At 42.0% G+C, this 57,671-nt stretch carries 50 protein-coding genes and 1 tRNA gene (2 of these 51 cut by a window edge); 33 read left to right on the plus strand and 18 right to left on the minus strand.

Annotated features, from left to right (window positions below; genetic code table 11):
* The 10 genes from PR799_RS09330 to glyQ form a co-directional block, all read right to left on the minus strand.
* Positions 1-502 carry the 5' end (the start) of a M16 family metallopeptidase gene (locus tag PR799_RS09330; protein ID WP_272521817.1) on the minus strand. Its footprint begins 1,031 nt before the window's first position, so only the first 502 of its 1,533 coding nucleotides appear in the window; its start codon is at positions 500-502; the stop codon falls past the left edge of the window.
* Positions 503-856: 354 nt separating this feature from the next.
* Positions 857-1,555 (minus strand): HAMP domain-containing protein, encoded by a 699-nt coding sequence (locus PR799_RS09335; protein ID WP_272521819.1) that lies wholly within the window; start codon positions 1,553-1,555, stop codon positions 857-859.
* Between the two features lie 195 nt (positions 1,556-1,750).
* Positions 1,751-2,761, minus strand: a complete 1,011-nt coding sequence (gene dppF, locus PR799_RS09340; protein ID WP_272521820.1) for a dipeptide ABC transporter ATP-binding subunit DppF — start codon at positions 2,759-2,761, stop codon at positions 1,751-1,753.
* Positions 2,758-3,738: a dipeptide ABC transporter ATP-binding protein gene (gene dppD / locus PR799_RS09345; RefSeq protein WP_036948618.1), complete on the minus strand. Its 981-nt coding sequence runs from the start codon at positions 3,736-3,738 to the stop codon at positions 2,758-2,760. The genes dppF and dppD overlap by 4 nt, the downstream gene beginning before the upstream one ends.
* Positions 3,739-3,750: 12 nt before the next feature.
* Positions 3,751-4,653: a dipeptide ABC transporter permease DppC gene (gene dppC, locus PR799_RS09350; RefSeq protein ID WP_036948615.1), complete on the minus strand. Its 903-nt coding sequence runs from the start codon at positions 4,651-4,653 to the stop codon at positions 3,751-3,753.
* 11 nt (positions 4,654-4,664) lie between these two features.
* Positions 4,665-5,684: a dipeptide ABC transporter permease DppB gene (dppB, locus tag PR799_RS09355; protein ID WP_036948611.1), complete on the minus strand. Its 1,020-nt coding sequence runs from the start codon at positions 5,682-5,684 to the stop codon at positions 4,665-4,667.
* Positions 5,685-5,860: 176 nt separating this feature from the next.
* Entirely contained in the window at positions 5,861-7,471 is a 1,611-nt protein-coding gene (gene dppA / locus PR799_RS09360; RefSeq protein WP_154626465.1) for a dipeptide ABC transporter periplasmic-binding protein DppA, read from the minus strand.
* A 722-nt stretch (positions 7,472-8,193) separates the two neighbouring features.
* Positions 8,194-8,270, minus strand: a tRNA-Pro gene (locus PR799_RS09365).
* 231 nt (positions 8,271-8,501) lie between these two features.
* Positions 8,502-10,571, minus strand: a complete 2,070-nt coding sequence (gene glyS / locus PR799_RS09370; RefSeq protein ID WP_272521821.1) for a glycine--tRNA ligase subunit beta — start codon at positions 10,569-10,571, stop codon at positions 8,502-8,504.
* Positions 10,572-10,580: 9 nt separating this feature from the next.
* Positions 10,581-11,489: a glycine--tRNA ligase subunit alpha gene (glyQ, locus tag PR799_RS09375; protein ID WP_006659589.1), complete on the minus strand. Its 909-nt coding sequence runs from the start codon at positions 11,487-11,489 to the stop codon at positions 10,581-10,583.
* 201 nt (positions 11,490-11,690) lie between these two features.
* On the opposite strand from glyQ, the gene PR799_RS09380 reads away from it, so the two are divergent.
* Positions 11,691-12,254 (plus strand): DNA-3-methyladenine glycosylase I, encoded by a 564-nt coding sequence (locus PR799_RS09380; RefSeq protein ID WP_154626461.1) that lies wholly within the window; start codon positions 11,691-11,693, stop codon positions 12,252-12,254.
* Between the two features lie 205 nt (positions 12,255-12,459).
* Entirely contained in the window at positions 12,460-13,716 is a 1,257-nt protein-coding gene (locus tag PR799_RS09385; RefSeq protein ID WP_154626459.1) for a valine--pyruvate transaminase, read from the plus strand.
* Between the two features lie 219 nt (positions 13,717-13,935).
* On the opposite strand, the gene PR799_RS09390 is transcribed toward PR799_RS09385, so the two are convergent.
* Complete coding sequence (locus PR799_RS09390; protein WP_154626457.1) at positions 13,936-15,594, minus strand: putative transporter; 1,659 nt, start codon at positions 15,592-15,594, stop codon at positions 13,936-13,938.
* A 330-nt stretch (positions 15,595-15,924) separates the two neighbouring features.
* On the opposite strand from PR799_RS09390, the gene PR799_RS09395 reads away from it, so the two are divergent.
* Positions 15,925-16,278, plus strand: a complete 354-nt coding sequence (locus PR799_RS09395) for a YceK/YidQ family lipoprotein (RefSeq protein ID WP_154626455.1) — start codon at positions 15,925-15,927, stop codon at positions 16,276-16,278.
* A 288-nt stretch (positions 16,279-16,566) separates the two neighbouring features.
* Here the strand turns inward: PR799_RS09395 and PR799_RS09400 are convergent, their stop codons facing one another.
* The gene (locus PR799_RS09400; RefSeq protein WP_272521824.1) at positions 16,567-17,895 is read right to left on the minus strand and encodes a DUF3748 domain-containing protein; all 1,329 of its coding nucleotides are present in this window, start codon (positions 17,893-17,895) and stop codon (positions 16,567-16,569) included.
* 123 nt (positions 17,896-18,018) lie between these two features.
* Between PR799_RS09400 and PR799_RS09405 the strand changes: the two genes are divergently transcribed.
* Positions 18,019-18,633: a trimeric intracellular cation channel family protein gene (locus tag PR799_RS09405; RefSeq protein WP_036948588.1), complete on the plus strand. Its 615-nt coding sequence runs from the start codon at positions 18,019-18,021 to the stop codon at positions 18,631-18,633.
* 37 nt (positions 18,634-18,670) lie between these two features.
* Here the strand turns inward: PR799_RS09405 and ligB are convergent, their stop codons facing one another.
* Entirely contained in the window at positions 18,671-20,383 is a 1,713-nt protein-coding gene (gene ligB / locus PR799_RS09410) for an NAD-dependent DNA ligase LigB (RefSeq protein ID WP_272521825.1), read from the minus strand.
* Positions 20,384-20,694: 311 nt separating this feature from the next.
* Between ligB and gmk the strand changes: the two genes are divergently transcribed.
* Genes gmk through recG form a run of 5 tightly spaced genes read left to right on the plus strand, consistent with a single transcriptional unit; the run spans position 20,695 to position 26,634 of the window.
* A complete protein-coding gene (gene gmk / locus PR799_RS09415) occupies positions 20,695-21,318 on the plus strand; it encodes a guanylate kinase (RefSeq protein ID WP_036948585.1) in 624 nt (207 codons plus the stop codon).
* Positions 21,319-21,374: 56 nt separating this feature from the next.
* Positions 21,375-21,650, plus strand: coding sequence for a DNA-directed RNA polymerase subunit omega (gene rpoZ, locus PR799_RS09420; protein WP_006659598.1), 276 nt, complete (start codon positions 21,375-21,377; stop codon positions 21,648-21,650).
* Between the two features lie 19 nt (positions 21,651-21,669).
* A complete protein-coding gene (gene spoT, locus PR799_RS09425; RefSeq protein WP_154602286.1) occupies positions 21,670-23,799 on the plus strand; it encodes a bifunctional GTP diphosphokinase/guanosine-3',5'-bis pyrophosphate 3'-pyrophosphohydrolase in 2,130 nt (709 codons plus the stop codon).
* Between the two features lie 30 nt (positions 23,800-23,829).
* Positions 23,830-24,543 carry a tRNA (guanosine(18)-2'-O)-methyltransferase TrmH gene (gene trmH, locus PR799_RS09430; protein WP_154602285.1) on the plus strand — a complete coding sequence of 238 codons (714 nt, stop codon included), beginning with the start codon at positions 23,830-23,832 and terminating at the stop codon, positions 24,541-24,543.
* Positions 24,544-24,552: 9 nt separating this feature from the next.
* Positions 24,553-26,634, plus strand: coding sequence for an ATP-dependent DNA helicase RecG (gene recG / locus PR799_RS09435; RefSeq protein WP_154626447.1), 2,082 nt, complete (start codon positions 24,553-24,555; stop codon positions 26,632-26,634).
* A gap of 117 nt (positions 26,635-26,751) precedes the next feature.
* On the opposite strand, the gene gltS is transcribed toward recG, so the two are convergent.
* Complete coding sequence (gltS, locus tag PR799_RS09440; protein ID WP_036948572.1) at positions 26,752-27,966, minus strand: sodium/glutamate symporter; 1,215 nt, start codon at positions 27,964-27,966, stop codon at positions 26,752-26,754.
* 235 nt (positions 27,967-28,201) lie between these two features.
* Here gltS and PR799_RS09445 point away from each other — a divergent pair, with 235 nt between their 5' ends.
* Both PR799_RS09445 and PR799_RS09450 read left to right on the plus strand, forming a co-directional pair.
* Positions 28,202-29,590, plus strand: coding sequence for a uracil-xanthine permease family protein (locus PR799_RS09445; RefSeq protein ID WP_272521826.1), 1,389 nt, complete (start codon positions 28,202-28,204; stop codon positions 29,588-29,590).
* A 137-nt stretch (positions 29,591-29,727) separates the two neighbouring features.
* Positions 29,728-31,509 carry an AsmA family protein gene (locus PR799_RS09450; RefSeq protein ID WP_272521827.1) on the plus strand — a complete coding sequence of 594 codons (1,782 nt, stop codon included), beginning with the start codon at positions 29,728-29,730 and terminating at the stop codon, positions 31,507-31,509.
* Positions 31,510-31,605: 96 nt separating this feature from the next.
* Here PR799_RS09450 and fabY read toward each other — a convergent pair whose 3' ends face one another.
* The 4 genes from fabY to typA all read right to left on the minus strand — a co-directional run bounded on the left by fabY (position 31,606) and on the right by typA (position 35,734).
* The gene (fabY, locus tag PR799_RS09455; RefSeq protein WP_154626441.1) at positions 31,606-32,529 is read right to left on the minus strand and encodes a fatty acid biosynthesis protein FabY; all 924 of its coding nucleotides are present in this window, start codon (positions 32,527-32,529) and stop codon (positions 31,606-31,608) included.
* A 24-nt stretch (positions 32,530-32,553) separates the two neighbouring features.
* On the minus strand, positions 32,554-32,991 hold the full coding sequence (gene dtd, locus PR799_RS09460; protein ID WP_272521828.1) for a D-aminoacyl-tRNA deacylase: 438 nt from the start codon (positions 32,989-32,991) through the stop codon (positions 32,554-32,556).
* A gap of 54 nt (positions 32,992-33,045) precedes the next feature.
* Positions 33,046-33,660, minus strand: coding sequence for a glucose-1-phosphatase (yihX, locus tag PR799_RS09465; protein ID WP_036948558.1), 615 nt, complete (start codon positions 33,658-33,660; stop codon positions 33,046-33,048).
* A gap of 250 nt (positions 33,661-33,910) precedes the next feature.
* Entirely contained in the window at positions 33,911-35,734 is a 1,824-nt protein-coding gene (gene typA / locus PR799_RS09470; RefSeq protein WP_154601657.1) for a ribosome-dependent GTPase TypA, read from the minus strand.
* A 426-nt stretch (positions 35,735-36,160) separates the two neighbouring features.
* Here typA and PR799_RS09475 point away from each other — a divergent pair, with 426 nt between their 5' ends.
* The 22 genes from PR799_RS09475 to PR799_RS09580 form a co-directional block, all read left to right on the plus strand.
* Entirely contained in the window at positions 36,161-36,943 is a 783-nt protein-coding gene (locus PR799_RS09475; protein WP_272521829.1) for a PadR family transcriptional regulator, read from the plus strand.
* A gap of 347 nt (positions 36,944-37,290) precedes the next feature.
* Complete coding sequence (glnA, locus tag PR799_RS09480) at positions 37,291-38,700, plus strand: glutamate--ammonia ligase (RefSeq protein WP_154638593.1); 1,410 nt, start codon at positions 37,291-37,293, stop codon at positions 38,698-38,700.
* A gap of 164 nt (positions 38,701-38,864) precedes the next feature.
* Positions 38,865-39,914, plus strand: coding sequence for a nitrogen regulation protein NR(II) (gene glnL, locus PR799_RS09485; protein WP_272521830.1), 1,050 nt, complete (start codon positions 38,865-38,867; stop codon positions 39,912-39,914).
* A gap of 9 nt (positions 39,915-39,923) precedes the next feature.
* Positions 39,924-41,372, plus strand: a complete 1,449-nt coding sequence (glnG, locus tag PR799_RS09490; protein ID WP_272521831.1) for a nitrogen regulation protein NR(I) — start codon at positions 39,924-39,926, stop codon at positions 41,370-41,372.
* 304 nt (positions 41,373-41,676) lie between these two features.
* A complete protein-coding gene (locus PR799_RS09495) occupies positions 41,677-42,198 on the plus strand; it encodes a fimbrial protein (RefSeq protein WP_272521832.1) in 522 nt (173 codons plus the stop codon).
* Positions 42,199-42,251: 53 nt separating this feature from the next.
* Complete coding sequence (locus tag PR799_RS09500) at positions 42,252-42,920, plus strand: fimbrial biogenesis chaperone (protein WP_154626431.1); 669 nt, start codon at positions 42,252-42,254, stop codon at positions 42,918-42,920.
* A 22-nt stretch (positions 42,921-42,942) separates the two neighbouring features.
* The gene (locus PR799_RS09505) at positions 42,943-45,468 is read left to right on the plus strand and encodes a fimbria/pilus outer membrane usher protein (protein ID WP_272521833.1); all 2,526 of its coding nucleotides are present in this window, start codon (positions 42,943-42,945) and stop codon (positions 45,466-45,468) included.
* An 11-nt stretch (positions 45,469-45,479) separates the two neighbouring features.
* Positions 45,480-46,454, plus strand: a complete 975-nt coding sequence (locus PR799_RS09510) for a fimbrial protein (protein WP_272521834.1) — start codon at positions 45,480-45,482, stop codon at positions 46,452-46,454.
* 8 nt (positions 46,455-46,462) lie between these two features.
* A complete protein-coding gene (locus PR799_RS09515) occupies positions 46,463-46,972 on the plus strand; it encodes a fimbrial protein (protein WP_154626425.1) in 510 nt (169 codons plus the stop codon).
* 70 nt (positions 46,973-47,042) lie between these two features.
* Positions 47,043-47,315 (plus strand): helix-turn-helix domain-containing protein, encoded by a 273-nt coding sequence (locus PR799_RS09520; RefSeq protein WP_154626423.1) that lies wholly within the window; start codon positions 47,043-47,045, stop codon positions 47,313-47,315.
* A 514-nt stretch (positions 47,316-47,829) separates the two neighbouring features.
* Entirely contained in the window at positions 47,830-48,360 is a 531-nt protein-coding gene (locus PR799_RS09525) for a fimbrial protein (RefSeq protein WP_006659623.1), read from the plus strand.
* 57 nt (positions 48,361-48,417) lie between these two features.
* Complete coding sequence (locus PR799_RS09530; protein ID WP_272521836.1) at positions 48,418-49,086, plus strand: fimbrial biogenesis chaperone; 669 nt, start codon at positions 48,418-48,420, stop codon at positions 49,084-49,086.
* 26 nt (positions 49,087-49,112) lie between these two features.
* Positions 49,113-51,623 (plus strand): fimbria/pilus outer membrane usher protein, encoded by a 2,511-nt coding sequence (locus PR799_RS09535; RefSeq protein WP_272521837.1) that lies wholly within the window; start codon positions 49,113-49,115, stop codon positions 51,621-51,623.
* 12 nt (positions 51,624-51,635) lie between these two features.
* Positions 51,636-52,607, plus strand: coding sequence for a fimbrial protein (locus tag PR799_RS09540; RefSeq protein WP_272521838.1), 972 nt, complete (start codon positions 51,636-51,638; stop codon positions 52,605-52,607).
* Between the two features lie 9 nt (positions 52,608-52,616).
* Positions 52,617-53,132: a fimbrial protein gene (locus PR799_RS09545; RefSeq protein ID WP_006659627.1), complete on the plus strand. Its 516-nt coding sequence runs from the start codon at positions 52,617-52,619 to the stop codon at positions 53,130-53,132.
* An 11-nt stretch (positions 53,133-53,143) separates the two neighbouring features.
* Positions 53,144-53,641: a fimbrial protein gene (locus PR799_RS09550; RefSeq protein WP_154626421.1), complete on the plus strand. Its 498-nt coding sequence runs from the start codon at positions 53,144-53,146 to the stop codon at positions 53,639-53,641.
* 249 nt (positions 53,642-53,890) lie between these two features.
* Complete coding sequence (locus PR799_RS09555) at positions 53,891-54,166, plus strand: helix-turn-helix domain-containing protein (protein ID WP_006659629.1); 276 nt, start codon at positions 53,891-53,893, stop codon at positions 54,164-54,166.
* Positions 54,167-54,193: 27 nt separating this feature from the next.
* On the plus strand, positions 54,194-54,514 hold the full coding sequence (locus tag PR799_RS09560) for a helix-turn-helix domain-containing protein (protein ID WP_272521839.1): 321 nt from the start codon (positions 54,194-54,196) through the stop codon (positions 54,512-54,514).
* Positions 54,515-54,603: 89 nt separating this feature from the next.
* Positions 54,604-55,575: a fimbrial protein gene (locus tag PR799_RS09565; RefSeq protein ID WP_272521840.1), complete on the plus strand. Its 972-nt coding sequence runs from the start codon at positions 54,604-54,606 to the stop codon at positions 55,573-55,575.
* Between the two features lie 547 nt (positions 55,576-56,122).
* Positions 56,123-56,653 (plus strand): fimbrial protein, encoded by a 531-nt coding sequence (locus tag PR799_RS09570; protein WP_272521841.1) that lies wholly within the window; start codon positions 56,123-56,125, stop codon positions 56,651-56,653.
* A 66-nt stretch (positions 56,654-56,719) separates the two neighbouring features.
* Positions 56,720-57,391: a fimbrial biogenesis chaperone gene (locus PR799_RS09575; RefSeq protein ID WP_272521843.1), complete on the plus strand. Its 672-nt coding sequence runs from the start codon at positions 56,720-56,722 to the stop codon at positions 57,389-57,391.
* Between the two features lie 24 nt (positions 57,392-57,415).
* On the plus strand, positions 57,416-57,671 hold the 5' end (the start) of the coding sequence (locus PR799_RS09580; protein WP_272521844.1) for a fimbria/pilus outer membrane usher protein. It continues 2,240 nt past the right edge of the window; the window shows 256 of its 2,496 coding nt (coding positions 1-256); the start codon lies at positions 57,416-57,418; the stop codon falls past the right edge of the window.

Genomic DNA, 57,671 nt, shown 5'->3' on the forward strand with positions numbered 1-57,671 from the left:
CCACTGGAATATTAGTAGCGGTTAAGCCACTCTGCAATGAATTCTCAGTATACTGCGCCCCAGCGACAGACGTTGCCAACCAACTTAATGCTTGTTTCACCAAATCAGGGCGGTTGTTAGGCAGGCTTAAACTATAAATTGTGTAGTCGTAAGAAACCACGGCTGGAGGTAACGGCATATCAGGGTCGGTTGCCTGACGCCAAAAATTTTGTAATGTAGCTGCAGGGAAAGCTTCAGATTGATGGAATAGCGCCATTCGAGGGATCAGATAACTGTACCCTTTTTCACTGGCTTTTTCAGATAACGAACCTGTTTTAATGGCTAACCGAAGTTGGATTCGATCATTTGGACGCTGTGGTGTTTGTAATAACTGCCAATTAAAGCCATTCTCGAGCTTTCCTTGCTGCCATGCTGGATCGGGTTGTAAAGGTTCAGCACTAGCAAAACCAGTGACTGATAAAAGTACCACGCCGATGATATATCGCACTTTCAAACCCTGCATGTAGACCCCTATGTTCTTTATATCCTTGTATTTAACCGTAAACAGCAACAAAAAAATTAACGAAAAACGCTAATTGACTCGGTTAAGCGATATAGTTTGGCTTCATCAAAAATTTGATTATCACTATACCCGAAAAAAACATCGTTGCATGTTATTGAGATCATTGGACTGCACTCACTACACTAAGTCGCTACGTTGATCACTAAAATACATCTTGAATACCGCCATCTCAATGGAGGATGTTTTGTATTTTTGAACACTATAAATAGCGAGAGCCGCCTGAATCTTGTCACTAACAATATGATAGGTATGTGTAATGATATTAGACCACAAACCTTATAACATGTTCATGGCTTAATCTGAATTTTGTCGTTTTATTTGACGATGATAACCTTTCGCCAATAACCCTATCTCATCATCTTGATGATATTGAGAAACTTCCAAATGGTCGACGTGTTGATTTGCTTGCAACTCCCCCGCCATTTTACGCAGTGGGCGTACAATCATGCGGCTCACACACCACGTCATTGCAATAGAGATAATCAGCGCTAGCAGCAAATACGTTGTCGTTAACAACGCAAATGTGTTGAGTGCAAAACGATAAACCCGGTTAGAATCCACTTGTAACGTCAAATAACCTTGAGGTTTCGCTTGTGGCGCCATCGTGCCATAGGCATACAATGGGACAGTCATCTCCACCGGAATACCAATCAGCGGTAAAGACCATTCAGGGATCGGTTTCGGCGTGGCAAAGCTTAAATTCATTACCGTCGCATTATCCACCGTCACAATGGCTTTTCCCATAATCCCCGAGGTTTTCAGGCTCACAAGTAGCCTTTTGGCTTCGTTTAAATCGGAACTAAGTAGCGAATCCGTCAATGGTTTTTGGACTTGAACTACGGCATTACTCAGTTGATTTAAATAATCTTGTTTGCGCTGTTCTAAGAGGTAAGTAAATTGAATGGACAAAAAAAGTGCAAGAAAAAGCAACGTAATCACAAAGAATACGATCATGCTCTTAAACGTGAGTGAACGTTGGACACGAGTGTTCATTTCCCACAACCTTCCTAATCAAGCTGCTTTTTAAAGAAAAAATCGGACAAACAGTATACTTGATTTTCCGTATAAAAGTGCAGCTTTAAAAAAGAAAGATCACTTATTTAGGATAAGCTCCAAATTAACCGCTAAAGTGAGTAAATACAGCATGAAGAAACGGCAGAAAGTCTGCTTTTCTGCCGTCTAAAGTGATTAATTTGCGACTATTGCCTGCTTTTCGTCTTCATCAACGGCAAAACAAGCGACTAACTGCTCACGGTAGTTTTTCAATGCTGGTTGAGATTGCGTGCATGGACCAAAAGCGCGTCGGCAACGTGCTGCAAACGCACACCCCGGAGGCGGATTCATTGGGCTCGGTAATTCTCCCGTTAATTTGATCCGCTCACGGCGCTGGTCAGGGTTCAAGCGTGGTGTCGCTGAAAGCAGCGCTTGAGTATATGGGTGCTGAGGATTATTAAAAATCTGCTCTTTAGTCCCTTTTTCCACACAACGCCCCAGATACATCACCATCACTTCATCCGCGATATGCTCAACCACCGACAAATCGTGGGAAATGAACACATAGGAAAGTCCCAATTCTTGCTGTAAATCCATCATCAGGTTCAATACCTGAGCACGTACAGACACATCCAACGCCGATACTGGCTCATCCGCCACCACGACATCCGGATCCAACATCAATCCACGGGCGATAGCGATACGTTGACGCTGCCCACCAGAAAACATGTGTGGATAACGACTATAGTGCTCTGTTTTCAAACCTACTTTTGCCATCATCGACAACACTTTTTCTTTGCGCTGCTCTTTCGATAGCGAGGTGTTAATCAATAAAGGCTCTTCCAAAATTTGCCCGACTTTTTTACGCGGGTTCAACGAACCATACGGGTTTTGGAAGACGATTTGGATTTTTTGACGACGTAATTTCTCTGCCGCTTTATCTTTAATCAGTAAGTTTTGATCACGATAATACAGTTCACCGTCTGATGGCTGCTCAATCATCGTTAACAGGCGCCCAAGTGTGGATTTCCCACAACCCGACTCCCCAACCACGGCTAATGTTTTCCCTTTTTCTAGTTCAAAAGAGACACCATCAAGCGCTTTGAGTGTTTTCTCCTTCGAGAAAACGCCGCCTTTCACAGAATAATATTTTTTTAAGTCCACCGCTTTTAAGAGCGGCGTTCCTTTGGCTTGTTGCTCACTCATAGCGTTGGTCTCCCCATATCATCCAGTGGCATGTGACATTTCACCTGACGGTCACCAATGGTTTGTAACGCAGGCTCTTCTTGGCGACAACGATCCGTTGCATACGGGCAACGCGGGTTGAGCAAGCACCCTTCAGGGCGGTCATACTTACCGGGTACAACACCCGGCAAGGAAGCTAAACGTGATTTGTTACTAGCAAACTCAGGCAGTGCACGCAGCAATGCTTGGGTATAGGGGTGTCTTGGATGTTTAAAAATATCCTTCGCTTTCGCAGACTCAACCACTTGCCCTGCGTACATCACGATAATATGGTGCGCGGCTTCCGACACTAACGCTAAGTCATGGGTAATCAGTACTAGCGCCATATTTTCTTGTTGTTGTAATTCCAACAATAATTCGATGATTTGCGCTTGAATGGTCACATCAAGCGCCGTAGTGGGTTCATCGGCGATCAACAACTTTGGGCGACACGCAATCGCCATCGCAATCATAATTCGCTGACTCATTCCACCAGATAACTGGTGTGGATAGACGTCAAGGCGCGATTGAGGATCAGGAATTCCCACCATGTTTAGCAGATCAATTGCCCGCTGTTTACGGGTGCTTCGATTGCCCCCTTGGTGTACTTTTAACGCTTCCATAATTTGATAACCGACTGTAAAGCACGGGTTCAAACTAGTCATCGGGTCTTGGAAAATCATGGCAACATCTGCGCCGACAATTTGACGACGCTCTTTTTCAGGGATGGACAATAAATCACGTCCATCAAATTGCAACGATTTCGCCATCACTTTGCCGGGGTAATCAATTAACCCCATGATAGCCAGTGAGCTAACTGATTTACCTGAACCTGATTCACCGACGATCCCCACCACTTGCCCTTTCTCAACTTGGTAGCTGATGCGGTCAACGGCGCGAAACGGGGTTCCTTCGTCACCAAAGTGAACGGAAAGTTCTTCTACATTTAACAATGCCATTAGATTACCTCATCACTGCTTGAGTTTTGGATCAAAGGCGTCACGTAAACCATCACCCATCAGGTTAAACGCTAATACCGTTAATAAAATTGCTAATCCAGGGAACGTGACAACCCACCATGCGCTTTGTGCGAACTGCAACACATCAGACAACATAGTTCCCCATTCTGGAGTTGGTGGCTGCGCCCCCATTCCCAGAAAACCCAGTGCAGCCATATCTAAGATGGCATTCGAGAATCCTAAAGAGGCCTGTACAATCAGTGGTGCCAGACAGTTAGGTAAAATATTGACGAACATTTGACGCAACGCCCCTGCACCCGCCACTCTCGAGGCAGTCACATAGTCACGATTCACTTCTACCAGTACCGCAGCTCGTGTTAAACGAATATAGTGCGGTAATGCCACAAAGGTTAACGCTATCGAGGCATTGACAATCGAGGGACCGAAAATAGCCACCAAGACTAACGCTAACAGTAAGCTTGGCAGAGCCAACATAATGTCGACTACACGCATAATCAGCGCATCCACTACACCGCCAAAATAACCCGCGATCACCCCAATCGTTACCCCCATAATCAGGGATAACACCACCACGAGACAGCCCACTAATAACGAGAGCCTTGCTCCGTACATTAGGCGAGATAATAAATCGCGCCCGACATCATCCGTGCCAAGAATAAACTCCCATGACCCCCCTTCTTCCCAGACGGGTGGCGTCAACAATGCCTGACGGAATTGCTCATCAGGAGCATGAGGCGCTAATACCCCCGCAAGGATCGCAATTAACACCATTAAAATGATGTAGAACATCCCCACGACCGCGCCTTTGTTGCGCTTAAAATAATGCCAAAATTCTTGTAATGGTGTCATCGGCTTCGGGGCGCTGACAGCTTTCGACTCAGTTGTTTGAGACATGTTTGCGCTCCTTATTTCTTATGACGAATACGTGGGTTAACAATGCCATACAGCACATCAACCACTAAGTTAACGAAGATAATCAACGTTGCGACCAGTAAGACGCCACCTTGAACCACTGGATAATCTCGACGTTGTAATCCTTCAATTAACCAACGACCTAACCCCGGCCATGAGAAAATGGTTTCCGTCAAAATGGCACCGGCGAGCATCACACCGACCTGCAGACCAATTACCGTGACAACCGGCAGTAATGCGTTACGCAGGGCGTGAATTAAAATCACGCGAGCACGGCTAACACCTTTGGCTCTCGCCGTACGAATATAGTCTTCCCCTAATACTTCCAGCATCGCCGAGCGAGTCATACGCACAATCACAGCCAGTGGAATGGTTCCGAGTACAATGGATGGCAAAATTAAGTGTTCCACTGCATCTTTGAAGTCTCCCGCTTCCCCCCAAATTAGGGTATCAATCAGCATAAAGCCCGTGAGCGGATTCGAGTCATCAAGGAAAACGGTGTCACTTACCCTTCCCGCAACGGGAGTGAGATCCCACTGAACAGAGACCAGCATGATCAACATGATCCCCCACCAGAAGATCGGCATAGAGTAGCCCGTTAATGAAACACCGATCGCCGTGTGATCGAAAATTGAACCACGTTTAACTGCCGCTAAAACCCCGACAGGGATACCAACAGAAACCGCAAAAATCATGGCGCAAGTGGCTAGTTCTACGGTAGCTAAAAAGCGAGGTAAAAACTCTTCCCAAACGCCGATTCGGCTTTTTAAGGAGATCCCTAAGTCGCCATGCATTATGCCGTTCAGGTAATGGAGGTATTGTTTCCAAAGTGGCTGGTCGAGTCCTAATTCAGCCATTAAATAAGCGTGTCTTTCTGGGGATAATCCGCGTTCACCCGCCATAATCATGACAGGGTCGCCTGGGATCATGTGAACGAAAGCAAAAGTAAGTAGCGTGATACCGATAAAGGTGGGGATCACGAGCCCGAATCGTCGGAGGATAAATTGCAGCATATCCTGAGTCTCTTTAATAATGCCGTCGACGGCTCTTAGTCCGCTTGGCTGGTCAGAAAAACAACGTTTTCATCTGCTCACAAATAACTAAATTTATCTGCATCTTCTGAACGTCAGAGGAGAAAACGCCCTCCGCTGCAAAGAGGCAACGAAGGGCATTTACAGATTAAAAACAATTACTTATCAATGTCTACGTTTTCGAAGTGGTGTTTACCTAACGGATCAACCACGTAGCCTTTTACTTCTTTACGCACAGGCTCAAACACGGTGGAGTGAGCGATGATCAGCGCAGGCGCTTGTTCGTTCATGACCACTTGAGCTTGTTTGTACAGTTCGACACGTTTGTTGTGATCAGATGTCATACGTGCCGGCTGGATCACGTCTTCAAAGCTTTGATTACACCATTTAGAGTAGTTAGAACCCTGTTTTTTCGCGGCGCAGCTGAATAAGGTCGCGAAGAAGTTATCAGGATCACCATTGTCCCCTGTCCAACCCATCATCACCGTTTGAGGCTCGCCGCTCTTAGCACGTTTCAGGTATTCACCCCACTCGTAGCTAACCACTTTCGATTTAACGCCGATTTTCGCCCAGTCAGCTTGGATCATTTCTGCCATTCGACGAGCATTCGGGTTATATGGACGTTGAACTGGCATTGCCCACAGGTCAATTTCAAAACCTTCTGGGAAGCCCGCTTCCGCCAGCAATTTTTTGGCTTTTTCTGGGTTATATTCGGTATCTTTAATCGCGTCGTTGTAACCCCACATAGTTGGTGGAATTAAGTTTTTCGCTTTTTGACCCGCACCTTGATAAACCGCTTGGATAATGGCGTCTTTGTTCACTGCCATCGACAGCGCTTGACGAACTTTTTGGTTATCCAGTGGTTTTTTCTCAACGTTGTAAGACAGGTAGCCTACGTTCAGACCTGGCTGCTCCAACAAGGTAATGTCTTTATCTGCTTTCATGCGCTCTAAGTCTGCCGGGTTTGGATACGGCATCACTTGGCACTCATTTTTTTGCAGTTTTGCATAACGCACTGACGCGTCAGGGGTGATAGAGAAGACTAAACGGTCAATCTTCGGTACTGTGCCCCAGTAATCTTTGTTTGCTTTGTACAGAATACGAGAATCTTTCTGATACTGTTGCAGTTCAAAAGGCCCTGTTCCGATTGGGTTCAGGTCAACTTTCTCTGGGGTTTTTGCCTTCAACATTTGATCAGCATATTCCGCTGATAAGATTGATGCGAAGTCCATTGCCATATCCGCTAAGAATGGTGCTTCTGGGCGTGTTAATGTGATACGGACGGTGTTGTCGTCGACTTTCTCAACTTTGTCGATGATTTTATCCATGTCCATTCCCATAAAGTATTCATAGCTGCCGCCAGAAACTTTGTGGTATGGGTGGTTTGGATCTTTTTGGCGCATGAACGTGTAGATCACGTCATCCGCATTTAAGTCGCGGCTTGGTTTGAAATCTTTATTGGAGTGCCATTTCACGCCTTTACGCAGGTGGAATGTGTACACTTTACCATCGTCACTGACTTCCCAGCTTTCTGCTAAGCCCGGCTCAATTTCAGTTGTACCCAGCTTAAATTCAACCAAACGGTTATACAGAGGGATTGAACTCGCATCATAAGTTGTTCCAGAGGTGAATAACTGCGGGTTAAAACCTTCAGGTGAACCTTCAGAACAATAAACCAGTGTTTTAGCCTGTACTGAGGCTGATACCGCTAAAGCAGCTAATGTTAAGCCTACCGCCAATAAACCTGTCTTTTTCATCGAGAGCGTCATTGGTAATGCTCCTGTGGTGTATGTTGTTTTATCGAATACTGAAATCCATCTTGGATAAGACAGATGCCGTATCTGTATTTTTTGTTATTCACTGTGCAATTAATCAACTGGAATACATTTCGTCAATAGCATTATTCACTGTAACAATTTCGCTTAAATAACATTTTTCGAATAATTTTGGTGTAAATATAGCCTTATATGTTACAAAAATGTTTATTTTATAGCGATTATAACCACAGAAACATTACTGGATAGATTTTTATAAGGACGTTAATTATTTGTATATTTGTGATTAAGTGCTGAATTACTGAGCGGAAATAGTGGGCAATACAAAAAATTGCAACATAAAACGCTAAATAGGATTCACATGAAACTATTTGTTAGCTGATTGTTTTGCATGTTTTTTATACTAAAAAGAATTATTGGCGGATTTATATATCCTCTTACCATTTTCAGGGGATCACGGGGGAAAATACCAATCACATTATGAAAGCGGGTTTTGATTAGCGGACTTGTTTTGATAGGTAGGCTTGTTTTGATAGGTAGGCTTGTTTTGATAGGTAGACTTATTTTGTTCTGAGGCGCTTAGCTTAAAAGCAATGGAAAGCTTATTAATACGTCATGTGCATTAAATGAGCGCAATAGTCGTCACTAAAAGTGAGCTGGAAAATGAGAGAGATAGAAACGAAAAAACCCACCTCAATGAGGTGGGTTTTAGAATTTGGTCGGCGAGAGAGGATTCGAACCTCCGACCCACTGGTCCCAAACCAGTTGCGCTACCAAGCTGCGCTACTCGCCGAAAACGGTGTGAATAATACTGCCAAGAATGGGGATCGTCAACCCTATTTTTCGCTAAAACCGTTCGTATGCTGATAAAACCATCAAAATGGTATGGTTTCTTATTTTTACGTCTATTTTTGGGTAAAAAATAAGCGCTAAAAATATTTTAGCGCTTATTTATCCCAATCATTGGGAAGGTCATATTTATGCAATTATTTTCTAAATCAAAAATAACCGACTAAAAATCAACCTATTGAAGCAGTGAAATATCTGCTACTTTTAAGAATAGCTCGCGAAGCTGGCTTAACAGTGTTAAACGGTTATTCCGCACAGCAGGATCTTCATCCATCACCATAACGTTCGCAAAGAACTCATCAACCACTTCACGTAAAGAGGCTAACTCAACGAGTGCTTCTTGGTAGTTACGTTCAGCAAACATTGGCGCAAGCTTGTCTTGCAGTACCACAACGTGAGTCGCTAACTTCACTTCTTCTGGTGTTTTCAGTACAGACGCTAACACGCTATCAGCGAGTTTCTCCTCTGACTTACTCAGAATGTTAGAAACACGTTTGTTAGCAGCTGCCAGCGCTTGTGCTTCTTCTAAAGAACGGAAGTGAGTCACTGCTTTAACACGCGCATCGAAGTCAGCTGGCTGAGTTGGGCGACGTGCTAATACGGCTTGAATAGTGTCAATGCTGTAGCCTAGTTCTTGGTACCAAGAACGGAAGCGACCTAGCATGAACTCAACCACATCTTCCACGACATTTTTGTTAGTTAGTTTATCGCCATACAGACGCACAGCCTCTTGGGTCATTTCCACAAGATCAAGCTGATAGCCTTTTTCAACGATAATACGTAACACACCTAATGCCGCACGGCGCAGAGCGAATGGGTCTTTATCCCCTTTCGGATGCTGGCCGATACCGAAAATACCTGCGAGGGTATCCATTTTTTCTGCTAATGCTAATGCCGCAGAAACATCGGTAGATGGCAGTTCATCCCCCGCAAAACGCGGTTGATATTGTTCTTTCAGTGCAAGAGCAACATCTTCTGACTCACCGTCATGGCGAGCATAGTGCATACCCATGACACCTTGAGTGTCTGTGAATTCAAAGACCATGTTGGTCATTAAGTCACATTTAGCCAGTAAGCCTGCACGAGTTGCGTGATTTACATCCGCACCAATCTTGCTTGCAATCCAACCCGCTAACGCTTCTAAGCGGTCAGTTTTATCACGCAGAGTACCTAGCTGTTGCTGGAACAGAACGGTTTCTAAACGTGGTAAGTTATCTTCTAAGCGCTGCTTACGGTCAGTTTTGAAGAAGAATTCCGCATCCGCTAAACGCGGGCGAACAACTTTTTCGTTACCGGAGATAATTTGCTGAGGATCTGATGACTCAATATTCGCCACGAAGATAAAGTTCGGCATTAACTTGCCTGCATTATCATAAACAGGGAAATATTTTTGGTCGCCTTTCATGGTGTATACCAGTGCTTCAGCAGGAACTTCTAAGAATTTCTCTTCGAATTTTGCTGTTAATACTACTGGCCATTCAACCAAAGAAGCCACTTCTTCAACTAAGCTGTCGGTTAAGTCTGCTTTACCGCCCAACGCCTGAGCTGCTTTTTCTGCATCGGCAATAATTGTCGCTTTACGCTCAGCGTAATCTGCGATTACTTTACCGCGAGTGCGTAAAATTTCTGGGTATTGTTCCGCGTTATCGATAGTAAATTCAGCTTCACCCATAAAACGGTGACCGCGAATAATACGATCGCTCTTAATACCAAGAATTTCACCCTTCACAACATCGCTACCCAGCAGTAATGTCACAGTATGTACAGGACGTACAAACTGAGTTTCTTTATCTGCCCAGCGCATTAATTTAGGAATAGGTAATTTCGCCAGTGAACGGCTAACCATATCAATCAATAATTCGCTGACTGGCTGCCCTTTCATTTGTGCGCGATACAGTAACCATTCGCCTTTATCGGTAGTTAAGCGTTCTGCTTGGTCAACGGTGATCCCACAGCCACGCGCCCAACCTTCAGCTGCTTTTGTTGGTTTACCTTCAGCATCAAATGCTTGGGAAATTGCAGGGCCACGTTTTTCAACTTCGCGATCTGGCTGAGCCGCGGATAAGTTTTCCACTTTCAGCGCTAAACGACGAGGTGCAGCAAACCAGTTCACTGCACCATGAGCGATATCTGCACCATCTAATTCCGCAGTAAAGTTAGCTGCGAATGATTCTGCAAGAGAACGAAGAGCCTTCGGCGGTAACTCTTCTGTACCGATTTCCACTAGGAAAGTCTGTTGAGTCATGACAGCCTCTTAGTTCTTATGACACATAGGGAAACCCAGCGCTTCACGAGAAGCATAATAAGCTTCTGCCACCCCTTTCGTCAGGGTACGGATGCGTAAAATATAGCGCTGGCGTTCTGTGACTGAAATTGCCTTACGGGCATCCAGTAAGTTAAAGGTATGAGCCGCTTTTAAAATACGCTCATAAGCCGGAAGTGGCAGAGGCGTTTCTAAAGCAAGCAGATATTGAGCTTCTTTCTCATACTCTTCGAAGCACTTGAATAAGAACTCAACATTGGCATGTTCAAAGTTATACGTGGATTGCTCAACTTCGTTTTGGTGATAAATATCGCCATACGTGGTTTTACCCAGCGGGCCATCACACCAAACCAGATCGTACACGCTATCAACGCCTTGAATATACATAGCAAGACGCTCAAGACCATAAGTGATTTCACCGGTAACAGGCTTACACTCCAAACCACCCACTTGCTGGAAGTAAGTGAACTGAGTCACTTCCATACCATTTAACCAAACTTCCCAGCCCAGACCCCAAGCACCCAGTGTTGGGTTTTCCCAGTTATCTTCCACGAAGCGGATATCATGGACTGTTGGGTCAATACCAAGTTCTTTTAATGAACCTAAGTACAACTCTTGGATATTGTCAGGTGAAGGCTTAATGATCACCTGAAATTGGTAATAGTGCTGTAGACGGTTCGGGTTTTCACCATAGCGACCATCAGTTGGTCGGCGAGATGGCTGAACATAAGCTGCCGCGATAGGTTCTGGACCTAAAGCGCGCAAACACGTCATTGGGTGTGAAGTACCTGCGCCGACTTCCATGTCCAGTGGTTGAACAATGGTACAGCCTTGGCGCGCCCAGTAATCCTGTAATGTCAGGATAAGACCTTGAAAGGTTTTGGTATCAAACTTTTGCATGTTAGATCCGCACGCGATACGTGAAATTTAAGAAAGTGACCAGTATACCCTTTGACCGCCAGATATACAGCAATGAATACGCCTGTAACCATTCTAAAAAGAAAAAAAATTAATTTCATCCCTTTAAAACTGTATTTTTATACAGTATAAAGATTCTATTCTTGCCCACAAGCTGAACATTATTAGAAAAAGGATGAAAAAATGGAAACTTCAGTTACTCGCTGTCATTGGGTCAATCAAGATCCCGAATATATTGCCTATCACGATAATGAATGGGGAAAACCCACCAAAGATAATCAAGAATTGTTTGAAATGATCTGCCTCGAAGGTCAGCAAGCAGGGCTCTCTTGGTACACCATTTTGAAAAAGCGCCAAGGGTACCGAGAGCTGTTCCATCAGTTTGATCCCGAAAAGATTGCCATGATGGATGAAAAAGACGTAGAGCGGCTTATGCAAGACTCAAGGATCATTCGTAATCGATTAAAAATTAACGCGATTATTGCTAACGCCAAAGCTTATTTAGCGATGAAAAACCAAGGAATAGATTTTTCTACTTTCATTTGGGGCTTTGTGAACCACCAACCCATCGTCAATAAATGGACTGAATCCGCACAACTTCCTACAGAAACAGAGCTTTCTAAGACGTTGTCTAAAACACTGAAAAAACATGGCTTCAAATTTGTAGGCTCTGTGACTTGCTACGCCTTTATGCAAGCCACCGGGATGGTTAATGACCACCTTGTAAATTGTTGCCAATATCGATAAATCAAAATTTATCGATGGAAACTGAACACATAACAACATAAATAAACTAAGCTTAGTCAATAAGTTAATCCAAAAAACCAATTTATTACCTATGTTTGACATTTTATATGAAAAAGAACTGCAATTAAGCTATTGAACTCTAGATAGGAGCGCGGTATGTTGGAAATTCCATTAACAACCTAATAAACAAATGTGAATAAATACAATGAATTTCTCTAAATTTGGTAATAAATTTGCTCAGAATTCAGGTATTTCAGAATTAATGAAAGACTTGAATGAAGGCCTCAGAACCCCCGGCGCTATTATGCTTGGCGGTGGAAACCCAGCTCATATCCCTGAGATGGATAAATATTTCCAAGACCTCCTCGCTGAAATGTGTGCCAATGGGCAATTAACCGATACCTTGTGTAACTATGATGGTCCTCAAGGCAAAGATGCCATGTTGAAAGCGCTAGCAGCAACTCTAAAAGCGAAACTAGGCTGGGATATCAGCGCGAAAAATATTGCGCTAACAAACGGCAGCCAAAGTGCGTTTTTCTATCTATTTAACCTACTTGCTGGTCGCTTTGAAGATGGTATCTCTCGTAAAGTTCTTTTCCCAATTGCCCCTGAATATGTGGGTTATGCAGATTCTGGACTTGATGACGACCTTTTTGTGGCAAATAAGCCGCAAATTGAGTTTTTACCTGATGGGCAGTTTAAATATCACGTTGATTTTAACACCCTTGAAATTACTGAAGATATTGGCGTTATCTGTGTATCTCGCCCAACCAATCCAACAGGGAACGTGATCACTGATGAGGAAGTTCTGCATCTTGACCAATTAGCTAAGCAACACAATATTCCATTATTGATTGATAATGCGTATGGCGTTCCCTTCCCCGGTATTATCTTTAGCGAAGCCACACCATTTTGGAATGAAAATGTCATTCTGTGCATGAGCTTGTCAAAACTCGGTCTACCAGGAACTCGTTGCGGGATTATTATTGGTAGCGAAGAGTTAATTGATGCCATCAGTAATATGAATGGCATTATTAGCCTTGCTCCGGGAGGTATCGGTCCAAGCATCGCGCTTGAAATGCTACAGCGTGACGATTTGTTTAAGCTTTCTCAGAATGTTGTTGGGCCATTCTATAAGCAGCGCGTGGAAGAAGTGATAAAGATCATTCGCCGCTATATTCCTGAAGATAAATGCCTAATTCATAAGCCTGAAGGCGCTATTTTCTTATGGTTGTGGTTTAAAGACCTGCCGATTAGTTGTTTAGAGCTCTATCAACGCTTAAAAGCACGTGGTGTGTTGATGGTTCCGGGACATTACTTTTTCCCAGGACTTGAAGAAGATTGGCAACATGCCCATGAATGTATGCGAATGAACTATGTGCCTGAACCAGAAAAAATTGAGCAAGGGATTCAAATCCTTGCTCAAGAATTAGAAAAAGCCTATCAAGAATCTGAACGCTGAATCTAGAAATTGAGTTAAAAAAAGCCCTTTCTATTGAGGAAAGGGCCAAAATTAGCGAGAACTCCATAATTGAAATCGAATATATTTGTTCACGACAAATTTTATTCGCGGTTATTAAACCACTTTTTTGATATCAGTTATGGCGAGAACAAAGACCAATTACACCCTTATATAGACGGATACTTTTTCTCCACACCCTATTCCTTTCATAACTCACAATCATAATGCCCAAAATAAGATGGCTAACAACTGCGGCGAAATAATGCGTAAAAACATGGCTAAAGGGTATACCGTGGCATAAGAAAGAGCCGGTGCTCCGCTGGTTGGGTGGATATTATTTGCAAAAGCTAATGCTGGCGGATCTGTCATAGACCCAGCCAACACACCGCATAGGCTTAAATAATTCATTTTGCCGAAAATACGAGCGACTAAGCCGGTGATAAACAGAGGAATAAAGGTAATTAATAGCCCATAGCCAATCCATGTAAGCCCATCCCCTTGAATAAGAGTTTCAATAAAACTCCCTCCCGAATTCAGTCCTACAACCGCTAAAAACATCACAATACCAAGCTCTCTCAACGCTAAATTTGCACTTGGTGGCATAAACCAATACAGTCGGCCAATGGTACCTATTCGCCCAAGAATCAAAGCAACAACTAACGGCCCGCCCGCTAAACCCAACTTCAATGCAGCAGGAAAGCCCGGTACAAATATCGGTAACGAGCCTAAAACAACTCCCAAACCTATCCCAATAAATACCGGCAGCATCTGGACTTGCTGTAATTTCTGTTTCGCGTTTCCAAGTATTGCAGTAACCGCTTCAATTGATTCAGGACGACCAACAATATTGAGAATATCACCAAATTGCAGTACGGAATTGTTGTTTGCCATCAGGTCAATCCCTGTCCGGTTCAAACGCGTTACCACCACATCATATTTCTGCTTGAGATTCAGCTCTTTTAAGCGTTTACTTAGTACAGCGTCATTAGTCACGACCACTCGAACAGAATGCAATACAGAACTGGAAGTTGATAATGACGCTTCAACCTCTTCACCAAGAATGAGGCGAACTTTATTTAAATCCTCTTTTTGCCCAACAACATGCAGTAAATCCCCAAGGTGTATTTCTGTCGTCGGTTGAGGTACCACCATCATTTCCCCGCGTTTTAGCCGCGAGCAAACAATATCTTCGCTGCCAAGCATGGGTATATCTTGCATCATCAAGCCATCAAGATTGGTATTGCGCACCGCGATGTTCATCGTTTGCAGTGAGTCACGATGCTGAACATTCGCACTATTGAACTCCGCGGCTTCTTTATCTACTGAGATACGGAAGACAATACGAACTAGCCACATCACCAGCAAAATACCGCAGATTCCCATCGGGTAAGCCATCGCATACCCCATTCCCATTTGTCCCACCAAACTCGGGTCTGACCCTAAATCAGATAGAATTTGCTGCCCAGCCCCTAACGATGGCGTATTCGTGACTGCGCCCGAGAAAATGCCCAAAATAATCGGTAGAGGGATATCTGCAATTTTATAGATAATAGCGGTAACGACTGCCCCTAAAATAACCACCATCAAGGCAAAGCCATTAAGTTTTAAACCAGAAACACGTAAAGAAGAGAAAAAACCGGGTCCAACTTGTATCCCGATGGTATAAACGAAGAGGATCAAACCAAATTCTTGAATAAAATGCAGCATGTCATTATTGAGAGACAAGCCATAACTTCGCGCAAAATGCCCAACAATAATTCCACCAAAAAGAACCCCGCCAATCCCTAAGCCCACATTGCGGATTTTCCAATTACCTATCCATAAGCCTAGTGCGGCAGCTAATGCTAATAAACTGACTGTAAGCGCTAATTCACTCATAGACCGCTATCCTTTTGACAACAATGAACCAAAATACGGGACATACGGAGTTATTACATTTGCAACTGAATCGATTGTGCCAAATAAACACAGAGGAAGTTGTGTGATAGAGCACAGTTCACAGCAATTCAATTGAGCAATTTTATACTTTAGTTAAAAACAATTTAATTGCTAATTATTAACATCACCGACATAAAATAATACAAAAAAGAGCTATTATTCAGAGGGTATCTTAAATAATAATAGGGTCGTTCGATTGTGAATTTTTAGTTTTTAGTTATTATGATCTCTGATTAGACAAAATCCATTTCAATGCAGGTCAACATATATATGCCAAGCTTGATTTTTTTTAGGTCGTTCGCATTTTCCACATTATTGACTCTTACATTAAGTGGCTGCTCCAGTATTATGACTCATGCAGGCCCTACTGATAGCTATTATCCTGGAACAAAAAATAGTGTTGATATGCTGCAACATGAAGATACGGGCTGGGTAGTTAAGCCATTACTGGTTATCGATTTACCATTTACCGCACTTATGGATACATTATTAATCCCCATGGATTATATGCATTCAAACGGCTCACAAGAGGCCGACTCACCGAAAAAACGTTTAGAACAACTTGATAAACAGCAACTTGATAAACAACAACTTGATAAACAACAGCCAAAGAACCCTCAATGATTGCCCTATATTAAAGTAACTTATTGATGCTCTAATCAGGAATATAATACTTAAAATACAATTAATATTATTAACTTAATTTAGGTTAATAACACCTTTATCTTACTGACTAAATTTCCATCTTTTTTTATCTATTTTATTAATCCAATACTTATTAATTTCAAGTCAATATACTTTAATTGAATATTGAGCATTTAATTTAATGATGACCTGAACTCTCTTTTTCTGAAGAATAAAGAGATGAAATTCCATCTTTTTATTCTTCATAGGTGTTATTCCAGATAAAATTTAATTAGATAGTCCTGTTTCGACAATATAAATCTGCCTAAACCCATCAATATCTCGCATAAATGCTACAAATTTATCATTTGGAGAAAAGACAACGGCATCTGCAACAGGGGCTATTTCTGTTCTTTGGGTTAACCGTTCTAAATTTCCGGTCGCTACATGACAACGCACAACGCTATTGTCATACACAAAGCAGAGATACTCACCAGTCTTATTCCAACTAAATGCAGACTGAATTGAAGACTCGCCAAATGTCACTTGGGTGAGTGTCCCTGTTGCCGTTGCCACCAACCATAGTTGCACAATGCCATGATCATCATGCATCAAACAAGCAATTGATTCGCCATTTGGTGAAGAACGTAACCAGTGTCTTGGCTGTTTCGCTAACCCTGGAAATTTCCGATGATGCGTATACGTTAAGCGCCTTTGTTTCACATTCTTAGGCGGCGCTGGCATGGTTTTTTCGGTACCTTGCAGAGGTTCATCACCTTGGATTTTGAATTCATTGGGGTCTTCGGGTAAATCAACTAAATAAACTTCAGGGATCACGTCACCATTTTGATGATGTGTATCTCCGATAAACGCTAATGCGCGTGCTTGCCACTGACCTTGTTGATCCATATAACCATGTTGACCAATCCATCCCTCTTCATAAGCTCGGCTTATCTCGTCACTATTCGGAGTTGGCGCCAAAGTCGTCTTCGTCACAACACTACAGAAAAAATTGCCGCTATATTCTCTTTCATGACCAATAGGTTCAACGGTCACAGCGCCTGCAGGTACAGCAACAGCCACATTGCGTTGGTCTAATTGGATATCGAGTTCATGCAAAACATGGTCATTATAGGTAAAGCTCAGCCACTTCCCGTCAGGGCTGAAAACATGAACATGCGTTCCGCCTCTGAGCGCACCCTCCATATAAGGTGGCGTAATACACATTGCATCAATCGGATGAGCAATACCAAGTTGGTTTTCATCAACGTAAATACCCCGGCGATGATGGAAATCATACTGCCAAGACTCATCGGGATATTCTGGTCCCTGAATAAAAGCATAACGAGGCGGATTTTCAGCGCTTACAGTGACTACGCCAACATGGGCACCATGCAATCCTCGATAGATTTCCACTTTTTGATGAGTTGTAACATGAATTTTTTCTATGGTTTGCCCTGTAAATGAACTGCCACTTGGTCGAACATCATAAGCTAACCACTGGCTATCTGGTGTCCAAACATTAATATTTGTAAGCTGATGACTCCGCGAATCCTCAGTAATACATATTTCTTTATAAGGCATTTTATTGTTCAATCTGTTATCCTTTGACATCATTTAACACAGGCTATCGGATTACTTTAACTAATCAATTCTTTAAGAGAATAAAAAATCTCAGTCGAGAAGTTTCACAAGTAATATTACCCTTAGACAATCACTATAGTATTGAATAAAACCATCATGTTATTAAGTGTTCTCTATATTATTGGTATTACTGCCGAAGCCATGACAGGCGCTTTAGCTGCTGGACGCCGTAAAATGGATGTCTTTGGCGTGATCATTATTGCTTCTGCAACAGCCATCGGCGGTGGCTCTGTCCGTGATATTCTACTCGGTCACTATCCTCTAGGTTGGGTTGCCCACCCCGAATACATCATGACCGTGGCAGGTGCTGCCATTGTCACCATATGGATAGCCCCGATGATGAAACACCTTCGCCGGCTCTTCTTAATACTTGATGCGATTGGTTTAATCGTCTTCTCTATTCTTGGTGCTCAAATCGCCCTCGATATGAATTATAGCCCTATCATTGCCGCCATTGCGGCCGTGGTTACAGGTGTATTTGGCGGTGTTCTTCGTGACATGCTGTGTAACACCATCCCTCTGGTTTTCCAAAAAGAAGTATACGCTGGCGTCTCTTTTGCTGCCGCATGGTTATATATCGGTTTGCTATATACACCGCTTCCGAAAGATATTGTGGTCATTATCACGTTGGTCGCAGGCTTAAGCGCGAGATTGCTCGCCATCCGCTACCGCTTGGGATTACCTATTTTTAATTACGAAAGCCAAGATTAACCAAAACTGATTTTCCTATCAGCCATTCGTTTAACCGCTAATGGCTGATATCTAGCTTCTGCAAAGTATACAGTTCCAGCAAAGTGTATAGCGCCTTCTGAATTTCAGGCTCTGCCAGCCAGTATTTTAATGCCTGTTTCCGCTTTTCAGATAAACCTAGCGCCTCCACAGTCTCTTGTTCACTCAATTCTTCTATCGTGGATATCTTGTTTAGCTGTCCGATTTCTAAAGGAATTCCAAGTCCTTTCAACCAGTTTACTATCGGCTGCATCGATGTTTTTTGTAGCTGACTTAGCGCATTTGTCGTTTTCTTATTCTTAGGTAATGAATCTTGCCAATGAGGAGAAAGCCAGCCAAGTAACGTTGAGAGTCCATATTTCTCCACCCATATCTTCCATGTTTTTTCACCCACCCCGCTAATCTTTAACTGTTTGCCTAGCCAAGCAAGGCGGGCAACAAATTGAGGTGCACAATCCGGTGTATATGATAAACAGCTCAATGAATGAAAACTTTCGAGAGATGATGTATCTGGATACTGACGCAGCTCTCGCCGCCAAATGACTTGCTCCATAAATGGAGTACCATGCCCAGATAATGTTAGCTGGACTTTATCCCCAACTAGCACATCCTTTTGCTTCCATGAATTGAGTGAGCCAATACGTATTTTGCTTACTTGTTTATCATCAATCGTGATGGGCTCAATGTTAGCAATAACATTTACTGCCCCTGATTTCCCTACCCGAAAAGTGAAATCAACAACTTCGGAAACCACGCTTTTTAATGGGTATTTCCATGCCACGCTCCAACTGTTTTGGTTTGCCTGCCAGGCTGATGCTGGTGGCGATGGAAAGCTTTTCAATACAATACCGTCAGTTGCAAATGGCATCGATGCTGAATAATAGTAGTCACGCCACTTGGCTGCTGATTGATAGTTTGCGATTGGATGGCTATATCGTTGTGCCAACTCAAATCCTAGCCTATTTAATTCACTCAATTGACGATTCATAGCGACAGAGTTATCAGGCCATGCCCAAATAAAAATGCCGATATCATCTGTGACCTGTGTAGGTAGCTCCTTGCGCATCAACCAACCCGCAATTTTACTCCGTGCATTTTTTCCACCGTCTGCATTTTGAACATGTCCATTGAGCCTCCAGAACAGTTCCCCCTGTAAAACAAGAGATTGCTTCGTTGAAATAGTTTTGGGGATAGCTTGAATAAAATCGGCTTTATCTCGCCAATTAAGCCCTTCACTCCCATTACCCCGACTGATCATTGACACTAAACGTCCATTTTCATAGTGCAGCGTCACCGCAACACCATCGACTTTAGGTTGCAACCAAACTTCATGACGAGGCGCTATCCATGTGGCTATTTCTTCTGATTTCAATTTTTTCAACCCCGTATGGGGTATGGGATGCTTTATTAATTGTTCAGTTTTAGGCTGTAATGGTTGTGTTAGAGTGTCAGGCAAATTTTGACAACGCTGTCCCTGCTGCCACTTCGCCAAAAGTTGATCATAAACTTCATCACTTACGCCGCTCACACCGTTGATTTGATATTGCCTATCCCACTCTTGTAGCTGCTCCCCCAACCGCAGCTGCTCCGTTCTTATGAATTCATTATCTAATGAGCGGCATGCTTGTTGAGAACCTAGCGTTTCCGCACCGTAGCCTATTGAAATAAAAGATTGAAGTAATAGGCAGAACCAACCAAATTTCCAGAGTTTCCTGACTGAAAAATAATGCATAATATCCCTATTATATTTACGTTTAATACCATGTTCCGAACCGCTATGTGTTGCATTGCATTCTGAGCCAATAAATCAAGGGCGGCAGCAGGCAATGCCGTTAATTGCATAGCGCTTCGCAAAACAGATGGTATTTTCATTAAGTTAAATTTATTTTCTGGAAGGCGTTCACAATTTTCCAATAACCAAAATTTTTTTACTCTTATTTCATGGTTAATTGATATCGCTGCATGTTGTCTTAAGTACGTGTATACTATGTAGGGTTTATCATTATCTTTTATGTCTAACCCACAAATATTCAAGAAATCATCATGATACAAGGCACGTTATATATTCTCTCTGCTCCTAGTGGCGCAGGTAAGTCCAGTCTTATCCAAGCATTATTGAAGACACAACCGTTGTATGACACTCAAGTTTCTGTTTCTCATACAACTCGAGCTGCACGCCCAGGCGAAATTCATGGCGAGCATTACTTCTTTGTTTCTGAAGCTGAATTTCTTCAGATGGTTGAGAACAATGACTTTTTAGAACATGCCTGTGTTTTCGGTAACTACTACGGCACCTCAAAACCCATTATTGAGGAAGTCTTGAATAGTGGCGTGGATGTATTTCTCGATATTGACTGGCAAGGTGCTCAGCAAATTCGCGCGAAAATGCCAGAAGCACGTAGTATCTTTATCCTACCGCCATCAAAAGATGAGCTATATCGCCGTCTGCGTGGTCGTGGTCAAGATAGTGATGAAGTCATTGAAAAGCGTATGTCACAAGCCGTTGGCGAAATTGAGCATTACAATGAATACGATTACGTCATTGTAAACGACGATTTCAACACCGCACTGAGCGATTTACAATCTATCATGCGTGCTGAGCGCTTGAGATTAGGTCGCCAAGTCCAGCGACATGATGCTTTAATCAGCAAATTACTAGCAGACTGAGAATAGTTTCAGTATCATATCAGGTCATTTTTTTATTTCTTTGGAGTAGCACACTTATGGCACGCGTAACTGTTCAAGACGCAGTAGAAAAAATTGGTAACCGTTTTGACCTCGTACTGGTCGCAGCACGTAGAGCTCGTCAGTTACAAACTGGTGGTAAAGATCCTTTAGTTCCAGAAGAAAACGATAAGCACACTGTTATCGCGCTACGTGAAGTAGAAGAAGGTTTAATTAACGGTCACATTTTGGATGTGCGTGAACGCCAAGAACAGCAAGAGCAAGAAGCCGCTGAAATGCAGGCAGTTTCTGCGATCGCTGAAGGTCGTCGCTAATTACTAAGGTGGGTCTGCCTTGTATCTGTTTGAAAGCCTAAATCTCATAATTCAACAATATCTCCCAAAAGAGCAAGTTGAATTACTGAAAAAAGCCTATGTTGTCGCACGGGATGCTCATGAAGGGCAGACCCGTTCCAGTGGTGAGCCTTATATTACTCACCCTGTTGCTGTTGCTTGTATTCTGGCTGAAATGCGTTTGGATCATGAAACACTGATGGCCGCGCTACTTCATGATGTGATTGAAGATACTCCAGCGACATTTCAAGACATAGAGCAACTGTTTGGAACCACCGTCGCCGGCTTAGTCGAAGGGGTTTCCAAACTGGATAAGCTGAATTTCCGCGACAAGAAAGAAGCTCAAGCAGAAAACTTCCGTAAAATGATCATGGCAATGGTGAAAGATATCCGTGTCATTTTGATCAAACTGGCAGACCGCACTCACAATATGCGCACGCTTGGGTCATTACGACCCGATAAGCGTCGCCGCATAGCGCGTGAAACACTGGAAATTTACAGCCCCCTCGCGCACCGCTTAGGTATCCACCATATTAAAACCGAACTCGAAGAGTTAGGTTTCGAAGCGCTGTATCCAAACCGTTATCGTGTTATCAAAGAAGTGGTGAAATCCGCTCGTGGTAACCGTAAAGAAATGATCCAAAAAATCCTTTCTGAAATTGACGGTCGATTAACGGAAGCGGGTGTACCTTGCACAGTCAGTGGTCGCGAAAAACATCTGTATTCTATCTATCGAAAAATGCATCAAAAAGAGCAGCGATTCCATTCGATTATGGATATCTATGCTTTTAGGGTCATCGTTGAAGACGTTGATACCTGCTACCGTGTTTTAGGGCAAATGCACAGTCTTTATAAACCTCGTCCGGGGCGAATCAAAGACTATATTGCTATTCCTAAGGCGAACGGCTACCAATCTCTCCACACCTCATTAATTGGGCCTCATGGGGTACCAGTCGAAGTACAAATTCGTACTGAAGATATGGACCAAATGGCCGAAATGGGTGTTGCTGCTCACTGGGCATATAAAGAACAAGGCGAATTGGGAACCACTGCGCAGGTGAAAGCCCAGCGTTGGATGCAAAGCTTGCTCGAACTCCAACAGAGTGCGGGAAGCTCATTTGAATTTATTGAAAGCGTAAAATCAGACCTCTTTCCTGATGAAATTTACGTTTTCACCCCCGAAGGTCGTATTGTCGAATTGCCGACAGGCGCGACCCCTGTGGACTTTGCGTATGCTGTGCATACTGACATCGGTCATGCCTGTGTGGGTGCGCGAGTTGATCGCCAACCTTACCCACTCTCTCAGTCACTTTCTAGCGGTCAAACGGTAGAAATTATTACTGCGCCGGGCGCTCGACCAAATGCGGCATGGTTGAACTTTGTCGTTAGCTCAAAAGCGCGTGCAAAAATCCGCCAGTTACTGAAGAATTTAAAACGCGAAGACTCCGTTAATTTAGGGCGTCGCCTACTCAATCATGCGCTAGGTGCAGGCACCAAAATCACGGATATACCTCGTGAAAGCATCGATGCCGAATTAGCTCGCATGAAGCTCCACTCGATTGATGATTTACTTGCCGAAATTGGTTTAGGTAATGCCATGAGTGTTGTGGTGGCTCGCAACTTGCAAAGTAACCCTCAAAGTGCTCAGCCAAGTGCCGTTGAAGAACCAGTGATTACGGAAAACCGTAATAAGCTGTCCATCAAAGGGGCTGATGGCGTCTTAATTACCTTTGCAAAATGCTGCCGTCCTATCCCGGGCGACCCAATTATTGCGCATATTAGCCCAGGTAAAGGATTGGTTATTCACCATGAATCTTGCCGCAATATCCGTGGTTATCAGAAAGAACCGGATAAATTTATGGCTGTCGAGTGGGATACCGAAACAGACACGGATTTTATCGCTGAAATTAAAGTCGATATGATAAACCATCAAGGTGCCCTTGCTAACTTGACCGCCGCTATCAATGATGCGAACTCAAGTATTCAAAGCATGAACACTGAAGAGAAAGATGGTCGTGTTTACTGTGCCTTTATTCGCTTGTCGATTAAAAACCGTATTCAGTTGGCTAACGTGATGCGTAAAATTCGTATCATGCCAGACGTTCTACGCGTCAGCCGTAACCGTAATTAGTCGATACCATTAAAAACACGAACTCTCACTATGAATGAACGCCGCTATCGCCGCATTTGCCAAATGATGGCGATGCGGCAGCCCGACCTAACACTCTGCCTTGAAGAAATTCATAAGCCTCATAATGTTTCTGCGATTGTGCGCAGTGCTGATGCTGTCGGGATCCACAAAATTCATGCCATTTGGCCAGACCAACAGGTTAAACTCTCTGTCTCTTCTGCGGCGGGGAGTAATAGTTGGGTAAAAGTCATTTCGCACCAGTCCACAGAAAGTGCCATTACTCAGATAAAATCCCAAGGTATGCAGGTTTTAGTGACAAATCTGTCAGATACGGCTGTCGATTTTCGAGAAATTGATTATACCCGCCCAACCTGTATTATGGTGGGGCAAGAGAAAACGGGCATATCAGACAAGGCATTAGCCCTTGCAGATCAACATATTATCATCCCAATGGTTGGTATGGTGCAGTCACTCAATGTCTCTGTCGCCTCTGCGCTTATTTTGTATGAAGCCCAGCGTCAACGCCAACTCGCAGGCATGTATGAGCGAGAAAATAGTCTATTATCTGAGCAAGAACAACAAGAATGGCTATTTGAAGGTGGCTATCCTGTATTGGCTGAAGTGGCTAAACGCAAAGGGCTTCCTCGCCCATTTATCAATCAGCAAGGTCAGATAGAAGCCGATGATGCTTGGTGGGCACAAATGCAGCTTTCTGAAAAAATGAAGAGAAAACAACTCAGTTAAGGAATCGACATGAACCGTGGTCTGCTTAATACCATTTCACTGACTTCACTTCATGGCATTGGTGCCAGCCAGTCAGAAAAAATGAGTAAAATCGGGTTGAACACAGTTCAGGACTTGCTTCTGCATTTTCCACTGCGTTATGAAGATCATACGCGTCTTTATCAGATTAAAGATTTGATGCCCGGCACAACAGCCACTATCACCGGTCACGTTCTACAAACCAAAGTCGTCTTTGGACGTAAAAGAATGATGACCTGCCTGATCAGTGATGGTACAGGCAACCTCACACTGCGTTTTTTCAATTTCTCTGCCGCGATGAAAAACAGTTTAGCCGAAGGCCGCCAAGTGACTGCCTATGGAGAAGTGCGTCGTGGTAATACTGGGCCTGAAATCATTCACCCTGAATATAAAGTCTCTCAAGAAACAGATAATATCGCCCTTCAAGAGAACCTAACGCCAGTTTATCCGACAACTGAAGGCGTCCGCCAAGCCACATTGCGTAAAGTGATGGAACAAGCGCTAGCCATGCTAGAAAGTGGCAATATTCAAGAATTACTGCCTGAAGAGTTCAGCCGTAGTCTAATTAGCCTCCCTGATGCCATCCGACTGTTACACACTCCGCCACCGGATGTTTCGTTAGATGAGTTGGAAAAAGGGCATCACCCAGCTCAAAAGCGTTTGATCCTTGAAGAGTTACTGGCTCACCATTTAAGTATGCTCGCCATTCGGGCGGGTAATGAGCGGCTCTATGCCGAGCCGCTGGTATCTTCAGGGAAATTTAAAACACCTTTACTGGCAAATTTACCGTTCTCACCAACTAACGCGCAAAAACGCGTCGTGGCAGAAATCGAAACTGATTTACAAAAAAATGCCCCCATGATGCGTTTGATCCAAGGGGATGTCGGTTCCGGTAAAACTCTTGTAGCTGCATTAGCCGCACTGTGCGCCATTGAAAATGGTAAACAAGTTGCCTTAATGGCACCGACTGAAATTCTTGCAGAACAGCACGCGAACACCTTTAAGCAGTGGTTTGAACCTCTAGGTATCAAAGTAGGCTGGTTAGCGGGTAAGCAAAAAGGTAAAGCGCGCCAGCAACAACAAGATGCCATCGCGAGTGGTGAAGTCTCGATGGTCGTCGGTACCCATGCAATCTTCCAAGAGCAAGTGAGCTTTCACTCTTTAGGGTTAGTCATCATTGATGAACAACACCGCTTTGGTGTTCACCAGCGGCTCGCTCTGCGTGAAAAAGGTGAACAACAAGGATTTCATCCACATCAATTAATCATGACCGCTACGCCAATTCCACGCACGCTGGCGATGACTGCCTATGCCGATCTCGATACCTCCGTGATTGACGAGCTTCCACCAGGAAGAACCCCAGTCACTACAGTAGCGATCCCAGATACCCGACGTAGTGATATTGTCGAGCGCGTTCGACAAGCCTGTTTAGAGGAAGGGCGACAAGCTTATTGGGTGTGTACATTGATTGATGACTCAGAGGTGCTTGAAGCTCAAGCTGCCCAAGTTACCAGCGAAGAACTCGCACTGGCACTACCTGAACTCAAAGTGGGGTTGGTACACGGTCGCATGAAACCCGCCGAAAAACAGAGCATCATGGCCGCATTTAAGAATAACGAAATCCAGTTACTTGTTGCTACCACCGTTATCGAAGTGGGGGTGGATGTTCCGAACGCAAGTCTGATGATTATTGATAACCCCGAGCGGCTTGGACTAGCACAATTACACCAACTGCGGGGGCGAGTTGGTCGTGGCTCTGTCGCATCTCACTGTGTGCTACTTTATAAAACGCCGCTCACTCACACTGCTAAACAGCGCTTACAAGTTTTACGAGATAGCAACGATGGCTTTGTCATTGCTCAAAAAGATTTAGAAATTCGAGGCCCCGGAGAGCTGCTAGGTACAAGGCAGACAGGAAATGCGGATTTTAAAGTGGCGGATTTGCTACGAGATCAATATATGTTGCCAGAAGTGCAACGGTTAGCACGCCATATCCAGCAAAACTACCCTGAGCACGCCCAGAAGATTATTGAACGCTGGCTCCCTGAGCGCGAACAATATAGCCACGCTTAAATTTTTTCCTACCTTAAAATGAAAATTGCCGTGAACACATCCATGTCCACGGCAATACCTGCTTTATTTATACATTTAGTTATATATGTTTGTATTTACTTCAATACTTGTTCTGCACTAGCCGCCAATCGTTGGGAAAACCGGCAGCCATAAGTAGAACTTAATCACTAACGCATTCACAATATCGATAAAGAACGCTCCAACCATTGGCACGACTAAGAATGCGAGGTGGGATGGACCAAACTTATCGGTGACCGCTTGCATGTTAGCGATAGCGGTTGGTGTTGCCCCTAAACCGAAGCCACAGTGACCCGCAGCTAAAATGGCAGCATCATAGTTTTTGCCCATCACTCGGAAGGTAACAAAAATTGCATACCCTGCCATAACGCAAGCTTGAACGCCGAGAATGACTAACATTGGGATTGCTAAAGACGCCAATTCCCACAGTTTTAAACTCATTAATGCCATGGCTAAGAATAAGGATAGGCTGACGTTACCCATGACAGAAACCGCGCGGTCAAATACTCGGTAAAAACCAAGCAAAGATAGGCTGTTACTTAAGATAACACCGACGAACAATACGCAAACAAACTTAGGCAGTGCAAATGCGGTGCCTGATAGTAGCCCAGCAATCCAGCTTCCTGCTAGCAAACAGATAGCAATCAACGCAATAGTTTCAATCAACACCATCGAGTTGATCATACGGTTGGATTGTGGTTTTTCAAATGCGGTTGGAACATCTTTGTCCTCATCCGCTGTACCAGGTGTTGGGATATTGCGAATTAAGAAACGTGCAACAGGACCACCAATCAGTCCCCCAAGTACTAAACCAAAGGTTGCACAAGCCATTGCAACTTCAGTTGCACTCTTGAAGCCATAGTCTTCAGTAAAAATTTTACCCCAAGCGGCGCCTGTACCATGTCCACCAGATAAAGTGATTGAGCCGGCCAATAGCCCCATCAGAGGGTCTAAACCTAATAATTTCGCAAGTGCGATACCGACTGTATTTTGAACCAGCAATAAACCGACAACGACAAAAATGAAGATTAACAATGCTTTACCGCCAGCTTTTAAGCTCGCTAAGTTAGCATTCAAACCAATGGTCGCAAAGAATGCGAGCATCATCGGTTCTTGCAGTGATAAGTCGAAGGAGAGGCTCCAATCAAATACTTGCTTAACCACTAACAGGGTAAAAGCAACTAATAATCCCCCCGCAACGGGCTCGGGGATAGTGTATTTTTCAAGAAATGAAACTGACTTTACCAGTTTACGTCCGAGTAATAGCACGAGCGTGGCTGCCACCAGAGTGCCGTAGACATCGAGATGATACATTTACGTACCTCGTCTGTTGTTAATATTATTTAAAACTAATTAGACGTTATTTTTTTCCTTAAAACGCCAAAAGCAGGTGCAGGGATTAGAAAAAAAAATCGCGATAAATACAAGTTAAAACATATAAAAATGTGACACTCATAATTTTAATTGATACTTTCTTTTATTTTGCGCAAACGATTGCTTTTTGTGTAATTCTCTTTAAAATGCGCTTTTTGCTAGTGGAACTGGAATAATGAACGCAACGGCATCTGAAGAACAACATGTTGAAAAAACAGTACAAAATCAAAGCGAACTGATATATCGCCTTGAAGATAGACCGCCTTTACCTCAGGCGTTGTTTGCTGCTGGACAGCATCTATTGGCAATGTTTGTCGCGGTTATTACCCCCGCAATGCTGATTTGCCAAGCACTTGGGCTACCTGCTCACGACACCCAGCGCATTATCAGCATGTCATTGTTTGCTTCGGGAATTGCTTCCCTGATCCAGATCCGCGCATGGGGCCCTGTCGGCTCAGGATTACTTTCCATTCAAGGCACCAGTTTCAACTTTGTTGCACCGCTGATTATGGGCGGCGTTGCACTTAAACAAGGCGGAGCCGATATTCCATCCATGATGGCGGCGCTATTCGGTACATTAATGGTCGCTGCGCTAACCGAAGTTATCCTGTCTCGCTTCTTACATTTAGCTCGTCGAGTTATCACGCCGCTGGTTTCTGGTGTCGTGGTCATGATCATTGGTTTATCACTGATTCAAGTCGGTTTAACCTCAATCGGTGGGGGTTACAGTGCGCTTGCCGATAACACATTTGGTTCCCCTGATAACCTCATTCTTGCAGGCATTGTGTTAGCCGTCATTATCCTGTTAACACGCCAGAAGAACCCGTACTTACGCGTTGCATCATTAGTGATTGCGATGGCAGTAGGCTACCTTGCTGCTTGGTGGATGAATATGCTGCCAACTTCTCAAACCAGTGATGCCAATCAATCTCTGATTACAATTCCTGAACCTTTTTATTATGGTCTCTCTTTTGATTGGAATTTACTCATTCCACTAATTCTGATTTTTATGGTGACCTCGTTAGAGACCATTGGTGACATCACTGCAACGTCGGATGTCTCTGAGCAGCCAGTGCGTGGCCCTCTGTATATGAAACGCATCAAAGGTGGCGTATTAGCAAATGGCTTAAACTCTATGGTTTCTGCGGTATTTAATACTTTCCCTAACTCCTGTTTTGGTCAGAACAATGGCGTCATTCAATTAACAGGTGTTGCTAGCCGCTACGTGGGTTACTTAGTGGCGTTGATGTTAGTGCTACTGGGTCTGTTCCCTGCGGTAGCGGGTTTTGTGCAACAAATTCCTGAACCTGTTCTGGGTGGTGCAACCATTGTGATGTTCGGCACAATTGCGGCATCAGGTGTGCGCATCGTTTCTCGTGAACCACTCAACCGCCGTGCAATTATGATCATTGCATTGTCTCTAGCTGTAGGAATGGGGGTTTCTCAACAACCACTGATCCTGCAATTTGCGCCTGACTGGCTGAAAACCCTATTTTCATCCGGTATTGCGGCAGGTGGTTTAACGGCAATCGTGCTGAACCTGATTTTCCCTCACGAAAAATAGTTCCCTTCACCGCCGCAAGAGTTGAACACGCCGGCGGTTCTTCTGTATGCTATCCTTGAGTTGCCGATATATTAAACATGTCGGCAATTTCTATTTTTATCTGATTGATAAGGGAGCAGACAAACGTGAAAGGGTTAATGAGGTTTTTCGGCTATATTTTTCTGCTTCTTTTGATTGTCTTTCTTGCTGGTTATATTGCCTTACAAACCCGATGGGGAGCAGGTTACGCCAGCCAACTTCTGAGTAAATTTACGCCTTACGATATTAACGTCGGCATTATGGGACATCAGTTCTCAGAGCCAGGTAAGTTTATTTTCCAAGACATTAAGATTGAATCAAACAACAAGCAGCTAGAATTAGATGCTCGGCAAATTGTGGTGGATATCAATTGGCGACATATTTTCAGTGGTGAAGCTATTCAACGCTTAACCATCACTCAAGGCGATTTATCTGCAAATTTTACCGATAACGCATCGCCGCTACCGCTTTCTGCGAAAGTCCTGCAATTTGAAAATAGCCAGATTCAATTAACTCAAGACAAAAACACCGTTCAAGTTGCAGGGTTTACTGGAGGTATAACCCCATGGAAACCGACAACTGAAAATCCATTTGGTTATGGTGATTTTCGCTTTACCACCAGCCAGTTAACCTTGAATTCCCTCCCTTTTAGAAATGTTGCGATCACGGGAAAATTACAAGAAAAAGTGACGGACTTTAGCCAAATCAGCGGCTACCTGAATAATGGGGCGATCACGGGTAAAGGAAAATGGTTTGCTGATGGTTCTATCACCATTGATAACCTGTCGATGAATAAAGTGGGCTGGCAGAATGACTTAACCTTTGATGTGCTGTTTGATGCAATAAACAGTGACCGAACTTTGCAAATCAACCAATTACAGCTGACCAATGTAGATATTCAAGGACGTGATTGGGCGCTGTCCGGCTTGAGCTGCGAAGTTGATCAAATTGCCTTGGTGAGAGGGAGTTGGAGCAGCCCAAAAAGCCATATTAATTTCAATGTCGATCAATTAGTTATCCAAGACCAACAAGTGGATACGCTCATCGGTGAGTTGAACATTGACGGTGATAACCTCAATGTTGATAAGCTCTCCGGCTACTACAATAAAGGGATTTTTAACCTGAGTGCGATTTGGCAACGTAATGATAAATCACTGACTATCACTGAAGGGACCCTCGCTGGGGTTCTGTATACCTTGCCAGATAATTGGCTGTCGTTCTTTGCTCAACCCGCACCTGCGTGGTTATCCACATTTGTTATTGATAATTTCACCGTCACGCAATCTTTGCTGATGAATATTCAACCTGAGTTTCCTTTCGAATTTACCGCGTTAAGCGGCAACATTCGCTATGTTGACCTGATCAAGCAGAAACAGTGGGGAATTTGGAAGGGACAAGCTACCTTCAATGCTGATGCAGGTACCATCAATCAAGTGATGATCCGCCGTCCTCTTTTAGAAATAGCAGGAAGTAATGGGCGTACCGCCGCCAGTCTCAGTGGCAGCGTTGACCGTGGTATCGCAAAAATCGGTTTACTAACGCAGCAAGAGCCGAATAAAGTACCTTTTGAATTACGTGCATCAGGCACCAACATTGATTTAGGTAATTTAAACCAGTGGGGCTGGTCAGGCTTTTCACCGCAGATGTGGGGGGATTTTGAGGCATCATTACAAGGGGATTTACTCGCATCACCTCTGGCATCAAGCCTCAACGGGAAGTTAACCGCTAAACCACTTCAAGGAAGCGTTCAACTGCGTACTGTAGTTGATGGTCATGTGGCGTCTGGTATTGCTGCTGTAGAGCCATCAGCAAAGCCCCAAACCGAACCAGAATCACACACTGCACCAGCAGAGAATACCTACCCTGTTGATAGGCATGTTCCTGATATGGTTACTCAATAAGGCAGTGAATCAATAAGCAATAAAAAGCAGGCTCATCCCTTCGGATTGCCTGCTTTTCCGATGAATAACCTAAAAACAGTCAGTCACCTAAAGATATTATTCGCTTTTCTCTTTCTTCGTTTCTGGCAGCACCATATATACACCGCTAAATACCGCACCCACTTGGTTTTCTGCATTACTCACATGCACTTCCAGTTTTACCCGCGCTTTACTTCCTCGGGCGAGACGGTCTAAATCCCCACTAAGATGTGAGAGATCCGCCACGGCGGTTGGACGTCCACTGACGGGTTTTGCGTAGCGAATATTGGCATCTACCAGCACAATTTCTCCGCCTAATTGATGCTCTTGCAGCAGCAACCAAATCATTCCCCAGCCAGTTAAGGTGGCGAGGGAAAATTGGCTTCCAGCAAAAATAGTATTATGGGGGTTTTGGTTCCCTGCTTCTGGCATAGTCGTCACAAAGCGTTTTCCTGTGTACTGTTCAATACGTACACCCATTTTTTCACTCAATGGGATATGCTTGTGCCAAGCTTGCTGAAGCTCACCGCACCAATCAGGGCGATGAAGAATTTGGTCAAGGGTTTCAATCGGTTTGATCATCAAATAGTGCCGAACAGGCGTTTTCAGCTCCCCAGTGACTTCACCACGACGTTCAAAGCCCATTTTGGCGAAGAAAGGTACGGCTTCTTCTCGTACACTGGAAACGATGCGTTTAACACCTTCGCGCCTTGCAATGGTTTCAAGCGCCATAATAATCAGTTTGCCTAAGCCCTTGCCTTGCATGACTGGGTTAACGGCGAGAAAGCGAATAGCGCCTTCGTTATCGGCATTAATATATAGGCGCCCAATGGCCAAAATACGATTTTTTTCATCAACCACCATTTGGTGGTGAGCAGTTAAATCATAACCGTCTTTTTCAGAGCCAAGGGGTTGTTTGAACGGTTCTCGCAGCATTGACCAGCGAAATTGGTAGTATGCGGCGAATTCAAGCTCATCTTTTGGTGTCCGTAGATGGTACATCTCCCCCCTCCTTTAAACGATTTTCTACACTTGCAGCCAAAAAGTGACGGGCCCATCATTGGTCAGGCTAACCTGCATGTCCGTCGCAAATTCACCCGTTTCTGTCACGATGCCTTGTGCACGGCTTTGCTCAACAAAATATTGATACAGCTGATCCGCTTTCGTCGGCTCCGCCCCGCCAGAGAAACTTGGGCGCATCCCTTTCTTGGTATCTGCGGCTAACGTAAACTGCGAAACCACTAATAAGCTTCCGCCTGCTTGTTGTACGTTAAGGTTCATTTTGCCTTGTTCGTCGCTAAAAATACGATAGCCAAGGACTTTCTCACATAGGCGTTTTGCTTTCTGCTCATCATCGTCTTTTTCAACACCGAGCAGAACTAAAAGACCAGGGCCAATTTGCCCTACAGTTTTTTCATCAACAACCACACTCGCGTGAGTGACTCTTTGGATTAATGCAATCATGGGTACTCGATAAAAAAGGAGTAACGTCGCCGTTACTCCTTATTAAGAACTGGATTATTCGACTTCGGCGCTAAAATCGTAAGTGCGAAAATATTCAGGAACGGTGTCTTTATTCAGGACATGAACACCTTTGATACCAAGTGCTTCAGCTGCTTTTACGTTTTCTTCTACATCATCAAAGAACACCGCATCAGCTGCTTCAAATTCTTCAGATTCCAGAACATATTTGAAAATTTCTGGGTCTGGTTTACGCATTCCTAAATCTTGGGATAGATACAGGAAGTCAGAGGACGCTGCAATTTCAGGGTAGTGTTCTGGCCAATAATCAAGATGCAGGCGGTTAGTGTTAGATAACACGACAACGCGATGACCTTGCTCACGCAGACGTTCCATAATATCAATGACTTCTGGTCTTAGTGAGATGAAAATTGAGTGCCAGCCTTCCGCAAAATCTTCAAAGCTTAGGGTAATACCTAATTCTTCACAAAGCAGTTCAGCAAATTCGATATCTGAAATTTTGCCACACTCGTGGAGTTGGAAGATATTGCCAAAAGTGAATCGCTTTTTGATTTCTGAACTTGGGGTACCACTCAGTTCAGACCACTTATCAAACACACGATTGAAGTCGATATCAATAATCACATTACCCATATCGAAGATATACAGCATAAATTGTCCTCTTAGTTATTCATTAAATTTACTTTAATCATTATTGAGGCAACTGAACAGTCCTAATTGAGGATTATTAAGGTTATTTTTTCAATTTATCGATTAAGCAAATTGGCTAGAGGAACTGTGTTTGTGTCTGGATAAACAAATTTTATCCGCTGATATAACTAAATTTGTCTATCGTTCGATTTTTGCGCATAAAAAAAGGTGCCATATTTGGCACCTTCTATTTTAATTCAAAAACTAACGATTAGTCTTCTTTAGAACGACTCGCACGACGGCGGTCATTCTCTGTCAAGTGGCGCTTACGCAGACGAATTGACAGTGGAGTAACTTCAACTAATTCATCATCATCGATAAACTCAAGAGCTTGTTCCAGAGTCATTTTGATAGGTGGTGACAGAGTTGTCGCTTCATCAGTACCTGACGCACGCATGTTAGTCAGTTTTTTACCGGTTAAGCAGTTAACAGTCAGGTCGTTAGAACGTGAGTGAATACCGATGATTTGGCCTTCATACACTTCAGCACCGTGACCTAAGAATAACTTACCGCGGTCTTGCAGGCTGTACAGTGCATATGCAACTGCTTTACCTTGACCGTTAGAGATCAGAACACCGTTTTGACGGCCGCCGATTTCGCCTGGGCGAACATCGTCGTAATGGCTGAATGTAGAGTACAGTAAGCCAGTACCTGAAGTCATAGTCATGAACTCAGTACGGAAGCCAATCAGACCACGGCTAGGAATGATGTAGTCTAAACGTACACGACCTTTACCGTCTGGCATCATGTCACGCAGGTCACCTTTACGCTCACCTAACGCTTTCATCACGTCGCCTTGGTTTTGTTCTTCAACATCCAAAGTTACTTGTTCGAATGGCTCTTGTTTACGACCATCGATTTCACGAATGATAACTTTTGGACGAGAAACGGCTAATTCGAAGCCTTCACGACGCATGTTTTCGATCAGAACAGATAAGTGCAGCTCACCACGACCAGAAACGCGGAATGCATCTGGATCTTGCGTTTCTTCAACACGCAGTGCAACGTTGTGAACCAGTTCTTTATTCAGACGGTCAAGGATTTGACGTGAAGTAACGAACTTACCTTCTTTACCACAGAATGGCGAGGTGTTAACACAGTAGAACATGCTAACTGTAGGCTCATCAACCGCCAGTGCAGGCAGTGCTTCAACGTTACCCACTTGGCAGATAGTGTCAGAAATATTCAGTTCACCTAAACCAGTCAGTGCAACAATGTCGCCAGCTTCAGCTTGTTGTGAATCGATACGCTCTAAACCTAAGTGAGTCAGAACTTTACCGATTTTACCGTTGCGAGTTTTACCTTCGCTATCGATAACAGTCACTTGTTGGTTAGGTTTAACAGTACCACGCTTGATGCGACCGATACCGATAACACCTAAGTAGCTGTTGTAATCTAACTGAGAAACTTGCATCTGGAATGGACCTTCCAGATCAACTTTTGGTGGCTCAACGTGTTCCACGATAGCTTCGTACAGTGGAGTCATGTCTTCAGCCATATCAGTATGGTCAAGACCTGCGATACCGTTTAATGCAGATGCATAAACGATAGGGAAATCTAATTGCTCATCCGTAGCACCTAAGTTCACGAATAAGTCGAATACTTGGTCAACAACCCAATCAGGACGCGCGCCTGGGCGGTCAACTTTGTTGATAACAACAATTGGACGTAAACCGTGGTCGAACGCTTTTTGCGTTACGAAGCGAGTTTGTGGCATTGGGCCGTCCATCGCATCAACAACCAGCAGAACGCAGTCAACCATGGACATAACACGTTCAACTTCACCACCGAAGTCGGCGTGACCCGGGGTGTCTACGATATTGATGTGATAACCATTCCATTGGATAGCGGTGTTTTTAGCAAGGATTGTAATACCACGCTCTTTCTCCAAGTCATTGGAGTCCATAACACGCTCATCAACAGTTTCACGTTCACCGAAAGTGCCGGACTGTTGCAGTAATTTACCAACCAGTGTTGTCTTGCCATGGTCAACGTGAGCGATGATGGCGATGTTTCTTAAGTTTTGAATTGACAAGGATTTTTACCGTTTAATTGACAGGAAAGGAATATGCTTTATGAGTTGTTGTAATGCCCAAAGCATACTTTCTACGTTAATTTGCTGTTATTTTACACGTTTTTCCACACAAGTGGAATAAATGTGAAAGCCATCACTATTAAAAAAGTTTTTAGCTAAAAAACATTCAGTTGCGTCGTCGTGCAAAGATGCTCAAAAAAATAGCAATTATCAGCACTAGGAAATCACAAAGTGGCAGGATAATACGCTAAAAAGGAAATATTAGCAGCCGAAAAAAAGAATAAAAAATAAACTTTCTTCGTCTATCACTCGTTTAAATGTATTTTTCATTATTTAGATATATCTAATTTGACGGTTTAGATATATCGGAATAAAGTAAACCCATCAATGCAGTTTAGATATATCGAAATGATAACAGAGGTTCCTATGAGAATACATCAATGCCGTCATGTTTATTCCTCACATCATGACGAACACCAACGAGGACACGGTGGCTGCTGCCACAATGGCGAGCACCAAGAACATCGCCATGGTCATGATCACAATGAATGCTGTCACGGCGAAGGGCGTCGTGGTCGTGGACACGGTGAAGGCTGTCACAGCGAAGGGCGTCGTGGTCGTGGACACGGTGAAGATTGCCACGGCGAGGGTCGTCATGGTCGTGGACATGGTGAAGGCTGTCACGGCGAAGGGCGTCGCGGGCGCGGCAAAGGCTTACGTCGCCTATTTGACCACGGAGATCTGCACATTATGGTGCTCTCTTTAGTGGCAAAAAAACCGAGCTATGGCTATGAAATCATCAAAGACATCCAAGAAGCATCCAATGGCTTATATGTACCAAGCCCAGGGGTCATCTACCCAACCTTAACCCTATTGGAAGAACAAGGCTTTTTGGAATCCCAAATTGTCGAGCGTAACCGCAAAAGTTTCTCTATTACGCCTGAAGGAGCTGAACACCTCGCGCAGAATAAAGAAACTGAAGCCGTTATCAGCCGTAAATTAGCCAAAGCCCGTGAGCTACAGCAAGGCAGCAATTTATCGGAAGATATCGAGATGGCGGTGAGCCGTTTTAAAGCCCTGCTCCGCCATAAAATGGTGCTCAAGCAATTAAATGAAGAACAAACTCATCAAATTGCGGCGATCATCAATGATGCTGTCAAACAAATTGAAGAAGTGAATACGTTATTAACTGACAGTAATGACGAATAAACCTTTTTATATCTCTAAAAATACCAACGGTGTGGTGCAGATCAATGGCACTGCGCCGTTTTTGTTTCCTTCCTTTATTTATTGCACCATATTGGTGCGATAAATCTTTTCCTTGCACCAATACAGCGCAGTGATAGACTGTTTTTTAGCCTAACCATTGCCATCTTCTTGTCATCATCCCCATTTACGATGATTTTAAAAGTTGGCACGCTTTTCGCTTATATAACCCTAGAGAGCTTGCAATGTTGTTAATGAAATAATCATTAATCTTGTGAAGCCAGATAAACCAACTTATGCACACCTTAATTGCTGCGTAAGTTGATTAGACCCGACCAGGAGAGCCGAGAATGTCCGCTAAACATGTTTTATCGTTAATCGAAGAGCACAATGTAAGATTTATTGATCTGCGTTTTACTGATACCAAAGGTAAAGAGCAACACATCACTATCCCTGCTCATCAAGTTGACGAGGACTTCTTTGAAGAAGGCCAAATGTTTGATGGCTCATCCATCGGTGGCTGGAAAGGCATCAACGAGTCTGACATGGTATTAATGCCTGACGCATCTACCGCAATGTTAGACCCATTCTACGCCGATAATACCTTAATCATCCGTTGCGATATTTTAGAGCCAGGCACTATGCAAGGCTACGATCGCGACCCTCGCTCTATCTCTAAACGCGCTGAAGATTTCCTGCGCTCTAGCGGCATTGCGGATATGGTGTTATTTGGACCTGAACCAGAATTTTTCGTGTTCGATGACATCCGCTTCGGCAACAGCATGCACAGCAGCTACTATCACATTGATGATATCGAAGCCGCATGGAACACTGGCACTAAATACGAAGGCGGTAACAAAGGTCACCGTCCAGCTGTGAAAGGCGGTTACTTCCCAGTACCACCAGTAGACTCATCACAAGATTTACGTTCAGCTATGTGTACCACAATGGAAGAGATGGGCTTAGTAGTTGAAGCTCACCACCATGAAGTGGCAACTGCAGGTCAAAACGAAATCGCAACTCGCTTTAATACCATGACCAAAAAAGCGGATGAGACTCAAATTTACAAATACGTTGTCCATAACGTTGCACACGCATACGGCAAGACTGCGACCTTTATGCCAAAACCATTAGTGGGTGATAACGGTTCCGGTATGCACTGCCACATGTCGTTATCTAAAGGTGGCGTGAACCTGTTTGCAGGTGACAAATACGGCGGATTATCTGAGATGGCGCTGTACTACATCGGCGGTATCATCAAACACGCTCGCGCACTGAACGCATTCACTAACCCAACGACTAACTCCTACAAGCGTTTAGTCCCAGGTTTTGAAGCACCAGTCATGCTGGCTTACTCTGCACGTAACCGCTCTGCTTCTATCCGTATCCCAGTGGTCGCAAGCACGAAAGCACGTCGTATCGAAGTTCGCTTCCCAGACCCAGCAGCTAACCCATACTTAGCGTTTGCTGCTCAGTTAATGGCGGGTCTTGATGGCATCATCAACAAGATCCACCCGGGCGATGCAATGGACAAAAACCTGTACGACTTACCGCCAGAAGAAGCCAAAGAGATCCCAACTGTTGCGAACTCTTTAGAAGAAGCACTGGCTGAACTGGATAAAAACCGTGAGTTCTTAACTCGTGGTGGTGTATTTACTGACGACGCTATCGACGCTTACATCGAATTACTACGTGCCGATATCCAACGCGTTCGTATGGCGCCACACCCACTCGAATTTGAAATGTACTACAGTGCGTAACACGCCGTTCCACTGATAGTCTTTGTTGCCGTGAAGCACTTGCCCCATCTTTTGATGGGGCCTTTTCTCTGCACCGAGTGATAAACAGCAAATATTGGCTTCGACGTATCGGTTAATCAGTAAATAACGTATAATGCACCAAAATAGTGCAGGAGCAATATTACATGAAAGCCGAGCATTTACCTGTCCCCGAACATCTCCTCGATTCCTTAATTAACAGCGTATTAGTGCTGGATTACGATTTAATCATCCATTATGCCAATCATGCGGCCTTACAAATTTTGGCACAAAGCCCCCGTAAGCTCTATGGCACGCCGCTCCCGTTACTATTCAATTATTGTTCATTAAATGATGAGCAGATGCTCAATAGCCTCAAAACAGGCCATAGTTTTACCGAAAACGAAGTGACTCTGGTGCTCAATAACCACTCTCACATGATGTCTTTGAGTGCTCAGCCCTTATCCGACCAATTTATTCTTGTCGAACTGTCCCAATTAGATAGCCAGCGACGCCTTAGCCAAGAGTTAGCGCAAAATGCCCAGCAGCTTGCTGCCCGTGAATTGATCCGTGGGCTTGCCCATGAAATCAAAAATCCATTAGGGGGATTACGTGGTGCGGCGCAATTATTGTCTAAGGCGCTGCCCGACCCGCAGCTAAACGAATATACCCAAGTGATTATTGAGCAAGCCGACCGCTTACGCGCGTTGGTTGATAGGCTACTAGGCCCTCAATATCCGGGACCAAAAACCGAGCAAAGTATCCATCATAGTGTGGAAAATGTGATGCGTTTAGTTGGATTAGAAAAACCGGACAATATCACGCTGGTTCGCGATTACGATCCAAGCCTCCCCGACCTTGAATATTACCCAGACCAAGTGGAGCAAGTGCTACTCAACATCACGCGTAATGCCTTGCAAGCGCTTGGCGATACGGGTGGTACCATCACTTTACGCACTCGCACTGCATTCCAAGTGATGCTGCAAGGAGAGCGCTATAGGCTGGCTGCACGGATTGATATTGAAGATAACGGCCCCGGTATTCCACTTACTATCCAAGATACGCTATTTTACCCGATGGTTAGTGGTCGCCCTGATGGCACCGGCTTAGGCTTATCTATTGCACGCAGCTTAGTGGATCAACATGCGGGGAAAATTGAGTTTACTAGTTGGCCGGGTCACACCGAGTTTTCTATTTATCTACCCATCAAAAAATAGGAGATAGCCATGCAAAAGGGAAAAATCTGGGTTGTTGACGATGACAGTTCAATCCGCTGGGTACTGGAACGCGCACTCAACAGTGCCGAACTTAATTGCACCTGTTTTGATAGCGCCGATGCGGTGCTTGCTGCCCTCAACAATGACGTCCCTGACGTATTGCTCTCCGATATTCGTATGCCAGGTATGGACGGGCTTGCTTTACTCTCCCAGATAAAACAGTCCCATCCATTACTGCCGATTATTATCATGACCGCGCACTCAGATTTAGATGCCGCTGTTAATGCCTATCAATCAGGTGCCTTTGACTATCTCCCTAAACCTTTTGATATCGATGAAACCGTCGCCTTAGTGGAGCGGGCGCTAAGCCATAGCCGTGAGCAAAACAGCACTGCTAGCGATAAACCGCAAACCACCGTGATTTCGTCAACGATGATCGGTGAAGCCCCTGCCATGCAGGAGGTATATCGAATTATTGGGCGTCTTTCCCGCTCCTCGATCAGTGTGCTTATCAACGGGGAATCCGGTACAGGTAAAGAGCTCGTTGCCCACGCGTTGCATCAACACAGCCCACGCGCCAACGAACCTTTTATCGCCTTAAATATGGCGGCAATCCCAAAAGATTTAATTGAATCCGAGCTATTTGGTCATGAAAAAGGAGCTTTCACAGGCGCATCCCAAGTTCGCCAAGGACGTTTTGAGCAAGCCAATCGAGGTTCACTATTCCTCGATGAAATCGGTGATATGCCGCTGGATGTACAAACGCGTTTATTGCGAGTGCTGGCTGAAGGGCAATTTTATCGAATTGGTGGCTATACCCCTGTTAAGGTCGATGTACGCATTATCGCCGCAACGCACCAAAACTTAGAAAAGCGCGTGGAAGAAGGGTTATTCCGCGAAGACTTATTCCATCGATTGAATGTCATCCGAGTGCAATTACCGCCATTGCGCGAACGCGTTGAAGATATTCCTCGTCTCGCCCATTACTTTTTGCAAAATACCGCCAAAGAATTGGGCGTCGAAAGCAAGATTCTCCACCCTGATAGCATTAAACTTTTACAGCACTACCCTTGGTCAGGTAACGTGCGTCAATTAGAGAATGTCTGTCGGTGGTTAACCGTCATGGCTGCCAGCCAAGAAGTGCTGCCACAAGATTTACCGAGCGATCTGTTTGGTAAACAAGAATCCACCAAAGTGACTAAAGATCCGCGTTCACCATCCACTAACGCAGTCGATCCTAATACCACATGGTGTCATCTCTTAGAGAAATGGACCGATCTCGCGTTACACGCTGGTAAACAAGATCTGTTTAATGATGCCATGCCATTACTTGAAAAAACCATGCTCAATTGCGCGCTGAAATATACCCACGGACATAAACAAGAAGCAGCGCGTTTATTAGGCTGGGGAAGAAATACCTTAACTCGAAAATTAAAAGAATTAGGCATAGAGAAATAACGTTACTGAATTTTAAAATAGCAGCGTTCTAATAATGAACATCGGGTAATAAATAAATTACCCGATATAATAAATAAACATCATCATTAGAATATCAAACTGTAATTATCAATAAACCTAAAAAAAAAGAAAACCTAAAAAAACAGAGGATAATAAAACAAAAAGACATCATATAAAGAAAAGGAAATAGATAAATACACATTTTTCTTTAAAAAAGAGAAAAGTCATAACGTAAATATCCAAAAAATAATCTAAAATCAAAATAGAGCATGATAAGCTCATCGATTATTTTGGAGGTCTCCTTATGAAGAAAAATACATTTAAATTATTATTTCCGGTAATTTTATTGTTTTCAAGCCAACCTGCTATCTCTGTAGATGGTAATATTGAATTTATTGGTGAAATTATAGATCAAGCCTGTGAAGTAAAAACAGAATCAAAAAATATCCAAGTCAATCTAGGTCGAATTCCAAAAGCTAATCTGCCTAGTGTGGGAAGTAAATCAACATCGGTTCCGTTCACAATAAAATTAATTAATTGCCCTACCGCTATCACAAGCGCTAAAGTCTCATTTGATGCGATACCTTATACAAATGACAATACCGTTATAGCATTAAAGTCTACGTCTAATGCAACAGGCGTAGGTGTTCAGCTTACCGATTATAGAAATGCAATCATTACCTTGTTGTCACCATCCAGTGAATACTCTTTATTATCGAATGTTGAAAATGACCTTAATTTTACTGCCAATTATATTACCAAAGCGCTCCCTATTACTCCAGGTACAGCCAATGCCTCTGCAACTTTTTTGATTATTTATAACTAAGCTAATTTCAATAACTAATATCAATAGCTTTATCCAATGTTGATGGTGAAAATATGAAGAACTACTTTTCTTTTTTTATATTGTTTTTTACTCTGATAACAACTGCATATGGTGGTGTTATTATTGGAGGGACCCGTGTTATTTATAACGAAGGTGCCAAAGATGCTAGTATAATCATTGAAAACCCTGATGAAATTGCTTATTTAATTCAATCATGGATTGATGATACTGAAAATAATCCTCAGTCAATCTTTTCTATTACGCCTCCGTTATTTAAACTCCCATCAGAAAGTACAAACACACTACGTATTTTTCTAACAGAGAACACATTACCAGATAATCGAGAATCGCTATTCTGGCTAAATATTAAGAACATTCCCTCGGTGAAATTTAAAGAAAACTCACTACAGATTGCCTTTAGATCTCAAATGAAATTAATCTATCGACCGTCATTATTAAAAGATGTCAATTTTAACAATGAGCAGAAAAAGATGATTTGGTCTAAAACAAAAAATACATTAACAGTAAAAAACCCAACTCCTTATTATATCAATTTTCAACGAATTTCCTTTAATGGAACAAACTTGAAAAATGTGACTTATGTAGCCCCTTTTTCTTCATCCTCTTTCAACATCAACGATCCCAGCCTTCATGGAACGGTTACATGGGAATTGATTAATGATTATGGTGCTTCAACCCAAGTTACAGAAAAGAGCATCTAAGTTTTCGTACTGGGAGGTGGAAATGAAAACATATATTTCTATTTTTTTGTGTTTTTTAAATATAGCATCCTCTCATGCCACCACTAAAATACAGAAAGATGATAGAGATATATCTGATAATGATATCGACTATTTTGAGTCAGATTTTCTAGAAGGTCGAAATAAAGAGAACATCGACTTATCTTTATTCGAGAGTCAAAAACAGTTAGCTGGTAGCTATTTTGTCTACATCTACGTGAATAAAAATTATATTGATGCTCAAAAAATATTATTCAATCAAGGCGACCAGAATAAATTAATACCATGCTTATCTTTGACTGATTTAAAGCAATTTGGTATCAAAACTGAGCTGTTTCCCGCCCTACAAAAAGACCAATCCGCTTGTACAAACTTATCCGCGATCCCAGATGCGAAAAGTGAGTTTGATTTTAACACTCAACGCTTATATCTCAGCATGCCGCAAATCGCCTTGAACAATACTCCTAGAGGCTACATCGATTTATCTCAAGTGGATAATGGCATCAATGCTGCAATGCTAAACTACAGCTACAATGGCTCAAAAGATCACAGTCGAACGCATAACGGTACCACAACAACGAACTATATTAACTTACGCCCGAGCCTTAATTGGGGCTCATGGCGTTTTCGTAACTACTCCACATGGTCGAACAATGACTACCAACCCAGCCAATGGAATAACGTTTACACTTATGGTACACGCAATATTAATCAGATCAAAAGCCAGCTAACTGTAGGTGATGGAGTCACACCTTCAATGGTTTTTGACAGTGTTTCCTTTAGAGGAATTCAATTAGCAACTGACAATGAAATGTATCCAGAAAGTTTACGTGGGTATGCCCCAACAGTAAGAGGCATTGCGCGTAGTAACGCACAAATTACTATTCGACAAAACAGCTATATTATTTATCAGACCAACGTTGCAGCGGGTCCTTTCGAAATCAATGATCTCTATCCTACTGGTAGCAGCGGTGACTTACAGGTGACGATTAAGGAATCGAATGGCTCTGAACAACATCAAATTGTCCCCTTCGCATCTTTACCGATCTTACAGCGAGAAGGCTATCTATTTTACAGTATGACGGGGGGGCAATATCGCTCTTATAACAATCATGTAGATCAACAAGATTTTACACAATTGTCTCTCGTCTATGGATTACCGAATAGTATGACTGCATATGGAGGCATTCAATATAGTGATAATTATCAAGCTCAATCACTAGGTCTTGGTAAAAACTTAGGGGATTTCGGCGCACTTTCTGTTGATATCACATATGCCCATTCCACTCCCAATAATAGCGCCTCAACCCAAGGGCAATCCTATCGATTTCGCTACAATAAAAACCTCAACCAAATGGGCACAAATATCACCTTAGCAGGCTATCGCTACTCAACTAGTGGCTACTACAGCTTATCTGAAGTTTTTGACGGATACCAAAATACTGACTCAACCCAACAAATTGAACGACGCCGTAATCGAATAGAAACATCCATTAGCCAAAGTTTATCGGAGAATTATGGTTCAGTTTCTGTTAGCTATGTTAATGAAGATTATTGGAACAGCCATCGCAAAACAGAGTCATCCAATATCAGTTATAGCAATACTTGGGAATCAATTAGCTATAGTTTAAACTATACTTATGATAAAAATACCTATTCTTATCAAGGCATTGCAAACCCAGCTTTCAATCATAATGCGAATCATTTATTCGCCTTTTCAATCAGCGTTCCTTTTGATTTTTTTGATGATACTGCCTACCTCAATTTCAACACAAATTTTAGCAATAAAAATAGTAATTCAAGTACCGTGGGCATTTCCGCCTCTCAGCTAAATAACCGTTTCAATTGGAGCATGCAACAAGGCTATACCAATGATAACCGGCAAAATACTGGCAATTTCAACGCCAGTTATAAAGGGCAAATCGGCTCAATCAATGGAGGAAGCGGATATACTAGCGATAACTATAACCTCTACTATGGTGCAAATGGCAGCCTCCTCATTCATTCCGAGGGGATTGTTTTAGGTCAACAACTCGGGGAAACCGCAGCTTTAGTTGAAATTCCTCAAGCTCCCAATATCCCAATTACTAATAATGCGGGCGTGAGCACAAATGCTCAAGGTTATGCATTAGTGCCTAATATCAGCCCCTACCGTAAAAATATGATTGGGATTGACGTATCTGATATACCAGAAAATACCGAGATGGAAATAACAAGCCAGACCGTTGTGCCTAGCCGAGGCGCTATTGTCAAAACGCATTTCCAAGCAAACCTTGGCTATCGTGCATTTATTACATTGTCCATGAGTAATGGGCAACTCGTTCCATTTGGGGCGCAAGCGATATCCACAGATCACCATATCCCGCTAGGAATGGTCGATGCTCACGGTAAAATTTTCTTATCTGGATTAAATGAACAAGGTCGTTTTGATATCCAATTTAATAATCAACCACTTTGTCATGTGCAATACAGCTTAGTGAATCAACCCAACTACCTTGGTTTGTATAAAACAACCGCGATTTGCCATTAAAAGAGGCCTATATGAACCATTCATTTTCTCTAAAGCTGATATTTATGTTGATGAGTTTATTTCTGTATTCGCAATATACGACAGCTGCGTGCATCCAAAATCCGAGATTTATGAATTTACAGTTCTATGTACCAAACCGAACATTCAACATTATGTATGATGATATAACAACCAAAGACTTAGATACCATCGTAATACCTTATGGCACAGGTCCAATCAATACAAATAGCAGTAGCGGTAGTGATTGCGGTACCACTGACTTACATGGGAGGTTTATTAATGGTTGGATACCAGTCAACAATTTTGCCCCGACTAATATTCCCGGAATTAGTGTGGCAGTACAAACAGGAGCAAAGGCTTGGTTCAATTATTTAATCCCAGGTAAGCCTATTTCAAACTGGAATATTGTCGAAACTCAGTGGATCATCGTTTTCAGAAAAACAGGAAGAGTCTCACAACCTGGTACGTTAACTTCTGGGCGAGTCGCTCAAATGTACCAAACAAATACCAGACCAACGAATTCAACGTGGTATTTAACTACCCTCAATATACCAGCAAATGCTATTCGTATTAACGTATTAAGTTGCTCAACAAAAAGTAAAACATACAACATTGATATGGGGGACTGGAATGAAAATCATTTTAAAAAAATCAACGACACAAGTACCCCCGTTGCAATTCCAATCGCACTGACTTGCATGGCTGGCACTAATATAAAAGCAACCATCACCAGTAATGCGGGATATGCCGATGCAACAACAGGAAAACTAAAATTATTCGGTAATAACTCAGCAACGGGTATTGCTATTCAACTGTTAGATAAAAATAGCAATCCCATTCGTTTAAATTACAAGAATAGCTTACAGGATAATGTTCCCAACGGTGATTACCTATTTAACTGGAAAGCACGTTACATACAGACAGCTCCGACGATTACGCCGGGAATGGCGAACTCAACCGCTGTTGTTAATATTCTCTATGAATAGGATAAACCATGAAAAGTAACTGGGTTTCCTTCATTTTGTTCGGGTCTTTATTATTGAGTTTCTACGGTATCGCAGGAGATAGCATCACCTTAAATTTTAACGGCAATATAAAAGCGGCACCTTGCCAGATAGAACAAACTAATTATGTAATTGATTTAAAAGCAACTAATATTGTAAACCTTCGCAATGGTCAACAAGCTCCATGGGTAGGCTTTAGTATTAAATTAAAAGATTGCCCTACGAATACCCGTGAATCTATTGTGACATTAACAGGAACCGTTGAGCCCACTAATTCAGATTATTTTATCAACAGCGGCACAGCGAAAAATGTCGCTTTAGATTTAGTCACGGGAACCAGTTTAAGCCGCGTAAAAAACGGAACCCAAATTACAACGCCAATTAACGTACAAACTCGCCAAGCTGAAATTCCTTTTTCTGCACGTGTCACTAGCTTGAATAATGCCATGGTTGCGGGCACCTTTCGCAGCCATGTCGAGTTTACTTTCACATATAATTAGTTCATTTTTTACACACAGTGTGCCCTATGAAAAACTATCACTGTTACTTATATAAATTGAGAGGTGCAAAATGCATGATATATACCCAATATCCGAAATCATTGGTCATAAAATAAAATTTCTTCGAGAGCGAAAAATATTGTCGTTGCAGGAAGTTGCGAATGCGATCGGTATTGATGAAATACAACAAGCTCGTTATGAAAAGGGACAATCTCGAATTCCGATTGATAAATTAAAGCAGTATGCCAACTACTTCGAGATTAACATGGTGACTTTTTTTATTTTTACTGAGAAAGAAAAGAAAACAATCAGAGCGTATGTACAAAAAAAAGCAGGTTCATAATCTGATTGTTTTTTGAATATAAAAATAAAATTAGTCATTATTAATATAGCCTCTCATTCAGATTATTGAAATGAGATATAAAAACACATCAAAAATTCACTTAAATTATATCAAATAACAATTAAGTATAATTTAGATGATTATTTTACGACACTCCTAGTCACCATTAGAAAAACAAATGAAACATTAATTCACCCCTCCCACTCATACGGTGTATCTCCTTAACTAACCATTAGCAACATGTAAATAATGAAATTAAATATTTATTTTAAATACTCATTTTAAGTATCATTTAAAAACATCCACATTTATAAAAATAACCTATTAAAAAACCCAACTCCTACCGTGATTTAAAAAACAAAAACAGAACAAAACAAAGTAAACAATCAATTAAATCTAAAAAACCAAAAACTTGTTTAATGTTAAAATAAAAGTCAAAATATCCGTCAATTGGGTAATTCATTATTTTAATGAACCTCAATTATTCAAATAAAATATCTCTCGGAGAAAATAAATGAAAAAGAATTTACTGGCATCGTTAATTGCTGCGTCTTCTATTTTTGCTGTAAATAGTGCATTAGCGGCAGATGGAACTATTGATTTCACGGGTGAAATCACTGACCAAGCGTGTGAATTAGCCGCTGGCTCTGACGCATTAAAAGTGAACTTAGGTAAAGTATCTAAGAAAGCATTACCAAGCGCAGGAAGTACTGCCGCTGCAACAAAATTTACTATTAAATTAATTAATTGCCCAACAACTGTGACATCAGCATCCGTAAAATTTGATGCAACCTCTTACCCTGGAGATGACTCTGTTATTGAACTTAAAGATGCAGGTCAATCTGGTGTTGCTAAAGGTGTTGGTATCCAAATCACCGATGATGTAAATACCGTTATTCCTCTATTTACTGCATCTAAAGCTTATCCTTTGAAAGATGGTGTTGAAAATAACCTAGATTTTAGAGCTCGTTATATTGCTCAAACCGACAGCGTTGATGTGGGTTTAGCAAATGCAAATGCAACATTTACAATTAACTATAATTAATTAGTGATTAAGGTTTAAATGGAATTAAGCCTTAATATTCTATTCAATGGTGGTAATATGAAATTTATTGTTTACTCTCTTATCTCTTTATTCACGCTTATTAATACTGCTTATGCTGGTGTCATTATTGGTGGAACTCGTGTTATTTATTCTGAAGGAAATAAAGATGTGAGTATTTCTGTTGAAAACCCAGATAAAATCCCCTATTTAATACAATCTTGGATAGAAGGTATTGATGAAAAAAAACAATCTGATTTCACTATCACACCACCATTATTTAGATTAAATCCAGAAAAGACTAATGCATTACGCATTTTTTTAACTGAAAACAAACTTCCTCAGGATAAAGAATCTTTATTCTGGCTAAATATAAAAACGATTCCAGCAACTGAGCGTACAGAAAACTCATTACAGATTGCATTTAAAACTCAGATGAAGCTAATTTATCGCCCTTCAATTATTAAAAATGTTAATTTTGAAGAAGAGCAAAAAAAATTAACATGGTTGAAATCAGGAAAAACGCTTACTGTTAATAATCCAACGCCTTATTACATGAATTTCCAGAGCATTACGTTTAATGGAAAAAAAGTTAATGATGTTTCCTATGCAGCACCGCTGACAACCACAACGTTTGAAATTAATGATATGGCAACGAGTGGAACAATTAAATGGGAAGTTATTAATGACTATGGTGCTGCCGAAAAACCCGCTGAAATAAAAATATAGAAAATATAATAGTAGGTCACAATCCAATGAAAATAAATAAAATATGCTTTGGCCTATTTTTATATTTAGGCTATACGGTTTCACTGTATGCGGAAGATAATACCGACAATAACGTGTATTTCGACCCTGATTTTTTAGAACTACCAAATAAAGAGACCGTTGATTTAAGTCAGTTTGAAAATAATGAACAATTAGCTGGAAGTTACTATGTAGATATTTACGTTAACACTAACTTAATCGGTGCAAAAAAACTCAATTTTGATAAGAACAGTGATAATCAATTAATACCCTGTTTATCCCTCGCTGATTTAACAGATTTCGGTGTAAAAACGGCTACATACCCTGAGTTACAAAGTACGGGCACTGACTGTGTGAATTTAGCCGCAATACCTGACGCTAAAAGTCACTTTGAGTTTGACTCACAACGGTTGTATTTGAGTATTCCGCAGATTGCCTTAGACAAAAACCCTCGCGGTTATGTGAATTTAGAGAATATTGATAATGGGATTAATGCATTAATACTGAATTACAGCTATAGCGGCGCCAAAAATTATGACCGTAAAAAAGGGGGTTCTGATACGACTTCAAACTATGTGAATTTAAGACCTGGCTTAAATATTGGGGCTTGGCGCCTGCGCAACTATACCACTTGGTCGAGTAATGATGGTCAATCCAATAAATGGGATACGGTATACACCTACGCCTCTCGCGGTATTAATCGCATTAAAAGCCAGCTAACACTTGGAGATAGTGTATCACCATCAATGGTGTTTGATAGCGTGCCATTTCGAGGTGCTCAGTTAGCCACTGATGATGATATGTACCCTGAGAGTTTACGCGGCTATGCCCCCGTTGTTCGGGGAATCGCGCGTAGTAACGCACAAATTACTATCCGCCAGAATGGCTATACCATTTACCAAACCGAAGTGGCTGCCGGTCCCTTTGAAATCAATGATCTGTACCCTACTGGTGGCAGTGGAGACCTTCACGTCACTATCAAAGAATCAAATGGTAGCGAACAGTATCAAATTGTCCCATTTGCATCCTTACCTGTATTACAACGTGAGGGCTATTTCTCTTATAGTGCAACTGGTGGACAATATCGCGCCTATGATAGCCATGTGGATAAAACACATTTTGGTCAATTTACTGCCATTTATGGTCTCCCTTATGGGATCACCGCCTATGGTGGGAGTCAATTCAGTGAAAAATATCAATCTTATTCCATTGGTGCGGGGCAAAACCTAGGGCAATTAGGTGCAGTGTCTATCGATGTCACCCATGCAAATGCCAAGTTTAGTGACGATAGCAAAGAACAAGGGCAATCTTACCGCTTCCGTTACAATAAAAATATCAATGATATAGGAACAAACATAGCCTTAGCAGGCTACCGATATTCCACAAAAGGTTACTATAGCTTATCGGAAGTATTTGATACTTTTAGAGACACTCACTATACGCCAGAAATTGAACGACGCCGTAACCGCGGCGAAATTACTCTCAGCCAAAACCTTGGGGAAAATTACGGATCATTATCGATTGGTTACGTAAATGAAGATTATTGGAATAGTGACAAAAAAACCCAGTCAGCCACACTAGGATACAGCAATAGCTGGCAAGGCATCAGTTACGGCATTAATTACACCTATAACCGGGATACCAGCACATATGCTTATCAAGGGAAGAGCCAAGGTCAAAGTGAAAACGATCACCAACTCGCCTTAAACGTCAGTATTCCCATTAATCTATTTGATAGTACTTTTTACTACAACCTCAATACAAACAGCAGTAGCGGCGGTCCAAACTCTGGAAATATGGGACTTTCGGCTAGCCAATTGGATAACCGCCTCAACTGGAGTATTCAACAAGGTTATACCTCCCAAGGGCAAGGCTCATCTGGGAATATGAATGCTTCATACAAGGGTCAATACGGTGAAGTGTCGGGAGGAAGTAGCTACAGCAAGGACAATTACAACCTCTATTACGGTGCTAATGGTAGCTTCGTCGCACACTCTACAGGTTTCGTACTTGGGCAACAACTCGGTGAAACCGCAGCGATAGTGGATATCCCAGAAGCTGGCGATGTACCAATCCTGAACCAAGCGGGCGTCGTCACGAATAACCAAGGCTATGCCTTAGTGCCGTATATCACGGCATACCGTAAAAACGTGATTGATATTGATACCTCTGCATTACCGGACAATACCGAAATGGAATTAACCAGCCAAACGGTCGCACCGAGTCGCGGAGCACTCGTTAAAGCCAGTTTTGCCGCAAATGTGGGGTATCGCGCTATGATAGAACTTAAATTTGCAGATGGAAAACCCGTACCATTTGGCGCCCAAGCCATCTTTAAAGATAACAATCAATTAAATGGCATGGTGGGTAATGATGGTGAAATTTATTTATCCGGCTTAGCCGAAAGCGGCAGTTTTATTATTCAATATAACGATAAGCAGCAGTGTCAGGTTAATTATAATTTGACTGATATCTCGAATTATTTGGGTTTATATAAAACAACTGCAATTTGCCAGTAAGGTGAAATAAAAATGAAAAAATCCATATATTATCTTTTACCATTCTTAGGACTCTCATTATTTTATACAGAATATTCAAATGCAGCATGCGCACAAAATCCATTAAATAATCAAATAAGGTATATCCCAAACGATACTATATATTTGCAATATGATAATTTAACTAGCAACAATACCGTATTAAAATCTCATACTATTACTGGATTTACGTCTGGATATGGCTTTGGCGTTAAAGGAAAAGAAGAGTGTGGTGGATATATTGATAACTATTTTTTGAATGGCTGGTCAGTCAGCTCAAATAATACAGCGCCAACAAACATATCTGGAATAGGGATTAGAGTACGTTTTAATGGAGGCTATCTTCCTACTCGCTCAACGACCGCAAGCATGAGCTGGGGTTATACTGGCACAGTTAACTGGACCGTAGACATTGTTAAAACAGGAATGGTTTCACTTTCTGGAACAATTCGTAGCGGAGATGTTGCCATCATTTCCCAATACAATACGATTCCAAAAACTCGATTCGTAGCTACTAGACTTAGATTTCAAAGTAATTACCGAATTAATGTACTCAGTTGCTCGTTAAAAAACAGCCAGTCTGTTTATAATATTGAACTCGGTGATTGGTATGATACCCAATTTGCAAATATGGGTGACACCAGTACCGCCGTAGATATTCCAATTACTTTAACCTGCATGTCTGGTGCAAATATTAAAGCAACGATTACGAGTTCCGCTGGCTATGTGGATGTCAATACTGGGAAATTAGCCTTATCCGGTGCGGATAAAGCCACTGGAATAGCGATTCAATTACTCGATAAAAATAGTGTCCCCATAAAGCTCAATACTAAAAATAGTTTACAAAATAGCGTGCCTGCCGGTGATTATATGTTTAATTGGAAAGCTCGTTATATTAAAACAGCAGATAAAATAACACCCGGAAGTGCGAATTCAACAGCCACTGTTAATATCCGTTATGAATAGGAAAAAATAATGAAAAAGTTAATACTCCCTTTATTCTTAGCGAATAGCCTATTCATCAGCGTAGGTGCTTTTTCTGCAAGTACAGTGACGCTTAATTTTAAAGGCAATATTAAAGCGGCAACTTGCAATATTTCTGGTGGAAATAACATCGATATTGACTTGAAACGAATGCCCGTCGATTTATTTAATCAGCCACAAAGTGGGTCTGATTGGAAAATGTTTAACATCGATATGAATAACTGCTCTTCTTATGTGAATCAAATAGTCCTCACATTTAGTGGAACCGCAGATACAAATAATATCAATGACCTATATAAAAATACGGGTACAGCAAAAAATATTGCAGTACAACTTGAAAGTGGGGATGGCACAACCCCGCTAGGCAATCAAAAAGTGTTACGGGTTCCGCTAGGTGGAAAAAACAGCCTCAGCATTCCGTTAAGAACCCGCGCATTTAGTGCGCTTGGTAATGCGAGTGCAGGTTCTGTTTCTGCCAATATTACAGCCACTATCACTTATCTATGAGGAAGAGAACAATGAAAAAAATCATACTTTCATTATTACTCCTAACATCTCCCTTAACGGTCATGGCGCAGGCTGCCAATATTCATGTCCATGGCTATGTCACCGCATTGCCATGTGAGTTAGAAAAAGCTAACTATCTTATTGACCTAAAAAAGGTCAATGTTTGGAATATTCGTGATACTCAAACATCTCCTTGGGTAGATTTTACGATTAAATTAAAAAATTGCCCTGTAGATACCCAAGAAGCGATGATGGTAATTAACGGAACACCAGATAATGTCGTAACCAATTACTTTATTAATAGTGGCAGTGCCAAAAATGTCGCATTAAATTTAGCTTATGGCGAAAATAAAATAACGGTAAAAAATGGCGAAAAAATTACGGCACCAGTCAATACCCAAACTCGTACCGTTGAAATACCACTATCCGCAAGAATGGCAGGATATGGTACAGGAATGACGGGGGGCTCTTTTAAAAGTCATCTTGACTTCACGCTTATTTATCATTAGTAAATCTTTAAGTGATAATCTTATTTTAACAAGCCAATTAAGACATTAAGTATTCACTAGATAAAAACAATGTTCACTAATTGAAATTCTAATTATGAATCTCCATATAAAATAAATAACTTTAATTGAGGTGATATAAGTCAAGATATCAATATAAATACCTGATAGATATATATTTAAGGTAATGGTATTCATTTGCCTTCTGTTAATTCATTTAACATATCGCAAATAATAAAAAGAGGTTAAATAATGAAAAATAGCTACCCGGTCTCTGCTGTTATTGGATATAAAATAAGAGAACTACGTAAGGAAAAAGGGTTATCCCTACTTGCTGTAGCTAAAACTATTGGAATTAGTGAGCAACAGCAATTACGTTATGAACGTGGACATAATCGGATATCGATAGATCGGCTCAAACAATATGCTATTTACTTTAATATTAATATTAATGACTTCTTTTTATTTAATGAGCACGAAAAGGAAAAAATAAAAAGGGAACTGAGAAGAAAGCTAGAAATACAGTAATTATACTTAATCCTACTGGTCATTATGATGAAAAAAAATACATCCAAAATTGTCGGTGCCCGAATTAGGACACTGAGGAAAGATCGCAATATGAGTATCCAGCAGCTTAGTTCGCTATTGGGAATCAGTCAGCAACATCAATCTCGCCATGAACTAGGCGAAATGAGAATTCATGTTGATACACTTTATGCTATTTCAGAAATACTGGAGCTGGATATCCAAGAGTTAATGAGTGATTTTATCGATTCATATAGCTGTACATACACCTCTGATAAAAAGGAAAAAGACAATTTATTAGTCGCCGAATTGCTCTTATCACCAGAACAAAATTTCTCCTTATATAAATAACCAAATCAATATTGGCAGGAAATGACCTGCCAATATCACTGTCTACATATACTATTTGCTGTATTTGATACTCTTAATCAGGAGCAAACATGCACTTTAATTTAAAAAAAATATCTTTTTCTTTTTGTCTCTTTGTCTATTCTGGGTTTTCCTTTGCTGCATGTATTCAAAATCCTAGATTAAATAACATTACTGTTAATGTCCCGACCAGGACATATACCATTCAATATGATGATGCTTCATCTAAAGAACTTGGTCGATTTATTGTCACGTTTGCCAATGGCGATATTAATACCTATTCAGGTAAAAATGGACAATGCGGACAAGCTCGGCTCTATGCCAGCTATGTTAATGGTTGGGTGCCTAACGCGAATAAGGTTGCGGCGACCAATGTTGCCGGTATTAGTGTCGAAATTGTAGCCACTGCAATAGGCAGCATTAATGTCTACAGTCGCTACCCTGTTCAAGGACGACTACCTTGGACCATTGTTGCACCTCAATGGACCATGATCATTCGTAAAACAGGCGCGGTACCTCAATCTGGTAGCTTAAAGGCGGGCAGTGTGGCTCGGTTAATCCAAGATAATCCTAATCACGTTAACTGGAATTTATCTACTCTCAATATTCCTGCCAATGCCATTAAAATTAATGTCGCTAAATGTTCTACGAAGTCGAGCAACTACACCATTAACCTTGGCGAACGATACGATACTCAATTTAAAAATATTGGGGATGTCAGCACAAACGTCAATATCCCTATCACCCTTAGCTGTGCGGCAGGCACGAATATTAAAACAACCGTCACGAGCAGCGCAGGCTACGTGGATGCGGCAACTGGAAAGATTAAACTCTCTGGAACAGGCTCTGCCACTGGCATTGGTATACAATTGCTTGATAGAAATAACTCACCTATACAGCTTAATACTAAAAATAGCTTACAAAATAATGTTGCTAACGGAGATTATATTTTCAACTGGAAAGCCCGCTATGTAAAAACAGCCGCAAAAGTGACACCCGGTACGGCAAACTCCACTGCCACCGTGAATATTCGCTATGAATAATCAAATTAATTCTATCTGCTATTAATTTTACTTTAACAGTAGATAGAATTAACACATCAATACGCGACCACTTATAAAAATAGAAAAAGCTTAATAAAAAAACGTTCTCATACTTATTTAGACTATTCATTTAAGAGCATTAAACCCCTTTCATTCTTTTTTAGATAATACATATTTGTAAATTAGAAAAATCAAACCATCCTCTTCCAAACTTTAAATTTAAATAATCACCATATGAGAGATGCGTTATAGTTTAAAATTACAAAATAATTATTTTTAGTTTTATATCGTTATTTCACCCTAACCTCCACCCTAGTAAACCAGTAAAAAACAATAATTAAAAACATTTAATCTTAAAAATAACGCATATTGAGTTTATTTATTAATTAATTACTTAATATTTATAAACTGATTATATTTACCTAAAAACCCACCATCTTGTTTATTTATAAAAATAGTCACAAAATACTCGTGCTTTGTGTAAGTAAGCAAATAAATATATTTCCTCAATAAGATTGAATATCGAATTAAGTTTCGGAGAGTTAAAATGAAAAAACACGTTATTGCATCTTTAATTGCAACGAGCACCTTATTAATTTCTGCCCATGGTTTTGCAAAAGATGGCGATATTAATTTCACTGGTGAAATTATCGATAATGCCTGCCAACTCGCAACTGGTTCTGATGCTATCCAAGTGAATTTAGGTAAAATATCTAAAACGGCATTACCAAGCACAGGTAGTACAGCAGCTGGAACCAAATTTACTATCCAATTGGAAAAGTGCCCTGCTGCAGTCACTAGCGCAACCGTAAAATTCGATGGTGTTGCTTATGATGGTAACAACAGCGTACTTCAATTAACTAATCCAAATACTTCCGGTGTTGCAACGGGTGTTGGGATCCAGATTCAAGACGTAAAAGGCGTAACTATTCCACTGTATAGCATTTCTAATCCATACACATTGCAAGAAACCGTTGTGAATAACTTAGATTTTACTGCGCGTTATATCGCGATGTCTGACACGGTCACTGCGGGTCAAGCGAACTCAACGGCAACCTTCACGATTAACTATAACTAATTATTAATTATTAATTAAGGTTTATACGGATATAAGCCTTAATTATTTTTACTCAGTGGTGGCAATATGAAAACAATAATTTCTGTCTGTATCATGCTAATTGCGCTCAGCCAGTCGGTCTATGCCGGTGTGATTATCGGGGGAACTCGCATCATTTATCCAGAAGGAAATAAGGACGTCAGTATTAGCGTCGAAAATCCGGATAAAGTGCCTTATTTAATTCAATCATGGATTGAAAATGCCAATGAAGGCAAGCAAACGGATTTTACTATTACGCCGCCACTTTTTCGTTTAAACCAAGAAAAAACTAATGCACTGCGCATATTTTTAACCCAAAACACCCTGCCTAATGATAGGGAATCTTTATTTTGGCTGAATATTAAAACTATTCCTGCGACTGAAAAGAAAACGGAAAATTCATTAAAAATTGCTTTTAAAACTCAAATGAAGCTCATTTATCGACCGAGTGCAATAAGCAACGTGGATTTTGCGGAAGAACAAAAAAAATTAACGTGGTCGAAAGTGGGTACATCCATCACCGTTAAAAATCCGACGCCTTATTACATGAATTTTCAAAGTATCAGCTTTAATGGCAAAAAAGCGGAAAACATTTCGTACGTCGCCCCATTTTCAACCAAGTCCTTCACTATTCATAGTCCTGAACTGCACGGCACAATTAAATGGGAAGTGATTAATGATTATGGCTCAGCAAATAATCCGGCGGAAATAAAAATATAGCCTTAATAGCAATTAGGTTTATCTATGAAAATAAATAAAATATGCCTTAGCCTATTTATCGCCTTAGGCTATATTGCGACATCTTCAGCAGAACCAGAAACTTATTTTGACCCTGAGTTTCTTGAGCTGCCCAATAAAGAATCGGTAGATTTAGGTCAATTTGAGCGTAATGAGCAGTTGCCTGGTCAATATTATGTCGACATTTACATTAATAAGAGCCTCATTGGTTCAAAAAGTGTCACGTTTTCGACTAATGCTAAAAAAGAGCTAGAACCGTGCC

It is taken from the genome of Providencia sp. PROV202, from assembly GCF_028479565.1.
Classification (GTDB): Bacteria; Pseudomonadota; Gammaproteobacteria; order Enterobacterales; family Enterobacteriaceae; genus Providencia; species Providencia zhijiangensis.

What these genes read in the sequence shown, in the direction of transcription:
- fabY (WP_154626441.1), bottom strand. Translation starts at nt 32,529, where the DNA reads ATGTACCATCTACGGACACCAAAAGATGAGCTTGAATTCGCCGCATAC.
- PR799_RS09535 (WP_272521837.1), top strand. Translation starts at nt 49,113, where the DNA reads ATGAAAATAAATAAAATATGCTTTGGCCTATTTTTATATTTAGGCTAT.
- PR799_RS09475 (WP_272521829.1), top strand. Translation starts at nt 36,161, where the DNA reads ATGAGAATACATCAATGCCGTCATGTTTATTCCTCACATCATGACGAA.
- PR799_RS09565 (WP_272521840.1), top strand. Translation starts at nt 54,604, where the DNA reads ATGCACTTTAATTTAAAAAAAATATCTTTTTCTTTTTGTCTCTTTGTC.
- PR799_RS09570 (WP_272521841.1), top strand. Translation starts at nt 56,123, where the DNA reads ATGAAAAAACACGTTATTGCATCTTTAATTGCAACGAGCACCTTATTA.
- trmH (WP_154602285.1), top strand. Translation starts at nt 23,830, where the DNA reads ATGAATGAACGCCGCTATCGCCGCATTTGCCAAATGATGGCGATGCGG.
- PR799_RS09445 (WP_272521826.1), top strand. Translation starts at nt 28,202, where the DNA reads ATGAACGCAACGGCATCTGAAGAACAACATGTTGAAAAAACAGTACAA.
- rpoZ (WP_006659598.1), top strand. Translation starts at nt 21,375, where the DNA reads ATGGCACGCGTAACTGTTCAAGACGCAGTAGAAAAAATTGGTAACCGT.
- dppF (WP_272521820.1), bottom strand. Translation starts at nt 2,761, where the DNA reads ATGAGTGAGCAACAAGCCAAAGGAACGCCGCTCTTAAAAGCGGTGGAC.
- PR799_RS09510 (WP_272521834.1), top strand. Translation starts at nt 45,480, where the DNA reads ATGAACCATTCATTTTCTCTAAAGCTGATATTTATGTTGATGAGTTTA.
- PR799_RS09515 (WP_154626425.1), top strand. Translation starts at nt 46,463, where the DNA reads ATGAAAAGTAACTGGGTTTCCTTCATTTTGTTCGGGTCTTTATTATTG.
- dppD (WP_036948618.1), bottom strand. Translation starts at nt 3,738, where the DNA reads ATGGCATTGTTAAATGTAGAAGAACTTTCCGTTCACTTTGGTGACGAA.
- PR799_RS09335 (WP_272521819.1), bottom strand. Translation starts at nt 1,555, where the DNA reads ATGAACACTCGTGTCCAACGTTCACTCACGTTTAAGAGCATGATCGTA.
- PR799_RS09405 (WP_036948588.1), top strand. Translation starts at nt 18,019, where the DNA reads ATGTTATTAAGTGTTCTCTATATTATTGGTATTACTGCCGAAGCCATG.
- PR799_RS09505 (WP_272521833.1), top strand. Translation starts at nt 42,943, where the DNA reads ATGAAAACATATATTTCTATTTTTTTGTGTTTTTTAAATATAGCATCC.
- PR799_RS09385 (WP_154626459.1), top strand. Translation starts at nt 12,460, where the DNA reads ATGAATTTCTCTAAATTTGGTAATAAATTTGCTCAGAATTCAGGTATT.
- PR799_RS09550 (WP_154626421.1), top strand. Translation starts at nt 53,144, where the DNA reads ATGAAAAAAATCATACTTTCATTATTACTCCTAACATCTCCCTTAACG.
- dppB (WP_036948611.1), bottom strand. Translation starts at nt 5,684, where the DNA reads ATGCTGCAATTTATCCTCCGACGATTCGGGCTCGTGATCCCCACCTTT.
- PR799_RS09545 (WP_006659627.1), top strand. Translation starts at nt 52,617, where the DNA reads ATGAAAAAGTTAATACTCCCTTTATTCTTAGCGAATAGCCTATTCATC.
- PR799_RS09520 (WP_154626423.1), top strand. Translation starts at nt 47,043, where the DNA reads ATGCATGATATATACCCAATATCCGAAATCATTGGTCATAAAATAAAA.
- ligB (WP_272521825.1), bottom strand. Translation starts at nt 20,383, where the DNA reads ATGCATTATTTTTCAGTCAGGAAACTCTGGAAATTTGGTTGGTTCTGC.
- PR799_RS09560 (WP_272521839.1), top strand. Translation starts at nt 54,194, where the DNA reads ATGAAAAAAAATACATCCAAAATTGTCGGTGCCCGAATTAGGACACTG.
- glyS (WP_272521821.1), bottom strand. Translation starts at nt 10,571, where the DNA reads ATGACTCAACAGACTTTCCTAGTGGAAATCGGTACAGAAGAGTTACCG.
- dtd (WP_272521828.1), bottom strand. Translation starts at nt 32,991, where the DNA reads ATGATTGCATTAATCCAAAGAGTCACTCACGCGAGTGTGGTTGTTGAT.
- gltS (WP_036948572.1), bottom strand. Translation starts at nt 27,966, where the DNA reads ATGTATCATCTCGATGTCTACGGCACTCTGGTGGCAGCCACGCTCGTG.
- PR799_RS09500 (WP_154626431.1), top strand. Translation starts at nt 42,252, where the DNA reads ATGAAGAACTACTTTTCTTTTTTTATATTGTTTTTTACTCTGATAACA.
- yihX (WP_036948558.1), bottom strand. Translation starts at nt 33,660, where the DNA reads ATGCTGTATATCTTCGATATGGGTAATGTGATTATTGATATCGACTTC.
- PR799_RS09380 (WP_154626461.1), top strand. Translation starts at nt 11,691, where the DNA reads ATGGAAACTTCAGTTACTCGCTGTCATTGGGTCAATCAAGATCCCGAA.
- recG (WP_154626447.1), top strand. Translation starts at nt 24,553, where the DNA reads ATGAACCGTGGTCTGCTTAATACCATTTCACTGACTTCACTTCATGGC.
- gmk (WP_036948585.1), top strand. Translation starts at nt 20,695, where the DNA reads ATGATACAAGGCACGTTATATATTCTCTCTGCTCCTAGTGGCGCAGGT.
- glyQ (WP_006659589.1), bottom strand. Translation starts at nt 11,489, where the DNA reads ATGCAAAAGTTTGATACCAAAACCTTTCAAGGTCTTATCCTGACATTA.
- PR799_RS09530 (WP_272521836.1), top strand. Translation starts at nt 48,418, where the DNA reads ATGAAATTTATTGTTTACTCTCTTATCTCTTTATTCACGCTTATTAAT.
- glnL (WP_272521830.1), top strand. Translation starts at nt 38,865, where the DNA reads ATGAAAGCCGAGCATTTACCTGTCCCCGAACATCTCCTCGATTCCTTA.
- PR799_RS09575 (WP_272521843.1), top strand. Translation starts at nt 56,720, where the DNA reads ATGAAAACAATAATTTCTGTCTGTATCATGCTAATTGCGCTCAGCCAG.
- dppA (WP_154626465.1), bottom strand. Translation starts at nt 7,471, where the DNA reads ATGACGCTCTCGATGAAAAAGACAGGTTTATTGGCGGTAGGCTTAACA.
- PR799_RS09400 (WP_272521824.1), bottom strand. Translation starts at nt 17,895, where the DNA reads ATGATGTCAAAGGATAACAGATTGAACAATAAAATGCCTTATAAAGAA.
- PR799_RS09525 (WP_006659623.1), top strand. Translation starts at nt 47,830, where the DNA reads ATGAAAAAGAATTTACTGGCATCGTTAATTGCTGCGTCTTCTATTTTT.
- PR799_RS09540 (WP_272521838.1), top strand. Translation starts at nt 51,636, where the DNA reads ATGAAAAAATCCATATATTATCTTTTACCATTCTTAGGACTCTCATTA.
- PR799_RS09450 (WP_272521827.1), top strand. Translation starts at nt 29,728, where the DNA reads ATGAGGTTTTTCGGCTATATTTTTCTGCTTCTTTTGATTGTCTTTCTT.
- PR799_RS09395 (WP_154626455.1), top strand. Translation starts at nt 15,925, where the DNA reads ATGCCAAGCTTGATTTTTTTTAGGTCGTTCGCATTTTCCACATTATTG.
- dppC (WP_036948615.1), bottom strand. Translation starts at nt 4,653, where the DNA reads ATGTCTCAAACAACTGAGTCGAAAGCTGTCAGCGCCCCGAAGCCGATG.
- glnA (WP_154638593.1), top strand. Translation starts at nt 37,291, where the DNA reads ATGTCCGCTAAACATGTTTTATCGTTAATCGAAGAGCACAATGTAAGA.
- PR799_RS09390 (WP_154626457.1), bottom strand. Translation starts at nt 15,594, where the DNA reads ATGAGTGAATTAGCGCTTACAGTCAGTTTATTAGCATTAGCTGCCGCA.
- PR799_RS09495 (WP_272521832.1), top strand. Translation starts at nt 41,677, where the DNA reads ATGAAGAAAAATACATTTAAATTATTATTTCCGGTAATTTTATTGTTT.
- glnG (WP_272521831.1), top strand. Translation starts at nt 39,924, where the DNA reads ATGCAAAAGGGAAAAATCTGGGTTGTTGACGATGACAGTTCAATCCGC.
- PR799_RS09555 (WP_006659629.1), top strand. Translation starts at nt 53,891, where the DNA reads ATGAAAAATAGCTACCCGGTCTCTGCTGTTATTGGATATAAAATAAGA.